Source organism: Rhizobium sp. 42MFCr.1 (assembly GCF_000377185.1).
Classification (GTDB): domain Bacteria; phylum Pseudomonadota; class Alphaproteobacteria; order Rhizobiales; family Rhizobiaceae; genus Rhizobium; species Rhizobium altiplani.
Map to the genome: position 1 here is coordinate 1 of NZ_KB897834.1, position 57,671 is coordinate 57,671.

The 57,671-nt window shown below is 57.1% G+C and carries 48 protein-coding genes and 1 pseudogene (1 of these 49 running past the window's edge); 22 read left to right on the forward strand and 27 right to left on the reverse strand.

Annotated features, from left to right (window positions below; genetic code table 11):
* Positions 1–431, reverse strand: a pseudogene (locus C934_RS32040) (phosphomannomutase); the annotation flags it as partial.
* A gap of 706 nt (positions 432–1,137) precedes the next feature.
* Here C934_RS32040 and C934_RS0117120 point away from each other — a divergent pair.
* The 4 genes from C934_RS0117120 (at position 1,138) to C934_RS0117135 (ending at position 6,451) form a co-directional block, all read left to right on the forward strand.
* Positions 1,138–2,256: an acyltransferase family protein gene (locus C934_RS0117120; RefSeq protein WP_018857877.1), complete on the forward strand. Its 1,119-nt coding sequence runs from the start codon at positions 1,138–1,140 to the stop codon at positions 2,254–2,256.
* A complete protein-coding gene (locus C934_RS0117125) occupies positions 2,246–3,673 on the forward strand; it encodes a hypothetical protein (RefSeq protein ID WP_018857878.1) in 1,428 nt (475 codons plus the stop codon). The genes C934_RS0117120 and C934_RS0117125 overlap by 11 nt, the downstream gene beginning before the upstream one ends.
* Positions 3,674–3,810: 137 nt before the next feature.
* Positions 3,811–5,445 (forward strand): GMC oxidoreductase, encoded by a 1,635-nt coding sequence (locus C934_RS0117130; RefSeq protein WP_018857879.1) that lies wholly within the window; start codon positions 3,811–3,813, stop codon positions 5,443–5,445.
* Positions 5,435–6,451 (forward strand): NAD-dependent epimerase/dehydratase family protein, encoded by a 1,017-nt coding sequence (locus C934_RS0117135; RefSeq protein WP_018857880.1) that lies wholly within the window; start codon positions 5,435–5,437, stop codon positions 6,449–6,451. Before C934_RS0117130 ends, C934_RS0117135 begins: the two co-directional genes overlap by 11 nt.
* A gap of 102 nt (positions 6,452–6,553) precedes the next feature.
* Here C934_RS0117135 and C934_RS0117140 read toward each other — a convergent pair whose 3' ends face one another.
* From C934_RS0117140 to C934_RS0117150, 3 genes are all read right to left on the reverse strand, one after another.
* On the reverse strand, positions 6,554–6,847 hold the full coding sequence (locus tag C934_RS0117140; protein WP_018857881.1) for a hypothetical protein: 294 nt from the start codon (positions 6,845–6,847) through the stop codon (positions 6,554–6,556).
* 110 nt (positions 6,848–6,957) lie between these two features.
* Positions 6,958–8,292 (reverse strand): polysaccharide biosynthesis/export family protein, encoded by a 1,335-nt coding sequence (locus tag C934_RS0117145; protein WP_026371859.1) that lies wholly within the window; start codon positions 8,290–8,292, stop codon positions 6,958–6,960.
* A gap of 44 nt (positions 8,293–8,336) precedes the next feature.
* Entirely contained in the window at positions 8,337–9,407 is a 1,071-nt protein-coding gene (locus C934_RS0117150) for a glycosyltransferase (protein WP_018857883.1), read from the reverse strand.
* A gap of 322 nt (positions 9,408–9,729) precedes the next feature.
* Between C934_RS0117150 and C934_RS0117155 the strand changes: the two genes are divergently transcribed.
* From C934_RS0117155 to C934_RS0117165, 3 genes are all read left to right on the forward strand, one after another.
* Positions 9,730–10,455, forward strand: coding sequence for a sugar transferase (locus C934_RS0117155; RefSeq protein WP_018857884.1), 726 nt, complete (start codon positions 9,730–9,732; stop codon positions 10,453–10,455).
* Positions 10,456–10,631: 176 nt separating this feature from the next.
* On the forward strand, positions 10,632–12,644 hold the full coding sequence (locus C934_RS0117160) for a glycosyltransferase (RefSeq protein WP_018857885.1): 2,013 nt from the start codon (positions 10,632–10,634) through the stop codon (positions 12,642–12,644).
* Between the two features lie 7 nt (positions 12,645–12,651).
* Positions 12,652–14,319, forward strand: a complete 1,668-nt coding sequence (locus tag C934_RS0117165) for a GNVR domain-containing protein (RefSeq protein ID WP_026371861.1) — start codon at positions 12,652–12,654, stop codon at positions 14,317–14,319.
* A gap of 327 nt (positions 14,320–14,646) precedes the next feature.
* On the opposite strand, the gene C934_RS0117175 is transcribed toward C934_RS0117165, so the two are convergent.
* Positions 14,647–16,083 carry an oligosaccharide flippase family protein gene (locus tag C934_RS0117175; RefSeq protein WP_018857888.1) on the reverse strand — a complete coding sequence of 479 codons (1,437 nt, stop codon included), beginning with the start codon at positions 16,081–16,083 and terminating at the stop codon, positions 14,647–14,649.
* A gap of 181 nt (positions 16,084–16,264) precedes the next feature.
* A complete protein-coding gene (locus tag C934_RS0117180; protein WP_018857889.1) occupies positions 16,265–18,232 on the reverse strand; it encodes a hydrolase in 1,968 nt (655 codons plus the stop codon).
* A gap of 284 nt (positions 18,233–18,516) precedes the next feature.
* Here C934_RS0117180 and C934_RS0117185 point away from each other — a divergent pair, with 284 nt between their 5' ends.
* Both C934_RS0117185 and C934_RS0117190 read left to right on the forward strand, forming a co-directional pair.
* The gene (locus C934_RS0117185; RefSeq protein WP_018857890.1) at positions 18,517–19,842 is read left to right on the forward strand and encodes an NAD(P)-binding protein; all 1,326 of its coding nucleotides are present in this window, start codon (positions 18,517–18,519) and stop codon (positions 19,840–19,842) included.
* Positions 19,843–19,906: 64 nt separating this feature from the next.
* Positions 19,907–20,986, forward strand: coding sequence for a glycosyltransferase family 4 protein (locus C934_RS0117190; RefSeq protein ID WP_026371862.1), 1,080 nt, complete (start codon positions 19,907–19,909; stop codon positions 20,984–20,986).
* Between the two features lie 15 nt (positions 20,987–21,001).
* On the opposite strand, the gene C934_RS0117195 is transcribed toward C934_RS0117190, so the two are convergent.
* Entirely contained in the window at positions 21,002–22,024 is a 1,023-nt protein-coding gene (locus tag C934_RS0117195) for a glycosyltransferase family 2 protein (RefSeq protein WP_018857892.1), read from the reverse strand.
* A gap of 347 nt (positions 22,025–22,371) precedes the next feature.
* Here C934_RS0117195 and C934_RS0117200 point away from each other — a divergent pair, with 347 nt between their 5' ends.
* From C934_RS0117200 to C934_RS0117210, 3 genes are all read left to right on the forward strand, one after another.
* On the forward strand, positions 22,372–23,520 hold the full coding sequence (locus tag C934_RS0117200; protein WP_018857893.1) for a glycosyltransferase: 1,149 nt from the start codon (positions 22,372–22,374) through the stop codon (positions 23,518–23,520).
* A gap of 27 nt (positions 23,521–23,547) precedes the next feature.
* The gene (locus C934_RS0117205) at positions 23,548–24,471 is read left to right on the forward strand and encodes a glycoside hydrolase family 16 protein (protein ID WP_026371863.1); all 924 of its coding nucleotides are present in this window, start codon (positions 23,548–23,550) and stop codon (positions 24,469–24,471) included.
* Between the two features lie 131 nt (positions 24,472–24,602).
* Positions 24,603–24,830, forward strand: coding sequence for a hypothetical protein (locus tag C934_RS0117210; RefSeq protein WP_018857895.1), 228 nt, complete (start codon positions 24,603–24,605; stop codon positions 24,828–24,830).
* Positions 24,831–25,434: 604 nt separating this feature from the next.
* On the opposite strand, the gene C934_RS0117215 is transcribed toward C934_RS0117210, so the two are convergent.
* Positions 25,435–26,166, reverse strand: a complete 732-nt coding sequence (locus tag C934_RS0117215; protein WP_018857896.1) for a hypothetical protein — start codon at positions 26,164–26,166, stop codon at positions 25,435–25,437.
* Positions 26,167–26,602: 436 nt separating this feature from the next.
* Between C934_RS0117215 and C934_RS0117220 the strand changes: the two genes are divergently transcribed.
* On the forward strand, positions 26,603–27,529 hold the full coding sequence (locus C934_RS0117220; RefSeq protein ID WP_018857897.1) for a cation diffusion facilitator family transporter: 927 nt from the start codon (positions 26,603–26,605) through the stop codon (positions 27,527–27,529).
* A 315-nt stretch (positions 27,530–27,844) separates the two neighbouring features.
* On the opposite strand, the gene C934_RS0117225 is transcribed toward C934_RS0117220, so the two are convergent.
* Together C934_RS0117225 and C934_RS33740 are read right to left on the reverse strand one after the other, a co-directional pair.
* Positions 27,845–28,801 carry an SDR family oxidoreductase gene (locus C934_RS0117225; RefSeq protein WP_018857898.1) on the reverse strand — a complete coding sequence of 319 codons (957 nt, stop codon included), beginning with the start codon at positions 28,799–28,801 and terminating at the stop codon, positions 27,845–27,847.
* Positions 28,802–29,139: 338 nt separating this feature from the next.
* Positions 29,140–29,775 carry a UdgX family uracil-DNA binding protein gene (locus tag C934_RS33740; protein WP_442965925.1) on the reverse strand — a complete coding sequence of 212 codons (636 nt, stop codon included), beginning with the start codon at positions 29,773–29,775 and terminating at the stop codon, positions 29,140–29,142.
* 333 nt (positions 29,776–30,108) lie between these two features.
* Between C934_RS33740 and C934_RS36460 the strand changes: the two genes are divergently transcribed.
* The 4 genes from C934_RS36460 (at position 30,109) to C934_RS0117255 (ending at position 34,170) form a co-directional block, all read left to right on the forward strand.
* Positions 30,109–30,369 carry a DUF982 domain-containing protein gene (locus C934_RS36460; RefSeq protein WP_083929866.1) on the forward strand — a complete coding sequence of 87 codons (261 nt, stop codon included), beginning with the start codon at positions 30,109–30,111 and terminating at the stop codon, positions 30,367–30,369.
* A 107-nt stretch (positions 30,370–30,476) separates the two neighbouring features.
* Positions 30,477–30,797 carry a hypothetical protein gene (locus tag C934_RS0117235; RefSeq protein ID WP_026371864.1) on the forward strand — a complete coding sequence of 107 codons (321 nt, stop codon included), beginning with the start codon at positions 30,477–30,479 and terminating at the stop codon, positions 30,795–30,797.
* Positions 30,798–32,542: 1,745 nt separating this feature from the next.
* Entirely contained in the window at positions 32,543–32,929 is a 387-nt protein-coding gene (locus C934_RS0117250; protein ID WP_018857903.1) for a hypothetical protein, read from the forward strand.
* Positions 32,930–33,744: 815 nt separating this feature from the next.
* Positions 33,745–34,170 carry a hypothetical protein gene (locus C934_RS0117255; protein WP_018857904.1) on the forward strand — a complete coding sequence of 142 codons (426 nt, stop codon included), beginning with the start codon at positions 33,745–33,747 and terminating at the stop codon, positions 34,168–34,170.
* Between the two features lie 974 nt (positions 34,171–35,144).
* Here C934_RS0117255 and C934_RS34700 read toward each other — a convergent pair.
* Positions 35,145–35,579: a hypothetical protein gene (locus C934_RS34700; RefSeq protein ID WP_156828760.1), complete on the reverse strand. Its 435-nt coding sequence runs from the start codon at positions 35,577–35,579 to the stop codon at positions 35,145–35,147.
* 310 nt (positions 35,580–35,889) lie between these two features.
* The gene (locus tag C934_RS0117270) at positions 35,890–36,771 is read right to left on the reverse strand and encodes a LysR family transcriptional regulator (protein ID WP_018857907.1); all 882 of its coding nucleotides are present in this window, start codon (positions 36,769–36,771) and stop codon (positions 35,890–35,892) included.
* Positions 36,772–36,868: 97 nt separating this feature from the next.
* Between C934_RS0117270 and C934_RS0117275 the strand changes: the two genes are divergently transcribed.
* The gene (locus C934_RS0117275; RefSeq protein ID WP_018857908.1) at positions 36,869–37,615 is read left to right on the forward strand and encodes a sulfite exporter TauE/SafE family protein; all 747 of its coding nucleotides are present in this window, start codon (positions 36,869–36,871) and stop codon (positions 37,613–37,615) included.
* Positions 37,616–37,804: 189 nt separating this feature from the next.
* Here C934_RS0117275 and C934_RS0117280 read toward each other — a convergent pair whose 3' ends face one another.
* The 10 genes from C934_RS0117280 to C934_RS32050 all read right to left on the reverse strand — a co-directional run bounded on the left by C934_RS0117280 (position 37,805) and on the right by C934_RS32050 (position 47,027).
* Positions 37,805–38,716, reverse strand: coding sequence for an ABC transporter permease (locus C934_RS0117280; protein ID WP_018857909.1), 912 nt, complete (start codon positions 38,714–38,716; stop codon positions 37,805–37,807).
* Positions 38,713–39,813: an ABC transporter permease gene (locus C934_RS0117285; protein ID WP_018857910.1), complete on the reverse strand. Its 1,101-nt coding sequence runs from the start codon at positions 39,811–39,813 to the stop codon at positions 38,713–38,715. Before C934_RS0117285 ends, C934_RS0117280 begins: the two co-directional genes overlap by 4 nt.
* Entirely contained in the window at positions 39,810–41,333 is a 1,524-nt protein-coding gene (locus tag C934_RS0117290) for an ABC transporter ATP-binding protein (protein ID WP_018857911.1), read from the reverse strand. Before C934_RS0117290 ends, C934_RS0117285 begins: the two co-directional genes overlap by 4 nt.
* 3 nt (positions 41,334–41,336) lie before the next feature.
* The gene (locus C934_RS0117295; RefSeq protein ID WP_026371865.1) at positions 41,337–42,434 is read right to left on the reverse strand and encodes a BMP family ABC transporter substrate-binding protein; all 1,098 of its coding nucleotides are present in this window, start codon (positions 42,432–42,434) and stop codon (positions 41,337–41,339) included.
* A gap of 22 nt (positions 42,435–42,456) precedes the next feature.
* Complete coding sequence (locus tag C934_RS0117300; protein WP_018857913.1) at positions 42,457–43,836, reverse strand: amidohydrolase; 1,380 nt, start codon at positions 43,834–43,836, stop codon at positions 42,457–42,459.
* A gap of 1 nt (position 43,837) precedes the next feature.
* On the reverse strand, positions 43,838–44,497 hold the full coding sequence (locus tag C934_RS0117305) for a glutathione S-transferase family protein (RefSeq protein ID WP_018857914.1): 660 nt from the start codon (positions 44,495–44,497) through the stop codon (positions 43,838–43,840).
* Entirely contained in the window at positions 44,494–45,339 is an 846-nt protein-coding gene (locus C934_RS0117310; RefSeq protein ID WP_018857915.1) for an aromatic ring-hydroxylating oxygenase subunit alpha, read from the reverse strand. The genes C934_RS0117305 and C934_RS0117310 overlap by 4 nt, the downstream gene beginning before the upstream one ends.
* Positions 45,332–45,988: a Rieske (2Fe-2S) protein gene (locus C934_RS32045; protein WP_026371866.1), complete on the reverse strand. Its 657-nt coding sequence runs from the start codon at positions 45,986–45,988 to the stop codon at positions 45,332–45,334. Before C934_RS32045 ends, C934_RS0117310 begins: the two co-directional genes overlap by 8 nt.
* A 158-nt stretch (positions 45,989–46,146) precedes the next feature.
* Positions 46,147–46,416, reverse strand: a complete 270-nt coding sequence (locus C934_RS0117320; RefSeq protein WP_018857917.1) for an acylphosphatase — start codon at positions 46,414–46,416, stop codon at positions 46,147–46,149.
* Between the two features lie 260 nt (positions 46,417–46,676).
* Positions 46,677–47,027 (reverse strand): low affinity iron permease family protein, encoded by a 351-nt coding sequence (locus C934_RS32050; RefSeq protein WP_245267962.1) that lies wholly within the window; start codon positions 47,025–47,027, stop codon positions 46,677–46,679.
* Between the two features lie 386 nt (positions 47,028–47,413).
* Here C934_RS32050 and C934_RS0117330 point away from each other — a divergent pair, with 386 nt between their 5' ends.
* Genes C934_RS0117330 through C934_RS0117340 form a run of 3 tightly spaced genes read left to right on the forward strand, consistent with a single transcriptional unit; the run spans position 47,414 to position 51,165 of the window.
* Positions 47,414–48,238, forward strand: coding sequence for an N-formylglutamate amidohydrolase (locus C934_RS0117330; RefSeq protein ID WP_026371867.1), 825 nt, complete (start codon positions 47,414–47,416; stop codon positions 48,236–48,238).
* Positions 48,235–50,121 (forward strand): flavohemoglobin expression-modulating QEGLA motif protein, encoded by a 1,887-nt coding sequence (locus C934_RS0117335; RefSeq protein ID WP_018857920.1) that lies wholly within the window; start codon positions 48,235–48,237, stop codon positions 50,119–50,121. The genes C934_RS0117330 and C934_RS0117335 overlap by 4 nt, the downstream gene beginning before the upstream one ends.
* Positions 50,122–51,165, forward strand: coding sequence for a glutathione synthetase (locus C934_RS0117340; protein WP_018857921.1), 1,044 nt, complete (start codon positions 50,122–50,124; stop codon positions 51,163–51,165).
* Between the two features lie 34 nt (positions 51,166–51,199).
* Here the strand turns inward: C934_RS0117340 and C934_RS0117345 are convergent, their stop codons facing one another.
* From C934_RS0117345 to C934_RS0117365, 5 genes are all read right to left on the reverse strand, one after another.
* Complete coding sequence (locus C934_RS0117345) at positions 51,200–52,600, reverse strand: CehA/McbA family metallohydrolase (RefSeq protein WP_018857922.1); 1,401 nt, start codon at positions 52,598–52,600, stop codon at positions 51,200–51,202.
* Positions 52,601–52,606: 6 nt separating this feature from the next.
* Positions 52,607–53,707: an ABC transporter ATP-binding protein gene (locus C934_RS0117350; RefSeq protein WP_018857923.1), complete on the reverse strand. Its 1,101-nt coding sequence runs from the start codon at positions 53,705–53,707 to the stop codon at positions 52,607–52,609.
* A 13-nt stretch (positions 53,708–53,720) separates the two neighbouring features.
* Positions 53,721–54,551: a carbohydrate ABC transporter permease gene (locus C934_RS0117355; RefSeq protein ID WP_018857924.1), complete on the reverse strand. Its 831-nt coding sequence runs from the start codon at positions 54,549–54,551 to the stop codon at positions 53,721–53,723.
* Positions 54,551–55,459, reverse strand: a complete 909-nt coding sequence (locus tag C934_RS0117360; RefSeq protein ID WP_018857925.1) for a carbohydrate ABC transporter permease — start codon at positions 55,457–55,459, stop codon at positions 54,551–54,553. Before C934_RS0117360 ends, C934_RS0117355 begins: the two co-directional genes overlap by 1 nt.
* Positions 55,460–55,536: 77 nt before the next feature.
* Complete coding sequence (locus C934_RS0117365; protein WP_018857926.1) at positions 55,537–56,901, reverse strand: extracellular solute-binding protein; 1,365 nt, start codon at positions 56,899–56,901, stop codon at positions 55,537–55,539.
* Between the two features lie 274 nt (positions 56,902–57,175).
* Here C934_RS0117365 and C934_RS0117370 point away from each other — a divergent pair, with 274 nt between their 5' ends.
* Positions 57,176–57,671, forward strand: partial view of a LacI family DNA-binding transcriptional regulator gene (locus C934_RS0117370; protein ID WP_018857927.1) — the beginning only. The gene runs 542 nt beyond the window's last position; 496 of the gene's 1,038 nt are visible here — the first part of the coding sequence; its start codon is at positions 57,176–57,178; its stop codon lies off the right edge, out of view.

Below are 57,671 nucleotides of genomic sequence, written 5' to 3' on the forward strand. Positions count from 1 at the left end.
GCACTGCGGGGGACAAACGTAAAGCCGGCACGGTCGAGTTCTGTCGCGACAGTCGTGATCGCAGCCTCGTCCGTCTTGTCGATTTCTCCGTCCGGCCGGTAGAACTTGATGCCATTGCGATCGGCTGGGATGTGCGAGCCTGTCACCATGAGACCCGCGGCTTTTTTCTGAAGTCCGTAAAGCGCCAGCGCCGGTGTTGGCACCGTGCCGCAGTCGCAGACCTTGAAGCCAAGGCGATCAAGTGCATCGGCACAGTTTGCAACGATCTCCGGGCTGGAATCCCTGAAGTCACGACCGATCAGGATAGTGTCACCGGGGCGGGTCATTCCACGGTCGAGCAGATAGCGGCCAAAGGCTGTGGCATAAAGCGCCGAAGCCCGGCCCTTAAGGTCGACAGACAAGCCGCGAAGCCCACTGGTTCCGAATTTTATCACACACCAATCCTTCAATGTGCGTGTCTTAAGGCCCGGCTTCTCCTCCTTCCGGAAACGACACAACAATCTTCGATGCACAACCGCTAGTTTGCGTTTCGCTGCGTCTTTTCCCGCCAAATAAGGAATAGAACGCCCCCTATGTAGCCAAACTGCATAAGAAATATGCAAATAACGCTATAGTATAGCGTCAATGTTACTGATTTATAATGCAGGTATGTTATCAGCGAGAACGCAAGTGTAGCGACCAGAATCCGTAAATAGATGCCGGGAGCGCGCATTAATTGGACGAAACGCGTCATGGTTATTTCCAGTAATTGCATCGAAGGTTTCACGGTTAGCAGAACTTTGCAACAGAAATGAATCGCTGTCATCACTAGAAAATCGACGGTTCCGACGCTTTATGTTGTCCGACCATGGCGCACTGCAGCATTTTTACCCTTTCGCCGCGGGCCGTCGAACTATACTCGACTGATGTGAAATTGATAGATAAATCAGTCATATAATTGATAGTCTGGCGCGATCTCGGGCCGGAGACAATAGGTAAATGTGTTGCAGTTTCGCCATCATTCAAAAGTTTAGTCGCTGTCGCCTATTTTTCTGTCGCAGTGCAATATGTGTCTTTGCAAATACTGGCTTCCGGACTATTGTGCGTCGCAGCGTAGTATTCGTTATTACTGCAAATGCCAGAGACAGGAGTAAGACCGTGTCGATCGAGGAGCGGTTTGCGAATGGATATACCTCAGGCTTCGACTACCTTAGGGTGGTGCTTGCGGTCGCGGTTTTATGCATTCACAGCTTTGCGGTCTCTTATGGCAAAGCCGGTGAGGTCTTCCTGTTTCAGCCACCGCTGCGCGGTCTGATAACATTCGTTCTGCCGGCATTCTTTGCCCTGAGCGGTTTCCTTGTCAGTGCCAGCCTCTTGCGAACGCGCAATGTTGCCCGTTTCCTCGGTCTGCGGGCACTTCGCCTCGTACCGGCACTTGCGGTGGAAGTGACCTTGTGCGCCCTTCTTCTGGGGCCGGCCTTTACGACCTTGCCGCTTGCCAGTTACGTTTCAGACCCGCAGTTTTCGACCTATTTCCTGAATATTGTTGGCCATATCCAGTATCTGCTGCCTGGTCTCTTTCGTGACAATCCTTACTATCAGGCGGTCAATGTATCGCTCTGGACCATTCCATACGAGCTGGAGTGCTACGTTGCGTTGACCGTGCTTGCGGTGATCGGCTTTGTTTTTCGACCGGCCCTGCTGATCGGCGTTGTTGTGATAGCCCAGCTTGCCGTTATTGGACGCGACCTCATGCGCGGAGCGACCGACCTGCCCATGGATGGGGCCCTACCTGGTCGCATTCTTCTCTTGAGCTTCCTGGCTGGTGTTGTTTTGTTTGTCTGCCGTCAGCACATCAAGGTGACGGCACCTCGTGCGATTGCCGCAGCAGTAGTGTCGTTCGTCATGCTGAACCTCCCTTACGCGCCGTACTTCGCCGCCTTTCCTATCGCATATGTTACGGTTGCAATCGGCCTCACGAGACCGCCAAAGCATCCGTTCATTGCCAGTGGTGATTACTCCTACGGTCTCTACCTCTACGCGTTTCCGGTACAGCAGACGGTGGCACATCTCTTTCCACAACACCGCGAATGGTATCTTAACATCGCGCTGTCTCTACCGGCTACGATATTACTTGCCGTTTTTTCGTGGCACGCCGTAGAGAAGCATGCTCTCAAACTCAAGGGCCTGATCGCAGGAAAGACCGGCATTGCGCGGCAAGCCAAGCCTGCCATGGTCGCCGGTGCGCGGGTGAGTGTGGCTGGCGATGGGCGTTGAACCGATCGGCATTTTCACGATTGCGCTCGGCCTCTACTGCCTGGCGCTCGGTCAGGATGCAACAATCAAAGCCTTCGTGGCATTGACTCTGCTTGGCGCAGCAGCAGCGTTTGTGCTTGGTTCCTCCAGCGTCCAGCCCGCTCATCTTTTCCTGCTGTTCGTTGCTCTTTCCGTGCTTCGCGGCAGACGGCAAACAGGGCCACTCTTTGATGGCCTGCACTTTGGTCGTCCCGGCTTCTGGTTGGCCTGTCTTGTCCTTTATGGCGGACTATCCGCCTACTTTCTGCCGCGCCTGTTTGCCGATGCAACGACAATCATCCCTCTCGGCATCGCCGAACAGCCGCTTACTAGCGGAGTGGTTTCGCTTGGACCCGTCTCGAGCAATCTAACGCAGACGGTCTATCTGGTGGCGGATCTTGTCTGCTTCCTGCTGGTCACGACTGTCGGCTCAACGGCCCAGGGTTTCCGGGCCATTGTCATCGGGCTTATAGTCTACGCCGCACTAAACGTGGTCTTTGCCCTCCTTGATGTCGTCACCGGTGCAATCGGCGCCCAGGACATGCTGCAGTTCATTCGCAACGCGCAGTACACCTTCCATGACAACGACACGGTCAACGGCATGAAACGCATTGTCGGTTCGTGGCCAGAGGCCTCTGCTTTTGCCGGTACGACACTTGGCGCGTTCGGATTTACCGCGACCCTTTGGCTTTGCCAGCGGCATTCAAGATGCACCGGCCCGCTTGCCGTCATCTCTCTGGCATTGATTGTCCTGTCGACCTCCTCTGCGGGGCTTGTTGCCGCGCCGGTCTGTTTGGTGATCTTCTATTTCACGGCAGTGCTGCGCAGCGGCGTTGGTTCAGGAACCGGCAACAGCGCCGCTGTGACCGTTCTTGCTCCCCTCGTTGTTCTGCTTGTCGGACTGATCGTCGTGTTGCAGCAGGATATTTTCGACACAGTCCATGATTACATAGACGTCCTCGTTCTTAGCAAATCGACCTCGAGCTCGGCCATTGACCGTGGTTCCTGGAACACCTTCGGACTGCAGAACTTTTTCGATACCTACGGCTTGGGCGTTGGTCTTGGAACGGCACGAACCTCGAGCTTCCCGGTGGCGGTGCTTTCAAACGTCGGCGTCCCCGGAGCTCTCTTCTTTCTCCTTTTTGCCATAACGGCCCTCGGCCCCGGTCGCGCGCCTGCCAGAAGCTTCGTCGGCGATGTCCAGCTTGCTGCACGCAATGGATGCCTGTGCTTGCTTGCCGGCGCGCTCGTCGTTGGTCCGACAGTCGACCTGGGGCTGCTGTTCTTCATCCTGGCGGGCCTAACCGCCAGTCGTCCGGATGCTATCGCCGAGGCTACCGCACCGTTTATCCCGCTACGCCACCAGAGCGATCTGCCTGCACTGAGAGGCTGGAGCTAGATGTCTGGCAAGGGCGAGGCGACTGAGATGATGGGGAAAGACCCGCGTAACCAGTCCCTGGCAACGGGTAGTCGATCGACCGAGAAAGCGGGCAATGCACCGCCATTTTAGAAACGACACGCAAGGGGTGATGGGCGATGCCAATTATTGATCTGCAGCCTGGCGATACGGTGGTCCCGCTGCTTCGTTGTGATGTCTGCATCGTAGGTTCAGGACCGGCCGGCGCGACGCTGGCGCGTGAACTGTCCCATTCTGGATTGAATGTCGTGCTTCTGGAAAGTGGTGGCGAGCGCCGTGATCCCGATAATGACACGTTGAACGATATTGAGAATATCGGGCGCCCGCGGGTTAGGGACCAATGGTCCGTGCGCAACCGCATCCTTGGCGGCAGTTCGCATACCTGGGGCGGTCGGTGCGGCCCTTTCGACGCCATCGACTTCGAACAACGCGACTGGGTTGAACATTCCGGATGGCCAATCGCCATGCGCGATCTCGACCCATACATGGATCGAAGCGCCAATCATCTCGGACTTGCACTTGGTAACGGCTACAGCGACCAGCGCTTCTGGTCGATTGCAGGACGCAATGCGCCGAAGAAAGAGGTTTCCGCCAAACTGCTACTGCCCTTCTTCTGGCAGTTCAGCAGGGATGACGCGGAGTCTTACCCATTCGAGTATATGCGGTTTGGGCGGCACATAGCCAAGCACCTCGGTCCCAATGTCACACTGGTAACAGGAGCGACTGCGCTGCGGGTGCTGGCAAACGAGGCGCGCACCAAAACGCGTGGCCTTGAGTTTGCCACAGGCGACGGACGAAAGCATAGCCTTGTCGCAAGCTCTGTAGCGCTCTGCGCTGGAGGCATTGAGAATGCTCGCATTCTTCTCAATTCCCACGACCAGGATCGCAAAGCGCTCGGCAATGATCGTGACCGGGTCGGCCGCTACCTGATGGACCACTTACGTGGTCCAACTGCGTTTTTCTCGTTAAGCGGTTCGAAAGCGTTGCGTCGCAGATTTGGTCGCTACAACGTTCGCGGTCGCTTTTTCCGTGCTGGGCTCAGACTGAGCCCGGCAGTTCAGCGAGACGAGCATTTGCTCAATTGTGCAGGCTGGCTGGGAGAAGTGCTTGCGCCTGATGATCCCTGGGACGCATTGCGGCGCCTGGCGGCACGAAAGCCGAGGCTGCCCGAGGACGTTGTCAGCGTGGCGCGCAATGTCCCTTTGATGGTTCAAGGAGCTGTCGATTATTTCGGAGCGCGGAATGGCCTGCCGCGCAAGCTGCAGGAGCTTACGCTCGATTGCATGTGCGAGCAGATGCCCGATGAAGACAGCCGCATGAGCCTGTCGGATCGTCGTGATCGCTTCGGGATGCGCTTGCCCAAGGTCGATTGGCGCAGCCATCCGGTCGAGGCGCGCACCATGCATCGCATGGCGGAACTGGTCGCAGCCGAATTCTCCAGAATAGGGTTTCCAGACCCTGTTCTGGCCGACTGGGTGCGCGACAAGGCGCCCATCCCTGCAAGCTTCGTCGATGTTGCTCATCCGACCGGCACAACGCGCATGTCAAGCGATCCCGCCAAGGGGGTTGTCAACGTCGATTGCCAGGTTCACGGCGTCGAAGGCCTCTATGTATCCGGAAGCTCGGTATTTCCGACCGCCGGACACTGCAATCCGACTCAGATGATCGTTGCCATGGCAATTCGTCTCGCCGACCATTTGAAGGACAGGTTGGCGCGTCCAATCCTTGCGGAGGTGACCGCGCATGCCGGGTGAAACCATTCTCGTAACCGGCGCGACGGGCCGGATTGGTCGCTTCGTTGTCGCCGACCTGCTTGAACGCGGCTATCGCGTGAGAGCGACCACGTCGCGAGAGCCGCCCCGCGACGACCAGGGGCTTGAATGGCGTCAGGTTGACCTTGCAAGCGATGAGGATCTCAACACTCTCGTCGAAGGCTGTGCCGGGGTGATCCATTTGGCCGCCGAAATCGGCAAGAAGGATCGCATGAGACCGCTGAATGAAAGAGCGACCGAGCGGCTGGCGCGAGCTGCCGAGAATGCGGGCGCAAAGGCCTTCTCTTACACGAGTTCGATCGCCGTCTACGGAAGCGGTCGCGCCGTTGAGATTTCGGAGAGCTCACCGGTTCTATCGGTTGATCGCGATATCGCCTCGGAATACTGGGCGCTGGATTACGTGCGCGAATATGGCCGCACCAAGCTTGCCGGCGAGATGGCGCTCATGCGGGTCGCCAGCCGCATGCGATGTACAATTTTCAGACCAGCCGTCGTTGTCGACGTCGGCCAGATCATCGGCGTTCGCGACTGGAGCCTGTTCAAGCGCATGCTCGCATCGCACCGTCACGCTCATCACATTTATGTCGGCGATGTTTCCGACGCTCTCATCTGGGCGATCGAGGAGGGGCTGGCGGGCAAGGGCGAGGCTGGGCGGGTCGAGATATACAATATCGCGGAAGACGATCGCGATTTGCCGAGGCATATTGATTTCATGCGCAAGGCTTTCGCGGCAAGCGGTGACCGCCGCTACCATGTCGTTAGTGCTCCATGGATCATCGACTGGCTCCATGACTTCTTACGCTTCCACACCCTGCCGATCAGAAACCCGCTATGGCGAATGCGCTTTTCCGGCGACCGCCTCAAGCAGGCCGGATACAGGCTGAAATTCGGGATGGCAAAGGCTGAACAGCTCGCGCTCGCCAGATTGGCGAAAGAGGCCAAGACAGGGGCGCAATCCGACTTTGCCCGACGACGCAGCCCAGTTTGAGGATTTGCCACCAGCGGTGCGAGATCAATGTCCAGTGCAAAGTTCAAGCAATCGCACGACTTGGCCACGATGTTTTTCGGAGCCCGCTATCAAATCTGCCGGTCAGTCGGCATGATATTTTGATTGTGCCTGTTGGGGAGCCCGCTTTTCGGCGTCGCTTTCCCGTCGCGTATAGAATGAATGCAGGAGCACGTGGGTGAAGACATAGCCTGCTTCCAGCACGACGGCGAACACAAAGCCCCAGGCGATCGCATGCATGAGAGGGCTGCCATTGGTATAGCTGACGCCAGCATAGGCGATCATCACGACCAGAACGATCAGCGCGAATATGAGGACAGGCACCCGCAATGCGCAGATTGCGCCGATCAGAAACGAGACTAGTAGCGCCCAGCCCATCGGTTGCTCCGACCTCCCAATCGAATTCCCCCCTAACCGGATATAATCGTGTATCTCCTATGCTGAGGCAAGCTCAAATTGCGTTGTTATGCGATACAACAACCAAAATCTCAGTTGCTGCTGACGTCCGTCGAGACAGCCATTGGCTCTTCCCGCTGCTCGACCCTAATCATGTCACCCGGCATCACCGGATCATTTTCGCTGACGACAAGTGTCTGCATGCTGCCATCGACTACCCGGTTAACCGTCATCAGGAAGCTGTAGGGATTCTTTTCCTCAGCGAGGGAAGCCATTGCAGACGGGGCGCGGACCTCGAGGTTCTTCAGCTGGTCGCGTGCCGTCTTGGTTTTTTCAGTGTTTGACGCAAATCTGTCGCGCAGTTCGGCCGCTTCCGTCAGCGCGCTGACACGATAGCGATTGTGCACGTCGGCAATATCCTGATCCACCTTGGCAAGATCCTGCTCGGTCTTGAGCGTCGCCAACGAAACGTCCAGATTGCGACTTTCGAGTTCAGCGACATTCTGGTTGGCCCCGAGCTGACGAGCCGAAACCGTCAACCCTTGTGAGACAAGCTTGTTGACCGAGTTTAGATCCTTGCTCGCCAGATCGATCTGCTTTGCAAGTGAGACAGCTTTCTCATTCAACGCGTTGATCTGGTTGTTGGCGAGCACCTTGGCGCGGTTCAGCGCATCGATCTCTGTCGTCATCGAATGCTGGCGGGTCTCAAAGAGTGACTGTTCTTCGTCCATCATCTTCGAGAAACGCGGCTCCTTGGCCCTCGACATGAGCTCTTGAGGAAAGACCACCGACGAGCCCCCGTTTAAAACGGCCTCAACGCGAGCCTGTCGGGCAATAAGACCAAGTCTTTCGGCTTCCAGCTCGCGCACCTGGCCCCGGCTCGACAGAGCGTCGCGTTGCAAACTGATCATGCTGGCATCGGTCGAACCGATCCCGCCCGCCATACTGAGCGCCTGTATGACGGTAAGACCAGGGCTGTAGTTATATTTGCCCGGATGAGCGACCAGCCCGGTCACGAAAAGCGGGCGATATGACGAGATTTCGACCGAGGCGCTTGGCCGCTTCTGCAAACCGACCTCATTTTGAAGGCGCAGTCCGATCGTTTCCGATATCTGCTCGAGTGTCTTGCCTGCAACCGGAACGTTACCAATGATTGGCAGCGACAGGTTGCCGGCTGAAGAGACGACGAAATCCCCTGTCAAAGGGGCCCACTCGAATGCCGTTCCCGTGCTTGGGCGCCATTCGTAGACACGTACCTTCAAAGTGTCCTGAGGCCCTGGGACATATTCGTCGCCGGCTTGGGCGCCAGCTGCCACGGCAAACGCCAGAAATGCAGCCGAGGCGGCCACCTTGCGGTTTCGCCTGTCTTTCCCGCTCGCCGAAAGACTTCGTCCTTGGACCCGTTCGCGTAAGGAGAAAAGCCGCATCCTGTTACTCCGGTTGAAATTGTCTTTGCATTTCGTCTCTTGCGTCAGGCCGATACAGCCAATGTGGCGCCAGTCGCTCGGGCGACGTAGCTCCGGAAGCGATCCACGAAGACGTCCCGTCGAAAATCAGCCGCGCGAGACAGGGCGTCTGCAGGGTTGAAGTCCAGACGCTCCATACGTTCGACTGCATCAATCAGCGCCTCGACTGTCTGCGTCTGAAAGAAAACCCCTGTCTTGTTGTTGACGACAGTTTCAGTCGCGCCACCGCGCCCAAAGGCGACGACGGGTCGCCCGCTTGCCATAGCCTCGACAGGCACGATCCCAAAGTCTTCTTCGCCGGGGAATATCAGGCCCTTGCATCGGGCGTAATGATGGCGAAGCGCATCAAACGGCTGTGCGCCAAGGATGGTGACAGTCGGACCCGCAATTTTCTTGAGATGGTCGAGCATTTCGCCGCCACCAATGACCACCAGCTTGGCTTTCATCCGGTTGAAGGCTTCGACCGCCAGATCGGGCCGCTTGTAGCTGACGAGTTCTCCGACCATCAGATAATAGTCCTCGACATCGGCGGCCGCCACTGGTCGGAATGCCGTAGTGTCTACCGGAGGATTGATGACGGTCGCCTCGCGGCGGTAATAGCTCTTGATCCGTTGGGCAACAGTTGTCGAATTGGCGACAAAATCATCAACGCGATTGGCCGTCGCGACGTCCCATGTCCTTAGATAATGCGCCATCGGGGGCATCATCATGCGCGTCATCAGACCGGAACTGTCGTAATATCTGTTGTACATGTTCCAGATGTAGCGCATCGGCGAGTGGCAATAACAAAGATGCAATGCCGGTGACGTCGGTATGATGCCTTTGGCTGGGCCGGATTCGCTGCTGATGACGAGGTCGTAGGCACCGAGATCGATTTGCTCCAGCGCCATGGGCATCAACGGCAGGTAGCGTTTGTACATCCGTTTGGCATAGGGCAGACCGCCAATAAAGGTTGTCTGTATCTTGTGCCGTTTGATCTTGTCAGAAATGGCCGCAAGATCACAAACGTGTGTATAGATATCGGCGGTCGGGAATATATCGCATAGTGCTTCGAGAACTTTCTCGCCACCGCGCATCCCAACGAGCCAGTAATGAATAATTGCTACTCGCACGCCAAATCCCTCGAGATATAACAATCGAAATTATCGCGGCGTGCATTGCGGGTGTAGTTCTTGCCATTGTCTTGATTAAAAACCAGACTATTGGCAATTATATTAGGCAGTTAAGACAGAAATATGATCAACAAGTGACATCTATATCCCGCGCTGCACAGTTATATAGTGCAGCGCAATAAAATTATTGTCAAATCGTTTAATACTTGTTAGCTTTCCAGTGCATGCCATGATGGCATTGTCTGCAACTGCCCGAGGTCTTTATGTTTACGAGGGGAATACGCAGATGAGGGAAATTGATCTCGGTCGAAATTTCGACAGGTTCAACAATGCGCCGCTGCACTCTCGCAGAGCGATCTCCCGAAAATCCGATTTGTTCGGACATAATAACAGATCCGCCATCCTGGACGGCGTCAAATACGCGATTGATGCAACAATTGCGAGCATAGGGCTTTTCGTCCTTGCGCCAATGATCCTGATGCTTGTTGCGGTCCTTCTGATCGTACAAGGGCGACCAATATTCATAGCCCATCGTCGGATCGGAAGGTACGGTGTGATGTTCCCGTGCCTGAAGTTCAGAACGATGGTCAAGAATGCCGACGAGGTTTTAAAGCGGCATCTGGCGGCCAACCCTTCGCTAAGGGCGGAATGGAACGCAACCCGCAAACTTAGGGATGATCCGCGCGTAACACCGCTCGGCGCGCTCTTGCGCAAAAGCAGTGTCGATGAAATTCCCCAGCTCTTCAATGTCATCCGCGGCCAGATGAGCCTCGTCGGACCGCGGCCGATCGTTGCAAGCGAGGCGGAACTTTATGGTTTGTACTATGCCGATTACATGAGGGTTCGTCCCGGTGTTACCGGCTTGTGGCAGGTCAGTGGCCGGAGCGACACGAGCTATAACGAACGCGTCCAACTCGACGTTCGCTATGTCGAAGAACAAAGTGTTCTTGGCGACATGTCGATCATGCTGAAAACGATCCCAGCGGTGCTACGCTCGCGCGGCAGCTACTAAAATCCTAGCGGCGCGTTATCGCGCCCTCCATTCAATTCCTGTGTAGAGGTGCGTGCTGAAACGCAGGTGCGGTTAATTGCGCGCGGATGTCACGTGATACAAGGTAGAGAGCGAATTGATTTGATGCACTTCAATCGGCCCGCGACACGATTTGGCGGTGGCCAGGGGAACTTTGGATGAGCGCGAGGGAATTCGCAATCAATGGCCGCTTTCTCACGCAGGACGTAACCGGTGTCCAGCGCTACGCGCGCAATGTCCTCGGCGCGATGGACAAATTCACGGCGGCGGACGGGGCAACCCTTATCGTGCCGACGAAGACGGCAGAGCCGTCGCTACAGCGAATGAAGCTTGAAAAAGGCGGTCAATTGAGCGGTCACGCGTGGGAGCAAATCGAGCTGCCGTGGCTGAGTAACAATCGCCGGCTTCTCAATCTGTGCAACACGGCCCCGGCGGTAAAGGCCGACCAGATCGTTTGCATTCATGACGCGAATATCTTTGCTGCGCCCCAAAGCTACAGCCGATCGTTTCGCGCACTTTACCACAATCTCCAGCCATTGCTTGTTCGGCGATCTCTACGGATCGCCTCGGTCTCCCATGCGGCTGCGCGACAGATAGCGCGACATCTGCCAATTCGTCTGTCTGATATCGCGGTACTTCCAAACGGGCATGAACACGCATTGAGCTGGAACCCGGACCTGGCCGACCTCGCGCCGAAAATGCTTTCTTCGACCGGTGCGGTTCGGCCGTTTGTCCTGGCTCTCGGGTCGCGTGCGCACCACAAAAACCTGTCACTTTTGATCGATATCGCGCCCGAACTTGACGATATGAACCTCGATGTCGTCATTGCTGGCGGGGGAGACGGCGTATTTACCGAGTTAGCGCTCCAGAGCCGACCCAATGTTCATTTTCTCGGGCGCGTATCCGATCACGACCTCGCCTATCTGTTCGATCGGGCGCTTTGTCTTGCGTTTCCTTCGCTTACGGAAGGTTTCGGATTGCCGATCGTCGAGGCAATGGCGAGATCCTGTCCCGTCATTTCATCGCACTGCGCCAGCATGCCGGAGGTTTGCGGCGAAGCTGCGCTGACAGCTTCCCCATTTGAACCGCGCGAGTGGATCAAGGCGATCCGCACCCTCGTTGCGTCGGTGCATCTGCGTAGCGACCTGGTCGGTCGGGGACACGAACAGGTTCAACAATTCTCATGGGAAAAGGCGGCAAGCGGCTATATCGAGCTTCTCGACAATCCAAAGACCGAGCTGAGAAGTCACAAATCTGTCGATCCGAGCGGGCCGCATGCCAGCGTGGTCTTCGCGACCCGAGGCCGCCCGGAGATCGTGGCGGCCAGCGTGCGCCATTTTCTTTCGACCCAGACACTGAGGCCCGACGCAGTGATCGTCTCCTGTGTCGATGCATCAGATGCTGGGGACCTCGCGGATCACCCCGGAGTCACAATCGTCACCGGTCCGCCTGGGCTTGCCGCACAGCGCAACACCGCGCTGAAGCATGTGGCATCCAGGACCGAGATTGTCGCTTTTTTCGACGATGATTTCATTGCCGACAAAAATTGGCTGGCGACCGCAATCCAAACCTTCCGCGATGAAAGTCAGATCGTCGGTTTTACCGGGCACGTCCTTGCGGACGGCATCAAGGGGCCCGGCATTTCCTTTCAAGATGCCGTTGATCTGGTCGAGGTCGGCCACGCGGACGCCAAATGGTCGGAACCGTTCAGTCCCTATGGCTGCAACATGGCCTTCCGTTTCTCGGCAATTGGCAACGTCAGCTTCGATGAGCGTCTCGTTCTCTACGGATGGCTGGAAGACCGTGACTTTGCAGCAGCACTTGCAAAGCACGGAGGCCGGCTCGTCAAATCGGCTCTCGCTTTTGGCGTCCATATGGGTGTCAAGAGCGGCAGGGTCAGTGGGGAACGGCTGGGATATTCGCAGGTTATCAACCCGCTCTACATGATGACCAAGGGCACGATGAGCCTTCCTAACGTCGTTGATCACATCTTCCGCAACACAGCCAGCAACTTCAGTCGTGCCGTCTGGCCCGAACCCTTTATCGACCGGCGCGGTCGCGCCCGCGGCAACCTGATGGCCGCCTTCGACGCCCTGCGTGGCAAGCTCGAACCGGAACGCGCCGCTGCGATAGCAATGCCAAGTCTGCCAGCAGAACCTCTTGAACGCTAGGAGCACGATGATGTTCAACAGACCCCGCCCTATTGATGTAACCTCGAGGCTTTGGCGGGTAAACGAGACGCAATCCGATGTGACTGGCGACGGGCCAATTGCTCTACTGCGCGCGTTGATCGATCTCGGCGCACGCCACAAGGTCCCGCTTTTGGCCTGCAGCGCAGCTGGTCTCCTGGCTGCTGCGCTCTATGCCCATTCCTTGCCTCCAACCTATCAGGCTACGGCAACGCTTCTGCTCGAACCGCGCCAGTCGGCAGCCTCTGGTGGCGAGTTCGGGGCGCAGCAGACGCTGGATCTCAATCGTGCCGACAGCGAACTCCAGACCATTAGGTCGGAGCGGCTGTTGTCAGCCGTGTTTGAAAGCTTGAACCTCAAGGATGACCCCGAACTTGGTCGCCGACAGCCGGGCCTGCTGACCAGGTTACTAAGTGGTCTGCCGTTGCTCGCAGGACAACGCGGTAGCCAGAGCGCAACGGTCAGTCGCGTAGAGCCAGGCGCGGCCAATACTACGATCGAGCTTGCAGATGAAGCGGACCGCGCAGCTTTTTTGAGTTTCATGTCTCGTCTTAACGCGCGTCGCGTTGGTCAATCCTTCGTTATTGAAATCGAATATTCGTCTTCGGATCCGAAGCTGCCGGCTCGCGTCGCCAACGCAGCTGTTTCGGGCTATATCTATCAAACTGTGGCCTTCAAGGAACAGATTGCGCGCGCAGGCACGGAAGCCTTGCAGGGCCGCCTCGATTCGCTTGCAAGGCAGGTCGATGCCGCGCGCGAAGCAATGCACGAGGGCGCGCTGCCGGCAATTGCAACGCCTGATGCCGATGCTCGCATCATCGGCGCAGCCTTGCCACCGCTTGGACCTTCGGCTCCGCGAAAATCCCTTATTGTAGCTCTTGGCGGCGTTCTTGGATTGCTGATCGGTTTCGGTGTCGTCTTCGTGAGAATGGCGCTCGATCGTCGCGTTCGCAGCGCCAAGGAACTGGCGCGCGAGATTGAGGTCCGCTGCCTCGGTTCGATCCCGGACGTTCCAGGCGCAGAAGGTGTTCCTTGGCATATTACGAGCCCGCAGCAGCAAAAGTTCGTTGCCGCCATTCGCGATCTGCGCACCTCGGTCGAAATTGCCTGCACAAGCCTGCGCAATGAAAAGAGCATCGTGATTGCCATTGTTGGCTGGACGCCAGGTGCCGGTGTGTCGACGTTATGCGCCAGTCTGGCGCAACTCATCAGTCGCGGCGGTCGGCACGTGACATTATTCAAGGCTGCTGACGGCGAAGACGCACGGGCAAGTGGAGACAATCTCCCGGCTGTTTCACTGGCCGGCGCCGCATTTGCGGGCCTGATGCCAGAGCAACTGTCGTTCGAGGACGTCGGTGGGGTTGCCGTCCTGCCGATCCATTCGAGAGACGCGAACGCCAATCTGTTTACAGACTTCCGCAATCCGCGTGTGCGCCGCATCTTCGAAGCGGCACGATCACGAGGCGACGTCCTTCTTGATCTTCCGGCACTTCGCCATTCCATGGATGCGCTTGCACTTGCAAGCTACGCGGACGTCGTCCTCGTTGTCGCGCGCGCTGGCAAAACAACGATCGAAGAGGCATCGGAGGCTGTTCAGCTGTTGCGACGCGCTGGCGCCAATGTAGTCGGAACCGTCATAAATCGCACGCGAGGTTGATTGGCTCTTGGCTCTCCTGGATGACATGCAGCTCAGGATCGCGAGATAGCGTCTTTGGCTAAAAAGGCGCCCGCGCTTTCGTCCGGTCACCTCCCTTGAGATGTCGAAACAGTCAAGCATGGTGATCCGGTCTAATCGTCAGAGGAACAGCCCGGTCCTCCGATCGTATTCAACCGGCTTCGGCATCGCGATTAATGGAAGAACATCATCGCGATCGACTGGTCACACCAATCTAAGTGGGTTTCCTTAGCTACCTCCTGTTTTAAGTCAAACCGCGCCAGGCGGCTTACGCAAAACATAAGAACATGCCGACCGCCGACCGCACTCTCATCGATCAATGAGCTCTAGCCGGCCGCCCCAGGCAATAAGCCTCACACCAAGCAATAGCAACGCGGCGGCATAAGTTGCTGTCCCGGCGGCAACGACAAGGGCAAGCTCGACCACGTGCGGATAGTTTCGTCCCGACAGTTCATCCCGCAGAATCCAGACGACCGCGGCCATGGCGACGGCGGCAGCGGCCACCTTCCAGAGGTTTTTCAGCTGGGCAAGAATTGCAACGTCAAGAAGGCGACGGGCTTCGTTGAGGTAGAAGCAAAACATCAGCGCCGACAGGGCAATTCTTGCGATGCTCACACCCGTAACCGTACCCAAGTAAAACCCGATCGAAATCAGAAGCACGCGAAAGCAAAGATCGACGGCGTTCAATCGGAAGATCACATGCGGCTGGTCGAGCGCAACGCTGACCGATGAAAGCGTCTGGAAGTAGGGGATCGGCGCAACAGAAAGCGCAAGCAGGCTAAGCAGCGGGGCCGCATGCTCCCACTTCGCACCAAGCAGAAGGTCGGTGGCAAGGTCTGCCGTCAGGGATATGCCCACACAGGCGGGTGCGGAGATCAGCATTGCAAATCGTGTCGCCTTCAGGAAGGCATGGCAAACGCGCGCGCGATCTGCATTAATTTGCGAAAACGCTGCCATGACGGGCTGTAAGGCCGGACCAATCAGGCTTTGTGTGGGTATGACGGCGACGTCACTCGCCACGGCATAGCGTCCAAGTGTTGGACGATCAGCAAGCGCGCCGATCAAGAACCGATCGAATTGCCAGTTGAGCGCCGATACCAGTTGGGCTGACGAAAACCAGCCGATGAAGCCGGCAAAGTCAGGCAGTCGCGCAAGGGAAAAGGCGGGACGATAAGGGGCAAGAATGTAGGATACGACTGTGGATGCAAACGAAGCGATGACGAAGTTGGCAACAATCGCCCAGTAGGCTCCGCCGCTCAAAACGACGAGCATCGCGATGATGGCCGCCACCAGCTTGCCTGACGATTCCAGAATAAACGTCTGGCGAAATCCCAGCTGACGCGCGAAATTGACCATCGCGGGACTGGTCAGCCCCCTGGAAATAGGTCCAAGCGAAAGGACGGCAACAAGGACGACCAAGTGGCTGTCGTGATTGATCCACGAATAGGGCCAGGCGGCTGCCAGAAGGATGGTCCCCATAACTGCGCCTCGCATGAGACCAACCGTAAAGCCAGTGTCCAGATGGCTCTTGTCGATGGTCGGAAGCCGCACAAGGGCCTGTGTCACGGGAACCTCGAGCATGGTGTCGACAACCACCACCAGCGATGTTGCGAGCGCGGCAAGCCCGAAATCGGCAGGCGTCAGAATGCGGGCGAGAACAAGAAGGGTGAAGAAGTCGATTATTCGCCCCACAAAGCGCGAGAAGACGAGCCAACCCGCTCCCTTGATTGTCTTTACCGCAAGCATGTCTTACTCCGAAATCCCTGAGCTCCGGCCAGATCGCGACCTTGTGCCACAACATATTCTTGTGAAAGGCCGCCGAAGGTTTTCGCGCCCTGCACTGGGGTCATCCTCCCGCGTGATGTCTGCGTGGAGCCGGATCGATCCGGCAGCTGATCCCACAACGCTCCTCCGCGTCGTCGTTCCGCTATTTGAGGCGTGCCGACACTCCCCTGACAATGTGCACCATCTCCAGGGCGGTTAAGAGTGCGCCCTTCAGGAGCGGAAAATCGCGGGCAATGGCGCCTTCGCGCCAAAGCTGCGATTTGACCGCAGTCAACCGTTTCGCAAGATCAGGAGCCGTCGATTGCTTCAGGACATAGACGCTCTCTGGGCGGCCAAAATCGACCGAACGGGCCCCGACTCCCAATGCCATCATATCGAATGCTCGGGGATTGGTAATGGCCCGTTTGAGGCGCAGCCAAGCGAGGTCGGCATCTGACATGATCTCGGCGCCACTTCCGATCCGATCAATGTATTCGAGGACGCCCGCAAGCAGCAGATTTCCGTCAGCCGGATCAAGCTCGCCGTAGGCGAACTTGCCGGCATTGCTGTAAACTCTCCCATCGCCCGTTTCACTCAAATGCCGAACGGAGGGAATTGCAGGTTCAAACAGGCTCTCGATAATCTGCCAGTAGCGCAGGATGACCGTCTCGACCCTCAGCGGGTTATAAAGATCCTCCTCGACAACCAATCCCGTGACCTGCGGGAAGTGATCCTCGCTAAGGCCCTTGTAATTGCACCTTGCAAACTGGATCGTTTCGAATGTCCGCTCGGGCATCCCGGCAGCGACAAGACGCTGCGTGCTCCCGTAAAGACCAGTGTCACAGAGAATGATACGCGACGCATCACCGGCAATCTGGTCCAGGTGGCGCTCAAACAGCTCGTTCTGTCTCGCAATGTCGTCAAGTACCCCACAGCCTTCAGGGGTGTCGATCATCGCAAAAAAGTGGCCAGGGTCGAAGGGAAGTTGCCAAGGTCCGGCGAGGTCATACGTACGGCCGCCGAGTGCATTGGCAACATCGGCAAAGGTGTTTTTCTCAAACTCCCGACCGAGTTCGTCCAGGACAGCGGGGCTTTGCTTCATGAATGCTGCACGTGCCGCCACCAGGCGCGAGATAAGGATGTTTTCGCGGCGGATTTCAAGCGGCAAGTCAAGCTTGGCAACCAGCTTTTCGAACGCTTCCCTGATGCCGATACCGCCGCGTGCGCAAAACAGCAAAGCGGCATCGCCCCGCGTTTCTGCTTCTCTGGCATAGAGCCATATGTAAAGGCAAAATTGCGCAACAATCGGCCCGAACACTTCTCGCCCGAAGGCTGCACGATCGTCCATGTCAGGCATACGCCCCGATGTGCGCATGATCCCTTTTCGAACGCCGCGCATGGCCTCTGCACGGGCGCCATCGGCCCGCGCGGCGAGGCGTTTCAGGCGTCCCTTGGGAAGGTGCAGCGCATTGATGCCCATGGTTCTCGGCACAGCGCAATCAGCAAGATAATCATCACCGAGATGCAGCAAGCGCGACGGTGTAACGCCTTCCTTGTCGAGAACCCGTGAAAACAGTCCGCCAAATCGCTTGCTTTCTCCAACATCGGCGCTGGAATAGACGTTGTCGATCAAACCTGGACCGTGAAAGTAGTTGATCAATTCGGTTAGTTGAGGTGTCGGCAGTGCCGTATCGGAAACGGCGACGACGCGAATGCCGGACTGGCGATGCAAGCGCAAGACTCTGGCGAGCTTTTCGTTTGCCGACAGCGAAACCTTTTCAATGGCCACCTCCAGCGCGATGCGCTGCTCGAGCAGTCGTTCGGGCAGGCCAAGCATGCCAAGTTGGCGCTGGATGATGTCAACAAGCCGGACTTCGCCAGCACCACCGCCAACGTTGAGCGCACGATAGGCGAACCGCTCAGCCAATTGCCGGGTTCGAAACAGATGTTCCGAACTGATCAAGATTCCCTCATCCCGCAACAAACGCGCAAAGCGCTGCTCGGCCTGCATCAGGCGCGATCTTTGCGATCGCGACCGACGCAGCAGCAAAGTGTCGAACACGTCTGTCGAGATGAGATCTATGCCGTCCAATGGACCATGAAGGAGATGGGCGAGGCTTTGCCGCAGCACTGGATAACCCTTTGCCGTCGATCAGCCCTGCCTGCCCTTGGACAGTTTTCTTGCAGTGGATGCACTGCAGCAAGGCTGTTTCTTTGAATTCGCAACCGCAAAAAGTCTGCCGCATTATTTGATGTACATCAAGTGAAAAGTTATATTTTATTTTGCAGTGCAAAAGCGTTGCCAAAACTACTCAGGTGCTTATTGTTTTTGAGACGTTGTGCTTGAGATATCGACTCTTTTTCAATTGCACTATACTGTACCGTTCTACTGGCAAGACAGTTCGGGGGCGCTTAATGGATGACGTAAGCCATCATTCCTCACTCATGCCCGCAGTGCAGCAATTTGATGTCATCGTGCTCGGCGCCGGCATTTCCGGCCTCGTTGCAGCATCAATCTTGTCGGCTCAAGGGAACCGTGTCGTCGTCGTCGACGAGTATGACCACGTCGGCGGAAACCACATGGACTGGTCTTCGAACGAAGGCTACACATTCGACGTCGGAAGCCTGATTTTCCAGGACGATTCCCCTCTGCTGCGGCACTTCCCGGAGCTTCTTGAGCATTATGTCCCGATCAGTCCGACCTGGGGAAGGCTAAACCCGCAGGGAAAGATCACCGTCTACCCGATTTCCATACGCGACGACATTTTTGGCGCGGGTCCAATCGGCCTGATGCGGATTTTCGCCTCGGTCCTCTATGCGCGCATATTCTGTCGCCGGATGGTGAATGCGAGAGACTTTGCGCGTTATTGGATCGGCGGCTATCTCCTGCACTGGTCCGGGCTTGAAAGCTACATGCGGCGCTTCTACGGCCTCAAACCAGAGGAGATCGATCTCGATCTGGCCCGTAAGCGCATGCTTTGGATCGCCGAATATGCCTCGCTCACCAATCTTTCGCGCCGTTTGTTGACGCGCAAGCGAGCGAGCGGGCCGACGAACCGCCAGATGGCACGTCCCAGGGAAGGTTTTGCTGCGCTCTATGGTGCAGCTGTGTCCAGGCTAGAAACCTGTGGCGTTGTCTTTAAGCTGTCGGCCGAAATGCGGCAGCTCCACAAGAGCGATTGCGGCTATGAGCTGCTGCTTGACGACAGCTGCTTGGGCGGGACCAGGGTTGTTTCCACGGTGCCGATCAATGTCGCCGAACGGATATGCGGCAATGGACAAACGTCCGCACTGAAAACCATTACCCTCATAACGCTGTACTTTAGCTTTGCTGGTGAGCGAGGCTTTCCGCAAGCGATCATTTATAACTTCTCGCACGAAGGGTCGTGGAAGCGTTTGACCGTATATTCGGACTTCTACGGGCGCGTTGGCGAACGTGAGTATTTTGCAGTGGAGGTCATTGCCGGCACTGTCACGTCGGCCGAACACGCAGAAGCTGACTTTCGCCATCACGCCTGTGCAAATGGGTTGTTTCGAGGTGACCTAAAACTCGAGGGTAGCCACGTCCTGACGAACGCTTATCCGATCTACAGCAAAGGTGCTGCCCAGACCGCGGCCCAGGCGATCAAGCGATTGAAAGGCTTCGGCATCGAATCAATCGGGCGCCAGGGCGGATTCAACTACCAGCCGACCGCCCGGGTCTCCGCCATAGATGCCGAGGCTGCGATCACCAATCCTTGAGACCGGAAGGTGCTTAGTCGACTACCGAATGGACGGTGAAACATCAGATGACGAGAGGTCCTCGATGCGCATTCTACATATCCTCAATCACACTCGACGCTTAAACGGGCATGTCCATGCGGCGGTTGATCTTGCCTGCGCACAAGTTCATCTCGGCCATCAGGTCTATATGGCAAGCGAAGGAGGAGACTTCGACGCGCTACTGAAGGCAAACGGCATACAAACCCTTGCTGTCGGTCACCAGAGAAAAATACCAAGCTTGTTGAGGGCGCTTTCTCGTCTGAATGGCTACATCAGACAATACGACATCGACGTCGTTCACGCGCATATGATGACCAGCGCGGTTATCGCCTTCGCGATCTGCAGATTGCGGCGCATTCCCCTTATTACGACAGTTCATAACGAATTCGAAAAAAGCGCAACGCTGATGGGCTTGGGAACACGCGTGATCGCCGTTAGCGATGTAGTTGGCGCATCCATGCGACGCCGTGGCGTCCCGGAGTCCAAATTGAAAGTGGTTTTGAATGGCACGATCGGATCAAGTCGATCCGAAGGACGCAGCGAACAGCCAAAGACGCTTTGCTCCCCAAGTATCCTGTTTGTTGGTGGGCTTCATCCGCGCAAGGGCCTCACCGATCTTTTTGATGCCTTTGAAATTGTTCATACGTCCTTCCCGACCGCACACCTCTATATTGTTGGGGACGGCCCGCTTCGCGAGGAATACAAGGCGAGTGTAGCCGCGCTCCGGAGTGCATCGGCAATCACCTTTGTCGGCCCAATCACCGACCCGTATCCATATATGTTGGGTGCAGACATTTTCGTCCTACCCTCGCATGCCGACCCAGCGCCACTCGTGCTGTCGGAGGCGCGCGAGGCGGGCTGCGCAGTCATTGGCTCTTCTGTCGATGGAATACCCCAACTTCTTGAGAACGGTGAGGCCGGGCTCTTAGTCCCACCCCGCGACCCAGCCGCCCTCGCCAAGATGCTTGGCCACCTTTTGGAAGCGCCGGAGCGGATTGCCGACTGGCGACGTAAAAGCCAGCTTCGGATTGAACACCTGACGATAGAGCGTGTCGCCAGGGAAACCCTAGAGGTCTATTCATCGGCGATGCCACGCGACAAGGTAACTGCCTTGGCCACATGATGCTCGGTTTTATCGTTAGCTTGAATAGGCTCGTTTCAAGCGGGACCGCATCTGGCGGGACCGTGACGGATCAATCCGGATGGCGGCCAATTGCCGTGCCGTGGCATTCGGAAGTAGGAAAAGAGCAAGGCCAAACAGACAAAGAGCAACTCGCTTCGTGCCCATGTTCTCGCGCATCACCGCGCCGATGTAAGCCGAAACCTGGCCGATGCTCGGCCTCTTGCCGTCAGCGACGATGCTCATCGTATTGAGCTCCATCACGTATGCGTAGTCAGTGCGAACCTCGACCCTGTCGGCTCCGGCACATCGGGACTGTACAAGTTCGGCAAGATGATGGAGGCGGCCCATGAACCGGTCCACATGAGTCTTCATTCGTGTTGAACTCATGTCAGAGAAAGCTGACAGGTTGGCGTTGTGAATCCTATATTTGCCGAGTGCCTTGTCGATCGAAACGACCCTTCCGACGAAGGGGGCGAGCAGGTAAGAGACGCCGTCGATAGCACCCTCATAGGTCATGTCCCCCAGACCGTCATAGACATCCCTCCGATAGATGTTTCCAGACGTCGGTGGTGTGTCGTAGTAGCCTTTTTTTCGAATGGATTGGATAAGAGGTTCAGAATCGGCGGTAGGCTGAAGCGAAGGAAACGCATTGCCGATTGGCCTGCCCTCCTTGTCGATTGGCAAGAGCATAAACTGGATCTTGGAAACGTCTGGCCGCAGATAGGAAGCTATCTCGGCGAGCGCGCCGTCACCAAGTACATCGTCAGCATCAAGGAAGTAGATGAAGTCGCCTCGCGACAACGACAGGCCGTTTAAGCATGTTTTCAGGGATCCGCGATTAGCTGTGCGCACCGCAATAATCTTATCGCCGAATTCCTGGATTTTTTCCCAGGAGTGGTCGGTCGATCCATCGTCGATCACTATAATTTCGAGATTGTCAAAGTCTTGCGCAAGAACGCTCTGGATGCATTCAGAAATGTACATTTCGTAGTTGTAACAAGTGATTATGATGCTGAGAAGCGGATGGACTTTTATCATCTTGCAAACCTTCTCTACTCAGCTTATGTTGCAAAGCAGCATACCAAGTGCAGTGCAAGACGTCCATAGAAATAACCTTGGGCGATGCAATATAGATGGCCAAAACGGCTGTGTTTTAAGGCGTCCCGAAGTATGTCGGAGCGAAGTAAGTATTATTGCCATCGGCATTTACCGTGGCATTCTAGACGTTGCCTGTGGTGATGTTGTCAGGCGCTACCAGGGCTTCGCTCGCCGCAGCATGATCGCAGTCGATGCGATCTGCAGTTGATGAAATGCTTGCCTTTTTAGGTGTCTGGTGCGCGTGTGCCGGCACATTAAGCTCTCTTGCCTTTTGGTCCGGAGGACAAATGGAAATGCAAGTCGGCCTGCCAGTTCGCGATCAATTCCGGCGTCGCCTGAAGGTCCTCTATATCCAGCCGGGAACAAGTTCATTTGCCGGAATAGAGCGGGTCGTCGATGCTGTCTGCACGATGCTCGCTGACCGTTTTTCCGACGATTTCGAGGTTGACGTGCTTTACACCTCGGTTCACAAGAACCGGCCAACGGAGGCTCGTGGTTACAACGTCATCGACCGCGTCGCGCATGGGCGCATGGACTTGATGCGTATTTTCCGAAACGTCATCAAGTCAAAGGATTACAGTCTGGTCGTCGTCCCTCAAATCGAGCCGACAGTCATCTGCATGGCGGCATGTATTGGCTTGAACCGCCGATTTGCCGTCCATTTGCATGGAAATCCGAAGCGCGAGGCCGACCATCTCAAAGCGAAGATTCTCTTCCTCCTGATGCGCTACTATTTCCTGTCAAGAGTGTCTCACGTTTTCGGCACCTCGCCCAGGCAGCTGGAATCCTTCAAGGAGATGTTCAACAGCAAAATCCCACAGGTGTGGGTGCCCAACCCCGTGCGCGCCTTTGATCTTTCTGAAACGACTTCTTCTGCAGAAGTCACGGGTGTCGTCACATTCGTCAATGTCGGTCGGTTTGCCTTCCAAAAAGGTCAGGACATTCTGCTTCAGGCATTCTCCCAACTCGTCAAGATCCGACCGAACGTTAGACTGAGGATTGTCGGATACGGTGCTGGCGAGTCGAACCTGCGCTCCGAGATCTCAAGGCTCGGGCTAGACGGATCCGTCAGTATCGAGCACCATCCCACCAGCCCCCAGCCGGCGCTTGCCACGAGCGATGTGTATGTCTCGACTTCGCGATGGGAAGGGTGGTCTCTTGCGATCTGTGAAGCGTTGAGGTTCGGTTTGCCGGTTATCTCGACGGACTGCGAATTCGGACCAAGTGATATCCTGGTAGACCCCCGCCTCGGTCGCCTCGTACCTGCAAGCGGCAACGCGGCCCTCGTCGAGACGATGGCATATTACTGCGACAACCTTTCAACCGAAAAATCGCACTCCGACTTTCGAAAGACTTTTATCGACAGGTACAGTCCCGAACGCGTCGTGGAAATTCACGCGCAGGCCCTTCGGTCCGCCGCCAGGGCGTTTGCTTAACGTCAAACGTCGATACGGAGAATTTGCATGGAGTCTTCTCTCTCACGACGCGGATTTCTACAGGCCTCTTGTGCATGGCTTGCATTCCAATGCGATGATGGCACTGCCGCAACCGCTTCTGGCGATGATCCGACAATGGGCAGGGAGATCGTCTTCGAGGATAGATTCAATTCAATCGACTGGTCTGTCTGGGACGCCGGTCCGAAGGCGACGACAGCTGCAAACGGGTTCTATGGTCGATCAGCATTTGCCACCAAAGATGGCGCGGAGGGCTTCAATCCTTATGCCATCGTCGACGACGCGGCGGCAGAAGACGGCAGGGCTCTGCAGATATCCGCACGATATATCGGACGGCCAATGAACGTGCCAAACTACTACGGCAACAGCTTGCCCGAATTCCAGTGGATTTCCGGGAACCTGCAAACCGCGAGAAAGGACGGGGTCGTCCTCAAGGGATGGCGCAAGGGATATTTCGAGACGCGCATGCTCTTTCCGCGCCATCCGTTGAGCTGGCCGGCATTCTGGATGTTGAACGGCCGCAGCATCCTGGAACCAAAGACAAGCATCGAGCTTGATATAGTGGAGCATAAGGGTTGGGAGCCCACCGTGTACGGGACGTACCTTCATGAATGGGGCGGGCCGGATGAGGGCGGGCAAAGCACCGGCGTTGAGACGCCTGTCGATATGACGGCGGGTTATTGTCGCTACGGCATGCTCGTCGATGACACGCGATGCGTCCCGTACTTCAATCGAAAGCCCGTCACCGACACGAAGACGGGAAAGCCAGCTGATTGGCCAATCACGCGTGCCGCACGACTGGACGAGGAATTCGATGTGTTCTGGCCACTCTTGACGCTTGCATTGAGGTCCGACGTCCGGTTTCCGCAGCCTTTGCAGGAGGCCGACGAGATCACCTCCATGCGCGTCGATTATTTCAGGGTCTACGCGTAAGGCGGCCTTGAACGTTCGCCGAAGGCGCAGGGCCGGTCATTGTCATTTGCAGGCTGGTGGACCAGAGAGCCGCCACATGGGGAGACCGAAGGCCTCCAAATTCAATCCCTACGGTCATGAAGGAGAACATTATGGATAGCAGTGACCCGGAAACCAACAAAAGCGTTGATGAAATGGCGCACTTTGCTGCCTCAGTACTGAGCTCGGCCACGTCCTCCTCCGTTGAAATCTCAAGTGCGAGAAGTGTTCTGGTCGAAGTCAAGCGCGTCTCATATCGTCTTGCCACCGATGAGGATGTCAAAGCACAGTATCAGCGACTCGCGCAGGCATGTGCCTCCCGCAAGATGGCCGTCGGCTGAAGGAGGTGAGGGCTGATCGTCGGTTAAACAAATCAAGCCCATAAAAACCCTAATGCTGCTTTAAGGTATCAACTGGAAAAGTTGGGCGCGATTACGCTCCTCATCGTGGAGACGAGCTATCGGTGCGAATCGCGCTGCGTGCCGAGCTTGGGGATGCGGCGATGGCTGTAATCGAAGCGCGAAACGCCTCAGAGGCGTTGTGGAACTCCATCGAGGCTGTGTTGAGCCATATCCGCAACCATTCGCTGGATGGTACGAGGTTACGCCCGAGCATAATTTGATGTCGTCGTATCGGCACTGGCAATCTCGATCGGGTTTTGATCGGAGCCCTGTCTGCAAACGAGCCATACGAACGATCGCCGACTGAGCCTGGAATGGTCTGTTCGGAGTTTTCGAACGAAGCTTTGTGCAGGAGCGCCGTCAGCAACCTCTTCCCTTTCGAGCTGGCGTTTCAATCGTGGTGGGGTCCCTAGGCTCCTCAGCCGCGGTTGATTTGCGGCCGGAAAAAACCAAATCGTTCGTCGTCTTGAGATCCAGTCACGAGGCAGCGGAAACGCCGGCCTTAACGCATGGTGGCAAGCCACGACCTCGTTGCCGTATTACGTCAATGCCTGAGCTGCGCCTTCAACCTGCTATGGGCGTGGGGGTCGAAATAGTGGTAGAGAGCCGTCGCGCGCACGGTGCCGGGATCGCATGGTTCGTTTGCGTGGATGCTTCGGTAGCCCCAAAACAGGTAGAGATTTCCGGGAACCATTTTGATCCTCGTGAATGACGATGGATCCTTCGCAGCTCGGGTTCTCAGTGACCGTTGCCGGATCTTATCGACCATTATTTTATCGACGAGATTTCCTGCATAGGTTTCCCGGACGGGTCTGGTATTCGGGAGAAGGAGGAGATCGCCGGCCAGGCCGACGGTGGGTATGACAATGGGAAGCAACGCAGTGACGAGGTAGGAGTCGTAGTGGAAGTTGAGAGAATGTTGCATCATTCCATTGCCGGTCAGGCATCTAAGCAATTGATAGAATTCGACAGCAGGAGCCGGTTTGTTGCGGCTCGCCACATAAAGCCTCGAAAAGATCGACTGGAAGCGCGTGGATTTGGCCAGTTGATCAAGTCCGGAACCCTTGACGGCTTCGCTGCCTTTGAAAGCCACATATTCGTTCCGGGAGTCGCGCACGGATGATGCAACGAACTGCTGCATCGTCATCAAACTCGAGGGCGCCAGGAAATCCGGTATGCAGCAATACCCGTCGCGCTCCATTGCGGAGAAAAGTAATTGCAGGTAGGCATCGGAGATTTCGGGAGTGGTTTCATCAAGCGCACTTGTAGCATCCATGACGGACCTCGACAGCGTTTGACCTCCCGCTATATTAATAGATGCTATATCTAGGGTTGTCTAGCCGTTGGATCAAAGAATTGAGGCTAACACCGGCATCGTTTGCATGGATGCAGCTCTCTGCTGTCGCGTCTCAACAGCCTGTCATAAATGGATAAGCTGTGGTTGCATCATGGCAACCACAGTTGCGTCGAGCACACATGGAGAGGCGGCAGTGATCGCGGGAGCAGAACGCCGGCAACTTTGACGAGTGCGGTGGAAATTGCGCGAAATAGCCTGGAGACATTCATAGTGACCGCCGTCGTCGTGGCAAGGCTCATGGGCGCCGCGCAGACTGGCGTGCCCCTGCCCATATAATCGTCCAACTTAATTTGTGAGACTTTCGTCCCAGCGATGCCAAAACGATATGTTGGATCGGTTCTGCGGAGATATGTGAATGTTGAACGAGCAGCAGTTTCTACGCATTTCTATCGTGGCAACGGTGATTGTCGCCGCTCTCGGAGTGGCCTTTGGCATACTGTCGGGCTCGTTCTCCATCGCCTTTGACGGCGTCTATTCTCTGGGCGACGCCGCGATGACTGGCCTTGCGCTTTGGGTGTCGAGCCTGATCGTGAAGTCAGCGCAAACCGACGCGTTGTCTGGAAGAGTTCGTAACCGCTTTACAATGGGCTTCTGGCATCTGGAGCCAATCGTCTTGATGCTTAATGGCAGCCTGCTGATGACTGTTGCTGTATACGCGCTGATTAACGCGATCATCAGCATCCTCAATGGCGGGCACGAACTGCTTTACGGCGTGGCAATCACCTACACGGCGGCGACCGTGCTCGTCTGCGCTGTCATGGCTGTTATTGGTGCCAGGTTGAACCGCCGCTTGAAGTCGGACTTCATTTCCCTCGACGTCAAGGCCTGGATCATGTCGGGAGGAATTGCCCTTGCCCTGCTGATCGCGTTTTTCATCGGTCTCGCTGTTCAGCCGACTCCTGTCGCGTGGATCGCCAGCTACGTTGACCCAGTCGTCCTCGCATTGGTTTGCCTGGTGATGATTCCGCTTCCAATCGGTACAATCTGGAAGGCCCTGACCGAGATCCTTCTCATCGCGCCGGTCGAACTTAAGAACCACGTGGACAACGTCGCTTCCGAGACCGTGCGTCGCCTCCACTTCCTTTCATATCGCGCCTACGTTGCTCGTGTCGGTCGGGCGACACAGATCGAACTCTACTTCATCGTTCCCAAGGGCCTTCCGCCGAAAACGGTGGAGGATTGGGATGCGCTGCGCGACGAAATAGGGAATGCGATCGGCGATGAAAGCACCAACCGCTGGCTCACCATCGCGTTCACGGCCGATGAGGAATGGGCGGAATAGACCCTTGAGCGTCGCGCTTTTCGACTCAGCTTTCGCGCGTTGAATGATGACTGCCGTTTGACTGATTTGAAGCCCGCTTCGTCACAACTGGCCCTCTCGCTCGATCGCGCGACGCTTCAAATGCCAGACCTCCATTTCCTCGGATCCGAGAGCAGCAAATCACGCTGATCGCGGCCGTTGAAGTCGACACAAACGCCTACTCATAACCGCCGCGCCCGGCCATGCTCATGGGGCGGCCAGCAGCCATGCCAATGCACAAAGGAGCCATCGTCGAAGGCCTGTCGGGTGGGTGCAAACCCGCCCGACCGCACCGTTTCAATATCCGCCAACGATTGGCAGAATTTCACCGGTGATGTAGCTCGACATCTGCGAAGATGCGAGGAAGACGTATGCTGGAGCGATTTCTTCCGGCTGTGCGGCCCGCTTCATCGGCGTCTGCGACCCAAATGTTTCCACATCCTTCGCCTCCTTGTCCGAAGGGTTGAGCGGCGTCCAGACTGGCCCGGGTGCGACCGCGTTCACGCGGATGCCCTTGGGAACAAGCTGGCCCGCGAGTGCTCGGGTGAAGGCATGTATGCCGCCTTTTGTCATTGAGTAGTCGAGCAACTCCTTCGATCCTTCGAGCCCCGTCACCGACCCTGTATTGATGATCGCCGAACCATTCACGAGATGAGGGACGGCCGCTTTCGCCATGAAGAAATAGCCGTAAAGGTTCGTCTTCATCGTCTCGTCGAAATGTTCATCGCTTAGGTCTTCGATATTTTGTGAATGCACCTGGAACGCAGCGTTGTTGACGAGGATATCGAGATGTCCGAACCGCGTGACAGTCTTCTCGACCGCCATCTGGCAGAAGCTAGCATTTTTGACATCACCATGGATGACGAGGCATGTCCGGTCTTCCCTCTCTACGGCTTCCTTGGTTTCTTCGGCATCTTTGGGTTCATCGAGGTGGATGATAGCGATGTCTGCACCCTCGCGAGCAAACAAAACCGCAACCGATCGTCCGATACCGGAATCGCCGCCGGTAATCAGCGCGACTTTGCCCTTCAGCTTCTCCGATCCTTTGTAGAAGGGCGCATCGTACATCGGCGCCGATGGAAGATCGGCTTCCGAGCCTGGCTTGTCTTGATGAACTTGTGGAAATGGCGGCTCCGGATAGCGGCGGGCTCCTGCTTGCATAGCGCCAGACGGCTTTGATTTTCCCTTCTTGTCGGCCTGTTCGACTTCCTTCTGGATCTTCCGCTGTTGCTGGACAGTATGGTCGGGTGACATGTGATCCTCCTTGGTTCAGAAGGTAGAACTCTAATCGACGCGAAAAGTTTGGAGCCGGCAAAGGCTCAACAACGGCCCCCGCAAAAGTCGGGCATACTAGAACCAGCGAGAGCGGCGTTTTGGTATCATCAACGACGTCAAAACTGCATGCTCCGTATCGGTCCCAAGAAGAGTCGTGTCGCTCTATACTACCTTACCCCTGGGCCCGACGCCGTGACGTCGGACGTCGCCGAGAAATCGATGGCTTGGTCAAAACTCGAGCTTCCAACATGGTGACGGCTTTGATCTCCATCGAAAGCCAACGGTTTTGACTTTGGACTTTGTAGTTCGGCCACCTGCTAACGCTCGAGAAATGCGCGAACACGTCGCATTTCATCTACAAATCGTGCTACGGCTCGCCCGCCCGTCGGTTGATCGAATATTCGCAAGAGCGAGGACGGGTGTATGGTGATGAAAACCGGTGGGCCGATGGGGGGGCGCAAGACAGAACCTCGATCCCGGGTGACTTTGACGTGCGACCCGAGGAGCGAATAGGCCGCCGTGGCACCCAAAGCCACGACCAATTTTGGCCGTACCAGGCGTAGCTCCGCCGCAAGCCACCATGCACACACCTTGATCTCGCCCTTGTTGGGCTTTGCATGAATACGACGTTTGCCGCGAGGTTCAAACTTGAAGTGCTTGACCGCGTTGGTGAGATAACAGTGATTGCGTTCGATGCCGGCCTCCTCGAGGCAGCGATCAAGCAGCTTTCCCGCCGGGCCGACGAACGGCCGGCCGGCCAAATCCTCTTTGTCGCCGGGCTGCTCTCCTACGAATACGACTTCCGCGGTTTTCGGACCCTCCCCGAAGACGATCTGAGTGGCGCCGCTGTAGAGATCACATCTTCTACAGCTTGCGGCGTCCGCGTGGAGCTCTTCCAAACTGGAATCATCCACTTCTCGCTGCACCAACGCCGGACCAAGCAGTTCTGACACGGCTGACTTCTCCTCAAGGAACATGCTGCGCTAGCCGCGGGCTCTGGACACTGCATTAGCGCGAGTCCGGGCTTCGGCTTTTTGGAGAAAGAAACAATAAACGCAGAGGGTTGGTTCCAGAATTTGTGCATCTGGGATTGGCGCCGGTGTCTGATCGGTTTCAGAATCATGAAGGACCTTCCTCACATCCTCCACGGCCATGTGCGCCTCAAATTTGCCTGCAACAGCTATGGTTCTATTTGTGCCGTTCATAGCATTGGCATGCGCCATTTTGTGATGGAACGTTTCTCATCTTCTCGCGCTTAGGCAACAGGTTCCAGGAGGACCATTGTCATGAAAAATGAAGCGAGAAGGCACTCCATCATATACTGGAGGGCGCCTATACATGTGCGAATTGGAAATGGTTGGAACGAAACAATATTTGGGCCGGCGGATGCAGTTGAGTATCTCAAATATCGATGGCCTGCTGACCGCGGCCCGCACTACCTGGCCGCAATGCGCGCCTGTAGCGGGGCGCTATGTCGAAGAGAGTCGCCCGATTTTGCCCGGGACCTATTTGTCGCCGCAGCGATCGAAGGAGACATGTTGGCCTAACAACACGCGATCGTCCCGTTTCCCGACGAGAGCCAACGGAGGCCCGCATTGCCGCAGGGTTGGTCACTAAGTTACTTGATAACGTTCGACCCCTCGCTGGGTAGCAGATGTGGAAAGTGAACGCCTTTCGCAACCGCCGTGCCTGCACGATCCGGCACCGTAGATGGCAGACCCTTGCAGGTGGTGCCACTCATCCACCGATCAATGCTCAGCGGGCCTTCAAGGCGATGACAGAAATAACAGTCTCGCATGGCTTCGGCCGCCCGTTCATGACACGGCGTCTTATTACCAAGCATGCTGGCCGGCTGGTCGACATGCGTTTAGCCGTAGCGACGGTCCGGGGGCTGACGGATGATCTGCTCGGTAATATTGGGCGCGATCGCGGGGTCCGCGCGACGCCGACTATTAACGACGTTGAAGAATCGTGACTCGACGCGTCCGTCACCCCGTAGTTCAATTCGCAAACGGGGATTGGAAGGTAGGTCAATGAGATACGAACGGCACGATGCTCGGGCTTATGCAATCAAGATAGTCTCGATACTGCTGGCATCAGCCGTAACGGCCGGGGTTCCCACCTGGATTGTGGCCAGAGCCATGGGTTTTTGACAAAGATCAATGCCGCGCCGCAAGTCTTGCCTACAACGCAAAACAGGCACAGCCAATCGCCACTTCCTGGCTGCCTGTCCTTGCCAACGATCGAACGGTTTCGACGATGTCGTCGCGCGCAGCGGTCTTCATTTGCTCCATCACCCTCCTCCAAGCGGCAATGTGCACGTGTGACGCCAGCACCTAGGACTTTGGACGGACGTGCTCGGACTTTGGTCCAACTAGCGTGCATCGCCCACGGCGGATATCTCTAGGTTGTCCTGATCGCTGAGCGGCTGGGAAGCACAAGAAGGGAAGCCCCCGCCCCAAACGGCTTCCCTTCGCCCGCTTCAGACCGGCACTATCTTTGGGCCCCCAGACCTTCTTAAAACTGAACTGGTCAAACAGCCTGCACGGTCTTTTCTGAAACCCACGCTCTTTCCGATCGCGCGGCCAGTCCGCCGCAAGACGGCCACCCGTCGGCGACATCGCTGCTGACTGCGTTATCGACCCGTACTATCCTGCAAAAGGATGGGGCAGGTTTAACATGACCCCACTTGCATGCGGTCGGGGGAGGGGGCTCAAGCTGACTTTAATAGGGGTATGGAGCCTGTAAGAATCCGTGCCTCACCGATGGAGACGCCATACGATGCCATCAGCAACAAACTCAATGTGACGGCGCGCGGAACGGGTAGGTCGCCGGTGGCCCATCGGCGGCTTGTAAGTTCATCTATATCGAAAAGCTCTTGTACGACGCTTGCCGTCAATCCGATGACAGCCAGCGTCGCCCGGTACTCGGACGGTGTCATTTGATTCGTTCCCGGCGCGATTTTTTTGCGCTTTATTTCGTTATAACTACATTACCTTTCATTTGATTGCTTGATGTCCAAATAGCGACATTCATCAATCCAATAGCGCCACATCACCAATAGTTGTCCAACATAGCGAACTTCCTATCCTCATCAACCAGGCGGTGAATGGAGTGAAGCATGAAGGCGATGCGATATCTTCGCAAATATCGAGGAGGATTCAGAACTGCATGAACACGCCGCCGGTGTCGCAATCCTGTTGGCCGGGGAGGACGCACGGCGATTGGAAGAGAATCTAGAAAACCAGGTAGTCGTATGTGTCTTCTCCCAGTTTCTTGCGGGTCTGATTGCATTCGGCGATGAGGCCAACTTGTCTAGCCCGCCTCATCTTTTGACGAAAGGCAATGGCCTCGCTATGCGCTTCAGATAGGTCTCGAAGCTTGTGTTGCTTTCCCTAAAACGAGCGAAGTCGATGACACCCCATTTCCGGGAGGCCCAGCCGTGTCGTGGCCGAATTTTCGAGCTGCATCGTCGCTGGTTTCCCTGCTTGAATGACCAAGACTAACGTTGAAGCGCTGAATCTTTACCTTGAGCGCTGGGCGAGAGAGGCGTCGCGGGAAAGTCCAGACTACGACCCCGTAGTAGCGGCTAGCTCGCTAGAGTGCCTTTACAATATATCGCCAATCCGCAATCTTTGAGCCGGGATGACCAAAAACGCAATCAACGCGGAAGAAAACTCGCACATCAACGCTAAGTCACAGCCAATAGGAGGTCGAACCATGAGACAGAAGAACGTTCGGATCTATCGAAATCCAGAGCGCGGCGAGTCCGTCAAGGTCACTTGGGGCGAGGGCGGGGAGAACGACTATTCTGACGTCAACGCGGCCGCGACCGCGCTTGGCTGTTCGGCAGAGTGGCTGGAGCAAAACCTGAAGACCAGCTTTCTCACGAGCGTTGGCATATCGGAACTCGATCTATATTGGGACGACTCGATGTGGCGTTCCGACACATCTAGCAGGAGCTTCACCATAAATGACCGTGTCAGTCTGTTTGGTGAGATTACTGCCGTGGACGACGAAAAGGGAGAGGTTACCATTCGAATCAATGGCGCTCCTGTGACTGTAACCTTGTCGAACGAAAACGTTGTTCTTCTCGCAAGGAACTAGGTCGAAGAGAGTTTATGCTCGAAGCGCTGGTGGGGCATTGCAGGATCCCGCCAGCGATATTCAGCCCTCACGACGGATCGAGCGGCCATTCGTCGCCCCGAAGCGAAAAGGGACGCCTGAGATGTGTTCGCCGATGTTGGCCCAGGGCGCCGCGCGGCCGGTACGATGGCGTTTTGTCCGGCATGACATGGAGTTGGATCGCAAAGCTCGGTCAGTTTCATTTTTATCGCCTTGGCCAACAGTGTCAGCTTGCGCCACTTGCTATACACTGTCTGACTTCCGATCTCGGCATTGCTTGTTCCTAGATCAGAGTAACATTCCAGGTGTAAGTCCTATTTTAGCGGCAGAGACCGCTTGAGAGATTATAGGTGCTCTTGGCTAACTGGAGAGCACGGGCAGCCTCCCCGTCTCAACTTGATGCCCTTGGATGACGACGAGTGAGCGATGCTGTCCGCCAATGGTGTAACGATCATGGTGTAGCGTTAGATTCCGAATGCGCTCGGGCAGTGATGTGCATCGCAGTTGACCGGCATTGGCAGGAGAGAAGCCGCCCGTTGCCCTCTTAGTAGCCATCAGCGCAGCCAACATTTAGTTTCTCGTGCATCGCGGTCTATGGCCGACAGGTTGGCTCCCATTTCCCTTTGCGCCTGACTTCGCTTACCGCTCATGACTTGAGCAAGCCACCAGAACAGGGGTGCCGTGCAACGAACTGAATTGAAGGAAGCGCGTAAAAATCACAATCCCGCGGATCGGCCTTATGTTGACTCTGTCCCCCGCGCAGTTGAAAAGAATCCTGGCTAGTGAGGGAGAAAACCATGGCTGACGAAAATAATACCGCGTCGATAACCGAAGGCGCAGCAGCGACTACTTCGGCGGAGGCGCCGGCGCCGAAGAAAACACGGGGACCACGACGTCAGAAGGCCGCTGCCGACGTAGCGCCAGCGCCGGTCGTAAAAACGCCGCGAGGTCGCCGCAAGAAGGTGGAAGAGCCAGCGAGCGAGCAAAAGCCAGCGGCTTCGACAACGACCGCCACGGCGAAAGCGAAGGGCGCGGTCAAGCAAGGCCGGAGACTTGGAGCGCAAAAACAAGTGACCAAGACTGCTCCCGCTTCTGTCTCGGCGCTGGACGATATAGCAGACCTGATCCAACTCGAGGAAGAGAACAGCCGGTTGCGCAAGACACTTGCTGAAAAGCTACGCGCAGAAAATGCTGACCTTCGCAAGCGGCTTGGTCTTAACTGAGAGTTCAAGAAACTCGATCAGTTGCGGTAACCCACCGTGACATGATGTGGCGACGGACGTTGTCAAGACTGATTTGGTCGGGCCCAGTTCCGGGCCTGACCAATAAGCTACTGCAACCTCGCGGTGCAGCTTGTTCAAGATTGAAGCACGATGAAATCTCCTTGGAAATTCCTGTCAAACCTGACGTTGCGCCAACGGCGAACGGAAGGCGTATCTTCACCCGCTGACGAGGCCGACGCAAAGGCGGTTGAAGTCGAGGAAGAGCATTTTCCCGCATCGCCAAAGGTACCGGATGCGCAGGATCTGGCGCCAGGAAGCGATGACGCGCTCGTGGGCCTGGACGCGGCCAGAAGCGACATTGATCCTCCATCATCGGGGCTGCCAGTCGAATTTGTCAGGGATGAAGAACGGGGCAATGCTCAGGTCCATCCGCTGGGGGCGAGGGCTCAGGAAGCTTTTGAGGAAGGCGGCTCCGGTGGGCAACACGCACGCAAAAGCAACGCGCGACGCATGCGCCATGTCAAAGAAAACCGCCCGGATGGAGTTGTCGGAAAGACCGTGGTATCAGGGGAGCGTCAAAGAGCGAGATCAAGTTCGCCGCCCCGTGAAACGCCCATTGACCCGTTGAGGGAACTCGATGACGAAATAGGGCAGTTGAGGACGCGACTGGCTGAAAAGTTGCGCCAACAGAATGCTCAGCTTAGAGAGATGCTCAAGAGATTCGACGCAAGCTGAATTGCGTCGCTCGCACAGTTTAGGACACCATGAAAACACAGCAACGGAAATTTGTCGTCGAGTTCAAGTCAGCGCGGCGTCGATCGAAAACACAGGCGGCTTCCATTTGGGCCGGCACGGATCTTGAGGCCGCCGTCCGTGAAACGGCTTCGCAGACACCGAACCTTTTCGGGCCGAGCGCTGTTTCGATACCTGCCGTCCAAGAAATCCAAATCGAGTCGGTTCCGGTTCCAGTGCGATCAATTCATGTGCCGAGCGAAAGTCGCACCGACCAAACGATCCAGGTTCCAGTCGCCGCTTTTGAGGCTCCAACGGTTCAGCAAAAGGACGGCGTAACAGTCAGCTCGGATTCCAAGGCAGAGACAATGGAACCTGAGGTCACTTTGCCAAATCAAAGTGCGCCTCCTCCCAAACAACGCGCCGCCCGCCAGAAAAATCGCGTCCCACAGGCGAGCAATCGGGCCACGCGCCTTGCGAAGATCGACACGCAATTCGACGATCTCGCTGGCCTGGAGGAGGAAAACAGGCGGCTGAAACGACTTTTGGCAATACGCCTTCGCCAGGAAAATCTGCAGCTCCAGACGATGCTTCGGCGCTTCGGCGATTATTGAATAACGGACCAGGGTCGGTGCGGCTCGTCCCGGCAACACCGAGCCTGGTGAAGAATACCACATGCCGTCCGCTCGCTGAGTGGTGACACGGTAGGTGTGTGATGTTGCTTAATCCTTACTTCTTTTCCGGGATAGCAGAGCGAACCGTGGAATCCTTACCCTGCAAATGCACGGCCCCCTGCGTCGAAGGCGAAAAAGAAACCCCGCGAAGTGGCGGGGCCATTTAGGTGGAATTAAGAGGACGCACCAAAACAGGTGCAAGAGATAAACTAGCGCAGAAGTCGTATAGGTCAACAAAAAGCCCCGCCTCAAAGGCGTTCCCCGAGATGCTGGAGGTTCGCGCGCCGTTGCCTCGGCAAATGCTGGCATCAGGTCACGCATTTGCCAAGTGGTCGAACAGCTCTCGAGCAATTGGAGTGGGATCGAATCCAGAGGCCACGCAAACGGAAAGATTCCGCCGCGCCCATGCGTCGGTTAGAGGCGTTATCCCGCAGTTGTGGGCCCGCTTGCACTGCCGCGCCACCGTGTCCGGCACGATAGCGACCCCAACGCCGTTACTTGCTGCTGCGCATATGGATTCAAACGTGCGGAGGCGGATCCGGTATCGGAGCATTACGCCCAGCCTCTCGGCTTGAGCGTCGAGATGATCCTGTAATGCGCCGCCTTCCAGGCCTATAAAGTATTGCTCGGCGAGCCGCGCGAACGGGATTTCCTTTTCAGTCGCGAGCCAATGTGTCTTTGCTGAGACCACGACCAGTTTGCTCACCGAGAAAGGTTTAAGGATTAAACCTTGGTGGGCAGCTGCATCCGACAATACGCCGATATCGGCGAAACCTGCAGAGACGCTTCGGGCGATTTCATGGCTTTGGCGCTCCCGCAGATCAATATCGACTTGCGGATGCGAAGCAAGCCACGACGATAGACGGATTGGAAGAGCCTCGACGATGGCCGCAGTATTTGCGATTACACGAATAGTCGCGCGTATGCCTTGTGCGAAGCGTCCCATTTCCCCACGCATTAGCGTCACTTGATTTAGAATCTCACGCGCGTGGTGCGAAAGCGCCTCACCCGCTTCTGTCAATGTCACGCCCCGACGACCTCGTTCGAGCAGGCGTACGCCTCCGGTTGTCTCCATTTCCCGCAGGCGCTCACTGGCCGCCGCAAGCGAAAGGTTCACCTCCGCCGCTCCGTGGGTGATGCTGCCAGCGTCAGCCACGGCAAGAAAGAGGCGAAGATCGGTAAAGTCGAAGCGCATCCTCGAAGATTACACTCCACTTTGCCTTCGGTCCAGGCGAAGGCTGGAAACGGAACTGCCGCATTGTGGACGATGTCAGAAGTCGTAATGAGAAGATATGAATGATGTCTCGATCTCATTGCTGCTCGCTGTCGCAGCTACATTTTTTGTCGCCGGTATCGTAAAGGGTATCACAGGGATGGGCCTTCCAACGGTCGCCATGGGTATTCTGGGCGGATTGTTGTCGCCCGTTACAGCGGCATCGCTGCTCATCATCCCCTCGTTCACAACGAATGTCTGGCAACTCGTCGCAGGCCCGAGCTTTGTCGCAGTTGTTTGTCGGCTTTGGCCGATGCTGGCCGGAGTTTTTGTCGGCACACTCGCCAGTACGTCTGTGCTGACAGGTGGCGAAACCCGCCTGAGCACCGTCTTCCTCGGCCTCGCGCTTACGGCATATGCGATCTACACGCTGTCAGCCAAACCTTACCATATTAGCCAAACACACGAGTGTTGGCTCTCGCCGATGATTGGGTTGGCGACAGGCCTTATCGCTGGCGCAACCGGCGTGTTGGTCATTCCGGCCGTACCGTATGTCCAGGCACTTGGCTTTGAACGGGATGATCTCGTTCAGGCGCTCGGACTATCCTTCACGATTTCCACCATCGCGCTCGCCGCTGGGCTTGCTCTGCAAGATGCATTTCAGCTCGATGGAGTAGCGCTGTCGAGCTTCGCTGTTCTTCCAGCTCTGATCGGTATGTGGGCCGGCCAGCACATGAGGAAGGCGGTTAGTCCGGCGATGTTCAAGCGCTGCTTTTTGATCGCCCTTGCGCTTCTCGGAATAGAGATGTTGCTGCGAGGCGTTTAGTCAGCCTCTCCTGGCATGACCGCTGGCCAGATCGAGACTGCGCACAGAGGGATCTCGCTTTAATGCTTATGGCCCTCAGACCATAGACGCTCTTGGCAGGTGCGATTGGGTTAGCCGGCGGCGAAAGCCATCATAATCTCGCGTCCCCCTACCAGCTTCGATCGTGCTCGATGCAGCTATTTGCCACGGTCAGCGTTCGAAGGGCTCGCCGAGCGAGGCGACCCCATTCAGCTTCAACAGGCGACGATCTGCCGAAATGATGCCGAGCACGATGATGGTAACGAGGTAGGGCAGGCTCGCAAGAAGTTGCGAGGGCACGTTCAACCCTGTCGCCTGTGCGGCAAGGCCCATTAGGGAAACGGCGCCAAACAGGCACGCTCCGAGAAAGATGCGGCCAGTCAGCCATGTGCCGAAGACAACGAGGGCTATGGCAATCCAACCTCGTCCAGCGATCATCCCGTCTGCCCAAAGCGGCGTGTAGACCACCGAAGCATAGGCGCCCGCAAAGCCTGCCATCGCGCCGCCGAAGGCTACAGCAATCACGCGAACAGCAATCACGTGATAGCCTATGGCGTGAGCAGCCTTTGGGTTTTCACCCACTGCCCGCACGACGAGCCCACCCTTCGAAAAGGCAAAAAAGGCCCAGATGCCGATCGTTGCGGCGAGCGACAGCCAGACGACAACGTCTTGAACAAAGATCCCACCGATAACCGGGATGTCGGACAGAAACGGAAGGGAAAGTTTGGGCAGGCCCTTGACCGTGAGGCTCTCGTAGGACTTGCCAAACAGTGCAGACAGACCCTGGCCAAGGATGCCGATCGCAAGGCCCGTTGCCACCTGGTTGGCCCTGAAGCCAAGGGCAATCAGCGCAAAGACCAGGGAAAGGGCGGCGCTGCCAAGCCCCGCGACGACAAACCCGGCAAAGTGCCCGCCGCCGTGATAGACGATGATGAAGGCCAAGGCTGCGCCAAAGGCCATCAGACCCTCTACGCCAAGGTTCAAAACCCCTGCGCGCTCAACGACCAGCTCGCCAAGCGCCGCAAGAAGAAAAGGGGTTGCGGCTGCGAGCATGCCCGCAAGAATGAACTCGATGGCATTCATGATTGGCTCCGGTGGACGATCCGACGCCACTCAAGACGGTACCGGACGAAGGCGATTGCAACCAGGTAAGCGAGAAGGAGACTTCCCTGGAAAACCCGGACCGCAGCGATGGGCAGGTTTGCTGATACCATGGCATTGTCGCCGCCAATGTAGAGAGCCGCCATGAACAATGATGAGGCGATGATGCCGATTGGATGCAGACCGCCCAGATAGGCGACGATGATGGCCGCGTAGCCGTAGCCGGTGGAGATTGACCGCTGCAACTGTCCCAGGGGCCCTGCGACCTCAGCGGCTCCGGCAAGACCTGCGGCACATCCACCGATCAGGAGCGAGAGCCAGATTGCCCAGCCTTCCTTGAAGCCGGCATAGGCTGCAGCACGCGGCGCCAGGCCTCCAACCTGTAGCTTGTAGCCGGCAAAGCTCCGCTGCATGAATATCCAGGCAGCCAAGGACAGGACGATTGTAATGATCAACGAGACGTTGACGCGCGTACCCGAAATCAAGAGCGGCACCATCGCGTCGTACTGGAACATGACCGATTGCGGGAAGTTGAAACCGTTGGGATCCTTCCAGGGGCCGAGCAGCAGGTAATTCAAAAGCTGCGATGCAACCAGGCTCAGCATCAGTGAAACAAGGATTTCGTTTGCATTCAGCCTGACACGCCAGAACGCTGTGAGTGACGCCCAAAGGGCGCCACCGACTGTCCCAAGGACAAGCATCAGGGGCCAAATCCACTGACCGGTTGCCTGAGGAAACCACACGGGAATTGCAGAGGCAAAAATGGCGCCGAGAATGAACTGGCCTTCGGCACCGATGTTGAACACCTTGGCTCGGAAGCCGATCGCGAGACCCTGCGCAATGAGCAATAGCGGCCCTGCTTTCAAAAGCACTTCCGAAAACGATGCCCACGACAGAAAGGGCTCAAGCAGCATTGCATAGACGACGGCGACCGGGTTGCGGCCCATCGCCACGTAGAGTGCGACATTCAGGATGGTTGCTACCACCAGCGCCAGGAATGGCGCAGCCAGCGTCGCAGAAAACGAAGCGCGTTCCCGGCGGATAAGCGTAGGCAGAAAGGCGGCAGACACGGCATTCATGCGATGACTTTCTTTGAAGCGTCTTGCGCGCCAATCATGTAGCGGCCGATTTCCTCGGGTTGCGTTTCCTTGGTGACAAGCGGCGGGCTCAATGTGCCGTGGTGCAATACCTGGATGAAATCGCAGAGCTCGAAAAGTTCCTCGAGTTCTTCTGAAATGACGAGAATGGCCATGCCTTCGTTGCGTAACGCGACAAGACGGGCGCGTATAGCGGACGCCGCGCCAACATCCACACCCCATGTGGGCTGCGCGACAAAGAGCAGCTTCGGCGCCAACATGATCTCACGGCCAACGATGAACTTCTGAAGATTGCCGCCCGAAAGTGCGCCGGCTTCGGCGTCGGGGCCAGGCGTGCGCACATCATACTGGCGGATGCAATCCTCGGCAAAGGCAGACGCCCTTGTCCTGTCTATCAGGCCGTGACGAAGAAGGTTCAAAGGGTGGGCGGTCAACAGCCCGTTGAGTACGAGTGACATTTCAGGAACTGCTCCCCGTCCCAGCCGGTCCTCCGGAACGAATGCAAATCCAAGCTGGCGTCGGTGAGCTGCGTCGAGCCTTCCCACGTCACGTCCCATCATGTAGATCCGGTCGCGCTGGTCTCTCGGGAGGGTGATCTCGCCTGAGATCAGCGAGGCAAGCTCGCTCTGCCCGTTTCCGGAAATGCCCGCTATCCCGAGGATCTCGCCAGAACGCACCGTCAGCGCAATATCAGAAAGCGGCACAGCAAAGGGATCTTCCGGCCGATGATTAAGGCCGATGATCTCAAGGCGTTTCTCGCCGCCTGAGAGCGGCACGGCGGCCATGGGTTCGGGCATGTCGCGGCCGATCATCATGCGGGCGAGGTCATGGGCATCGTGTTCTCGCGGGTCGATATGTCCCGTGACGCGGCCGCCGCGCAAAATGGTTGCCCTGTCACAGATAGCCCGGATTTCCTCCAGCTTATGCGAGATAAAGAGGATCGATACACCGCCGTCCCGCAGCCGGCGCAACGTCTCGAACAGCTTTTCAACCAGCTGTGGCGGCAAAACAGATGTCGGTTCGTCGAGGATCAGCAACCTCGGATTGGTCATCAGGCAGCGGATGATCTCTACTCGCTGACGTTCACCGACCGAAAGCGCATGCACGTGGGCGAGCGGATCGACTTCAAGGCCGAATTCATGCCCAAGCGCACGGACACGTTTAACGAGATCGGCTTTTTTGCCAGGGACAACGAGCTGAATATTTTCAACGACAGTCAGGGTCTCAAACAACGAAAAATGCTGGAATACCATGCCGATACCCTTGGCCCTTGCCTCCGCCGGGGAGGCAAGGGCCAAGGGTTCGCCTTCCCAGGCGACCGACCCGCTGTCTGGTTGCTCTACGCCGTAGATCATTTTCATCAGCGTCGATTTGCCAGCCCCGTTTTCGCCGAGAATTGCATGGATCGACTGCGGGGCTACGTCCAGATCAACGGCCTGGTTGGCATGGACCTGGCCGTAGGTCTTCGAGATGCCGCGAAGCGACAGAAGCGGGGCGGTCATGGCTTACTTTGGCAGCGGCGTGGTCACGCCCTTGACGTGCCAGTCCATGGCCACGATTTCCCCATCGGCCAGGGTCTTTCCAGCGGCCGCGCCCTCGCTGCCGTCCGCCTTGCTGATCGGGCCGGTAAACGGTGAGAGACTTCCGTCGGCAATCTTTGCCTCTGCAGCCTTGATCTTCGTCATCGTTTCTGCGGGGATCGAAGGGTGCCAGTCAACAACCTCGACGACCTTGTCTGCAACACCCAGGAAGGTGTTTGCACCCTTGAAGGTGCCGGCGAGATGAGCGTCGACGGAGGCCTTGAAGAACGGGGACCAATCGGTGGACACACAACCAAGATATGTCTTCGGCGCGTATTTCTTCATCGACGAATTGAGGTTGAATGCGTAGACGCCAGCCTCCTCGCAGGCGGAGATGACGGAGGGCGTATCCTGCGCGTTGGAGAAGATCACGTCGCATTTTTGCGCAATCAGCGCCTTGGCCGCTTCCTGTTCCTTGGCCGGGTCAAACCATGAGTTTACCCAGACGACCGAAACTTCGATGTTGGGGTTCACGGCCTGAGCACCGAGCGTGAACGCGTTGATCGAGGTAATCAGTTCCGGAATGGCGAAGGCGGATACGGAACCGAGCTTTCCGGTCTTTGACAGCGCAGCCGCCGCCATGCCAAGCAGATACGTCCCCTGGAAGTACTTGGCAGCAAACGGTGAGAAGTTCGGGGCCACCTGGAAACCCGATGCATGCAACACGGTGACATCAGGGTTGCGGCGAGCAATCTGCAGGGCACCGTTTTGATAGCCAAAGGAGCCTGCGATCAGGAACTTGTTTCCGTCGGCGACTGTCTTGTTCATGATGCGGTCAGCATCCGGACCCTCCGCAATGTTTTCGACGACCGTCACCTTCACCTTGTCGCCATACGCTGCCTTGATCGGCTCCAGACCGGCAGCCAGCGCGTGACCCCAGCCAACGTCACCAATGGGCGAGGGAACGACGAGCGTGATCCCGAGCGGGCCGTCGGCCGCAAATGCGGCGCGGCCACCAAATGCGCCGGCCAGGCCGGCAGCTGCAACGCCCTGCATCAGGGTTCTTCGAGAAATGTTTGTCATGCTGGTTCCCCTTCTTTGTGATTTAGAGTTCGACAGTCGCAAGTGCAGCTTCAGCCTCAGCGAACATCCGGCTTTCATCGAGGCCGATGAACTCGCCCTTCTGCCATACAATGCGGCCATTGATCATTGTCAGGTCCGTCGGCATGCCGATACCGACCTTGGCCATCAGGCTCAGCGGATCATGGCGTGTGCCGACATAGTCCATCCGCCGCGTGTCGATAGCAAACAGGTCGGCGGCCATGCCGGGCGCCAGCCTGCCTATGTCCTTTCGACCAAGCAGAGCCGCACCTCCCGCCGTCGCATAGCCCAGAAAATCAACCGGAGGCGGGACAGGGTGGTTGCGCGTCGATGCGGTCAGGCACTGCAGCATGTAGGCGGAGTGGATGCAATGCATCAGGTTCGAGTTGTCATTCGAGGCAGCGCCGTCGCAGCCCAGTCCGACGCGAAGGCCAAAGGCTGCCATGGCGGGAATATCGGTTACTTCGGCGCCAACCAGATAGACTGGCTCCGGGCAATGGGAAACGCCGGTCCCGTCCGCAGCCATCTTGCGCAGTTCGTCGTGGGTCAGTTCCCAGCAATGGGCGTAAAAGGCATCAGGCCCCGCAAAACCCAGCTCTGCACAGTAATCTACGGTGCGCATGCCATGTCGGGCCTCGACCACGCGGCTTTCACCCTCCCCAACATGGGTGTGCATCTGAACACCACGATCACGTGCCAGGGCTACCGATTCCACGAAGGTTTCACGGTAGCAGTTTACCGGCTGGCATGGGGCGACCACCACCTGGCGCATGCTGAAAGGTCGGGCATCGTGATAGGTGTCGATCAGCCGCTCGCAATCACCAATGAACTCGTCCGTCGTTTCGAGCATCGCGTCGGGAATGGTCGAGCCTTCGGATTTCGGAAGTGTGTTGCCACCGCGGCCGGCATGAAAGCGCATGCCCAGAAGATCGGCGGCCTCGAACTGGCGGTCGATCAGTCTTTTGCCTGCATGCCTCGGAAAGCAGTACTGGTGATCGAACGCAGTCGTGCACCCGTGCTTGATCATCTCGGCCATGGCGGTGACCGAGGAGTGATAAAAGCAATCCTCGTTCAATCGCGAAAAGATCGGATAAATGCGATCAAGCCACTCGATGACCGACAGCTTCGTCCAGTCGAGATCCGCACGGTTGCGCACAAAGCATTGAAAGAAGTGGTGGTGTGTATTGACGAGCCCGGGATAGACGAACCAGCCGCTCGCATCTTGAACGATCGTACCGGCCGGAAGTTCGTCCTGTCCAAGATTGTCGCCTATTGCCTGGATCGCGGAACCGTTTGTCAGGACGTCAACGTTGCGACGGGTCGTCTGGCCCTTGCCCTCATCGACGATAACCGCTGCGCAGTTCTTCAGAAGATAGCCGGTCATGTTACTCCTCGCCCGTTCCAATCTGGGGCTCGGACTTCAACTCATGCAGTCGGTGTATGCCTGGCATCTCAATGAAGTTTTCAAGCGCGCGAATGGCGCGCGACCAGCGCCGGATCACAGGGTAGGGGTCAAGCGAGACACCGCCATCTGGCGCGAGCGCCACGTAGGGAAAGCACGCGATGTCTGCGACCGTCGGGCGATCGGAAGCAAGGAACGGCCTGCCCCGAAGATCTTGCTCGACCAGCCCGGCTTCAAGTTCGCGCAGCGCAGCAACGCCCTGCGCTTGCAACAGGGCGATATCGCCCGGGCGAAGCAACATCTCGTGGAGGCGCGCGCCACCAAGATTTGCGGTCAGCCGGTGAGAAAAGGAAAGCCACTGTTGCAGCCTGGCCGATTGCTCGGCCGTTCCGTCCCCAAGCCACTCCGGAGCCGCCTTTCTTGCGAGGTAGACGAGCATTGCTGACGATTCCGTCAGGAGCAGATCCCCGTCCTTCAGGATAGGGATGGAGCCAGCCGGGTTGAGTGCCAGAAGTTCCGCTTTGCGGTGCTCGCCGCCAGGATGAAAGTCGACCGGCCGGATATCGAGTGACAGCCCGGTCAAAGCCGCCATCAGGCGCACTTTGTAGCAACTGGGAGAGAGGATGTAATCGTAAAGCTTCATTGCGCCACCAACTGTGCGCCATAGGTGTAATTGTGGCGCTTTAGCCAACGTCGGTAGGCTACCGATGTCAGATCGGCGCGCGTCGGGATCTCCATGCCGGGGTCGAGCGGCAAAAGACGCGGGATCTGATTTTCAAGGATCGAGCGGTCCTGCAGAAAGATCGTCTGCTGGAAATGGATGAGGTCGGTCATCGATGTTTCATCGTCAAACAGCGCCATCCACGGCCAGACATCGCAAAGATCCTCGGCAAGCGGCTGGACGAAAAGAGTAATGACGTCCCATTCACTGGGGCGCGGTGGGCAGGTCTTATAAAGCACCGAACAGGTCGGGGCCGGCACGCGATACATGTACTCTGTCGTAATCCCGCCGCTTGCCGACTTTGCTGCTTGCGGCTGGTAGAATTTCACCTGCGTTGCCCAGACTTCATCCTCGACGTCGCGAATTTCAACCTTGTAGTTCTGCACTTCCGTGTGCGGCTCTGCTCCGAGGATGTCAGTATGGACGAAAGGAAAATGAGCGATGTCGAGAAAGTTCTCGACCGCGCGAAGCGGCGAACAGCGAACGCGAACCACACCAACATCGACAAACCGGCGACCCGGTTGGTCAGCCTCGGGAATGGAAAAGATCTCCTTTTGAGGATCTCCGACGGACGACCACACGTGGCCATAGCGAACACGTGACGACAAAACACGTCCGCCCGACGTCGTCACGATCGCATTGCCGTCAGCCCCGACAGAAACCTCGATCGGTTCGCCCATCAGGGCCGTCTTGTATGCGGTCGTTTTGACCTGGCTGAAGAGGCCGACTGGATACCACTCGTCGAGCATAGCTTCCTTAGCCATCACGAGATCTCCTTGCCTGAAGGTCTTCGGCACATCTGCGCAGGCTTTCGACGGCCCGCGACGCTGAGATGCGGTCACCGAGCGTGTTCTCGCCGTCAAGGAGTACATGGACGAGGGTGTGGCCCTGTTCCTGTTCGGAAAGCAGCAACCACATCTTTTCGGATTGCTGCGTTGCTTTTAGAAGCCCGGTCTCGTCTGATTTCGCGCCGGAAGCCGCCTCAATGGTGGCAACGTCGGCATGCATCGTTAGCGAGCGCAACGCAACGAGGCCCTGCAATTTCGGGGGCGAACGCACGGGTTCCCCGACGGCTACCCAGATCACGCCATCGGCTTCCTCGACCAGATGCGTCGCAACGCGGATCGTGTCGGGCGGGGTAAGACCAGGGTGAGCGGGGATGCGCAGGCAGTTTCCCGTCTGCGTGTAACTCCAGCCGTGATAGATGCAAGACAGCGCCTCACCGCGTACAAAGCCATAAGACAGGCGCATGCCACGATGGGGACAGCGGTCTGCCGATGCCGCGACCCGTCCTGAATCACTTCTCCAGAGGGCAATTGAGCCGGCTCTTGTGCGTGCGGGGATTACCGTCCCTGACGGCAAATCCGCAGAAAGCGCGACTGGCGTCCAAAAGCCCGTCGTATCGGCTGACATGGTAGAACTTTCTCAGCATTATCAACGTTTTGTCTGCTTCAAGGCCACCGCTTGGATAGGGCGGTTCGTAGCGGACGGGAGCACGTTTGCATAATTTTTTCGCATTGGCAACGCTGATCAAATAACGTGCAGTGGAAAATTGAAGGGCGTTGCAAGGCCTACTCTGCGTCGCTCTCAATCGGCGTGCGGAAGATGGTTTCCACCCATACATCAATAGGCCCGAGCGAGCATCCTACCTCCATCATGTCGATCAATTCTATCGGCCCGGCAACTTCGAGTTCGATCCGGTCGACACTTTGATGAGATATGGCCTGGGACAGACCGAGCTTTGCTGCGTGACGACGGATCCACGGAATAAACGAGGCGGCTTGGAGGTCGCCAAGGATCGTCATTCGTTCGTGTAGGTGTCCGTGATGTTGAACTGTCATGAAAGTCTCGTGCTGACGCCTCCTTGACAAGATAGCGCCTAAATGGACTTTCGAAACCCCTTCTTTTTCCAGTTCACAGAATCCGGTTCAACATAAGAGGGCTTTCGGAAACCTCGCGCTTCGTCCTGATGGTATCGAAGGGCTCGTGCGGTTGAGGGTGCCGTTCCATTGCTGGATTTGCAGGCGGGGCCGGGACGGCACGGCCGCCTATGCCGAAACAAGCAGCATCACCAGCGCAAATCTAAAGGTCGCGCCGAAGTTTAAATTTTCAGCCACCACCGATCTGAACATCCACTATCGATGAAGCTGATCGGCAACGTTGCGAGATCTTCTGTCTCCAGTCGCTCGATACCAATCATGTGGTTCCTGGCATTGCTCGACCAGATGAGTTCATCGACCTTCACCTGCAGCGTGCGCATGTCGCGGTTTTGTGAATGCTGGATCACCAGCAGGATGAATAGCGAGACAAGCGTGCCGGCGCCGTTGGAGAGCAGGAACCATTGGTTGGGCATCCCGGTCGCCAAGCCAACGAGGCACCAGATCAGCACGACGAGGATTGCCGCCGCGAGAACGAGCCCGTGGCCAGCCAGCCATACGACGGATTCTGACATGGCAAGACATACCGCATCAATCTCCATCATCCGGAAATTCGCAGTCGGCCCCAGGGTTCCAAGCGGTTCCAAGCAAACACAGAGGCATTCCCCGGCTTCCAGTCGCGTTGCGACCGCCGTCCACTCCGATCGACCACTATTTTTCTCGCCAGCGGAACCGGCTCCGCGGCAACTGCGTTCTTCGAGCAGGCATTTGAAACTAAATGGCCATTGCGTTTCAACGGGAAGGCGATCCCACACGGAGCAGCGACCGGTTCTCGTTTCACGGGCCACGCCAATCGGCGCTTTGGCAGACGATGATCAACTCTGGCCCGTACAGGTGCATTTTGTTCTGCGCGGCGAAGAGGTTCCCGTAACTTGAGGCGGAGTCAATGCAGAGAGGCTCTATGGCGATAGAGAACGTCGAGGAGGTTCCAAAGGGGGAGAATTCCGAGCCTCTGTGGAGTGTCACGAGAAGTCAGTCGCCCATTATTGGAACGGCGATCCATGACGGTAGCCATGTTCGGAGAAGTCTGCGTTCTCGATACGCCTTGAACGAGGTCGGGCGTCTTCGCGAAGAAGACCCGTTCACGGCGAGCTTGATCAGTGGCTTGCCAAACCAGATTGTATTTCACCGTTCCCGATTTGAAATCGATCTCAACCGAAGCCGTGACCAGGCTGTTTATCTTCGCCCCGAGCAGGCATGGGGGCTGACAGTTTGGAAAGAGAGCCTTCCGCAATCGGAACATCGCAGGTCATTGCTTATCCATGACGACTACTATGAGATGCTCCGCTTCTTTCTCGATGGCATCGTGCGATACCATAAGCACTTCGTTCTCCTGGATGTGCATAGTTATAACTATCGTCGAGCTGATCCGGACACGCCAACGCCCCAGGATCAGGCGCCCGACGTCAATATCGGTACGTTCTCCATGGATCGAGAACGATGGGTCCATGTAGTCGAGCCATTGATGGATCACCTCCGATCCTTCGGCGTTGGCGGCAGGCGGCTTGACGTGCGGGAGAACGTTGCCTTTCACGGAAAGGGAGAACAGACGCGGTTCGTCCATGAACAATATCCGGGAATCGGTTGCGCGATCGCCATCGAGTTCAAGAAGATTTTCATGGACGAGTGGACGGGAAAGCCAGACAACTCGACACTTCGTGAATTGCGGGAGGCGCTTACCTCGGCCGTTCCGCTTCTCGAGCGCGTTTTGAGGTCAATGTCATGACGAGACACGCGTCAGCTACCCAGGACGATTGGCTATGTGATATCAAGCAGTCGCTTCGCGACGACAAACCGATCCGAAGGGAATTCCCCGAAGGTGGTCGCTTGCATATCGATCGACGACTCCCCTTTCTGTTCGTCCATATCAACACAGGAAAGACGGAGGACGTGGCGCAAGCCGTAGTCCAGGCCAATGCTTCCTATCTCCTTGCATCGGACCCTCAGGAGGTCGTGTCGATTGTCGAGGCGATCGCCGCGGTCGCGGTCGAGCAGTTCGGGACCCTCCTTGTCGTTCGAAGTAGTGAGCTTGAGCGTGACCGGTTTCTTACCGATGACGCTCCCTATCTCCCGCCGTTTGAGGTTTCCGTCTGGTCATCCGAGAATGCCGCCCTTGCAAAGACGACTTTCTCGAAGACCATTATGGCGAGCGAGGCCAGGTTCCGCACGCCGAGAGTCCTCGAGCGGAATATCCCCACGTCGACCATTGACGCACAGATTGCGGCGATGCCCGGCTGCGCCGTACTTGGTGTTGAGTTCGCGCCGATCTACCGGACGCCAGAGTCCGGGGAGATTTACCCTGAAGTTCGCGACCAATTGGTCTCGGCACTGTTCGACGCTGGGCTCCGCGCGTGTGGCGCCTTTCTGGAAACCAAGAAAATTGTCAAGCTTGCGTCGTATCGGTCCCTTGGCAGACGTGCCTTCGTCGACGCTGTCAGCCGCGTCGACAGAAGCATCGACGAGATTGCATCGCTCTTCGACGTTCTCCTTGCCGTCACCCCCATCAACGCAAGGCAAGCATTTGACGAATTCAGATTGGCTGGGTTTGAAAGCGAGCCGGTCTTTCTATACCGCCCGCTGACGACCCAGGTGGAAAATGCGAAGCATCGGCTCTTTGCTATCTCCTTTGACCAAATGGAAGATCCGGTCCTATACGACCTCTGCCGGGAAAAACAGCGTGAAGTCGACTTGCAACTTTCGCTGATTGCTGCGCGCCAGACCAAGAGCTTCGTAGAGTTTGGCAGGGCGCTTTATGGTCCGGTCGAGCATTCTCTTTTGCTCGAAGCCGAGGATATTCTTGGAATTCTCGCGGACGAGTATCCTGTGGATCATCTTAAGTCGCGTTCCAATATTCCCACCGCCGATGCCGACTACGTGGAACGACGTGCGCAAGCCATGATTAATCGTTACCGAACGGTCTGGCCGGACTTCAAGGCAAGCATTGTGCTTCGCGATGACCTTCCTTCTGGCCTGATGGTGACCAATCATCGTCTCCTCATTTCGAGGTCGACAATCATGGACCGACGACGTGTCGAGCCGCTTCTTGCGCATGAAATCGGCGTTCATCTCCTCACCTACTTTAATGGTTCCGCTCAAGGGCTGCGACTCTTTCGCTCTGGGCTGTCCGGATACGAAGGCATGCAGGAGGGGCTCGCGGTTTTCGCTGAATACCTCTCGGGTGGCCTGACTGCAGAGCGGCTGAAGCTGATAGCTGCGAGGGTCGTCGCATGCGCTTACATGCTCTCGGGGCTAAGCTTCGCCGAAACTTTCCGTCAGCTCGTTTCCAGCTACAAATTCTCCGATCACGGGGCATTCAACCTTGCACTGCGTGTTTACCGCGGCGGCGGATTGGCCAAGGATGCGATCTACTTGAGGGGCCTTCTTCAACTGCTGGACCATCTGAAACGCGGTGGCGCGCTCGAGCCGTTCTGGATGGGCAAAATCGCTTCCTCCCATTTCGCCGTTATGGAAGAACTTGCATTACGCGGACTGCTCAAGCCGCCATGCGTCCATCCGCTGTTTCTGGAGACTACTGAAGGCCGCGAACGACTTGACAGCGCAAGACAGGGATTGCGCCCCATCGACCTGGTTCAACCAAAGGAAGCCTAAATGCGAATAGCATTCTTCGTGAACGCGATCGAAAGCGAGGCGCCTTATTATACGACGACATCCCTCGCAATGGTCGCATGCGCCCGTGGCCATGATGTTTGTTATGTCACGCCTGGGGATTTTGTGCTGCGATCCGACGATAGCTTGGCAGTGCGCGTACGAGCTCCGAGTGTGGGCAAACCGAAGAATGAAGACGCGTTCATTGCCGATCTCAACGAGAAGGCGCGCGTCGAAACGATTGACGTGAAAGATGTGGACGTGCTGTTTTTGCGCAACGACCCTTCCCTTGATGCCGAAGAGCGACCCTGGGCCGCTCATGTCGGCGCGATGTTCGGGCGACTTGCTGTCGAGCGGGGCGTGCTGACGGTGAATGACCCCGACACCTTGATGAAGGCTCAGAACAAGCTCTATTTCCAAGACTTCCCCGAGGCTATTCGTCCCACGACACTGATTTCGAAAAGCCTGGACGAAATTAGAGCCTTCATCGACAGCCAGAAACGCGGTGTGATCCTGAAACCACTACAGGGATCGGGAGGCCGGCATGTATTCAGAATTAAATCGAGCAAGGAATCCAATCTCAACCAGATTTTTGAAGCAGTCAGTGGCGAAGGGTATCTGATCGCTCAAGGTTACCTCCCGGATGCGGTTGATGGTGACATCCGGTTGTTCCTGATGAACGGTCAACCCCTTGAAAAGGACGGTGCCTATGCGGCATTTCGCAGAGTTCCTGCGAAAGGAGAGATCCGCTCCAATATCAGTGCCGCCGGAACAGCTGCAGCAGTAAAGATTACCCCCGAGATTCTTGAGGTTGCCGAGACTGTCAGGCCCAAGCTTGTCGCCGACGGAATGTTTCTCGTGGGCTTGGATATCATCGGTGACAAGATCCTCGAGATCAACGTCTTTACGCCGGGCGGGTTGCGAAATCTCGAACAGCTCTATTCCGTGGACTTCTCCGCAACGGTCATCGAGGCTCTCGAAAGGAAAGTCAGCATTCGCCGGAACTATGGTTCCCAACTGTCGAACGCAGTGCTGGCGACACTTTGAGAAGGCGTCGCAATAGGATCTTTCGGCGCACCTGTCACCATTCCACATAGACCGGGTTGCTGATCGCCCGGCGGATCGGCTGGCTTGCCATCTCGACGCTCTGGAGTTGCCAAGGGAGCGAACGTCCTTCGAGTGCCGCGGAGAATTCGGAAATCAAGCCTTCGCGGCTTGCAGCAGCGATGATTTCAGTGCGCAGAAAAGCCTTCGGCCTGCCGGTGAAGCCACCGGTCCAATCATCGGAACCTATCGTCTCGGTCGAAAGTATGCCGGTCGCGTCGATCCATACGAGCGTATCGCCTTCCGCGCGTTTCGTTTCCGCCGTTGCGGTAACTTCGGCCTGTGTCGTCGATCCCATCGGCTGGCCATTGACGGTCAGAGCAAGGTGCGGACCGGTTGGGCTTTCTGTTACATAACCGCGCCCGGCCTTCATGGCGGCAAGGATCGCGCCTTCTGAAAGTTCATCGAGCCATAGCACCGTCGTCGGTCGGGCCAGAGCCAGCGGTCCTTCCGGCATCAGCCGTGCAGGCTGATGAAAGTCGCTGCCGCCAATCGCTGAAATCTTGAGGCCAGAGGCGAGCCGGTCCTGATAACGGCCGAGTGATACCCAGTTCCAGGCCATCCAATGAGATTGCCAGACTTCCATACAGTCGATCCTGGGCAGGTCATAGTCCCACTGGATCGTCGGTTTGTCGTGGTTGATCGAAAGAAGGCCACCATGGTCATGAACAAGACGCGACAGCGTATGGGCATGCTCAGGCTTCGTCATGCGGAAATCTATCCAATCATCGACGCCATAGACATTGGCATGTCCGACGGCGGTGGTGATTTCCATCGCTCGCACAAATATCAGTTCCGGCGAGGAATGCGGATGGAAGTAACGTCGCTGGGTGATCGTGTTGTGGTCGGCGATCGCAAGGAAATCGAGGCCTGCCTGCTTGGCTGCGGCGTGCAGGAGTTCGGGCGAGCCGGCCGCGTCTGAATGAAAGGTGTGGCAATGCAGGTCGCCGCGATACCAGCCCGCGCCCTGACGCACCGGGAAAGTTCGCGCTGGCGGTGGCAAGAGTTCGCGCGATGCACTGTCGAAGACGACTGTCAGCCGCACCTCGGCACCGTCGGGCGGTACCTTGTAGAGGCCGAGCATCACCTTCCACACGCCGGCAGGGATTTCACCATGAATGTAGCCCGGCGTCGCATCATCGGTCGCAACGAAGAAACGATCCCGCGCGCCGCCGCTCCAGCCGCGAAAACCCGCCATGGTCGGATAGCCGCTGGCATGGGGATCGAGCATTCCGAGATCGATGATGCAATTGTCGGCCTTCGGGTAACTCATTGTCACGTCGATGCGTGTCGTGTCGGCGGGAATATCGACGGGCACGTAGAAATATGGATCGGCGGCCTGATCAGCAGGGGTCACGTGAACGGTGATTTCGACCATGACGGCTTACTCGCCTGTTGCCGGAATACGGGCGCCGGTCTCGTCGAACAGCGTCACGTGGCGGGTATCGAAGGAGAGTGTGACCTGATCGCCGGTGCGTATTTCGTCGTCGGTGAAGATGCGCGCGGTCACCCGGCCGGAATCTGCACGTTCCATCGTAACCAGACTTTCCGGTCCCATGTTCTCGTTGGCAAACAGCTTTCCGGCAATCGTATTGGCGTCGCCCGCTTCCGCCATTCGTAGGTGTTCCGGGCGAATTCCGAGCGTCATCTTGCCTTTCGCCGCAGCCTTGGCGATGGCATCAGACACAGGCAGGCTGGGCAGGGTCAGGCCATCTGCGCGCAACCGCAGTTGCCCGCCATCGACCATTGCCGCCACCGGCACGAGGTTCATCGGTGGATTGCCGACAAAATTTGCCACGAATGTCGTAGCCGGCCGGCGATAAATCTCGATTGGCGGCGCGAACTGCACGATCCGGCCTTTGTCCATGACGGCGATGCGGGTCGCAAGCGCCATGGCCTCGGCCTGATCGTGGGTCACGTAGACGGCGGTCATGCCCATGTCGCGCTGCAGGTGGTTGAGGAAACCGCGGGCCTCGAGGCGGAGCTTGGCATCGAGGTTTGAAAGCGGCTCGTCGAAGAGATAGACCTGACTCGGATAGACGAGCGCACGAGCAAGCGAGGTGCGCTGCTGTTGACCGCCGGAAATCTGACTCGGCAGTCGCTTCATGAGGTCACCGATCTTCAGGACGTCGGCCACTTCTCTGGCGCGTGCATGTCTCTTGTCCTCGGTCTCGCCGCGCACCTTCAGCGGATAGGCGATATTGTCGGCAAGATTCATATGCGGATAAAGCGCATAGTCCTGAAAGACCATCGAGATCTGCCGATCCTTGGGATGCAGATAGGTGACGTCCTTGCCGCCGATCAGGACCTTGCCGGCGGAGGGAGTTTCAAGGCCGGCAATCATTCGCAGGCTGGTCGTCTTGCCGCAGCCGGAAGGGCCGAGCAGGCAGACGAATTCGCCATCGGCGATCGAGAAGCTGATGTCCGGTACCGCGGTAAACGAACCGAATGTTTTGGAGACGTTCTGGAATTCGACTGAAGCCATGAGAAAGGTCCAATTACGACTTGATGCCGCCGAAGAACCGGAAGCCGAACTTCCAGTTGACGAACAGGTAAAGCACAATGACGGGCAGCGAGTAGATGAGCGAATAGGCGGCGAGCAACGTGACGATCGGCGTACCGGCCTCCGAATAGAAGGAATAGATGGCGACCGAAGCCGGCATCAGCGTATCCTTGCGCAGCAGGATGAACGGGATGAGGAAACTTCCCCAGATGTTCACGAAGGCCCAGACGACGACCACGACGATCCCGGGCCGGATGACCGGTAGCGCCACATCGAAAAAGGCCTGGATCGGTGAGGCGCCGGCCACCATGGCGCTTTCCTCATAGGATCGCGGAATGGCGTCGATGAAGTCACGCAGGATGAACATGGCGGTCGGCAACAGCCCGCCAGCGAACACCAGGATGACGGCGAGATGCGTGTCAATCAGTCCGATTGCCGAGATGATCAGGAAGATCGGCACCATGGCTGCCGAGCCGGACACGACCGAGGAGAAAAGCAGGAGGATATAGGTGACCGCGCCCTTGCCGGGAATGGACGATCGCGACAGCGCGTAGGCCGCAAGTGTGGCCGCGCCGCCGACCAGAATGACACCCCCAAAGGCCTGGATCAGGCTGTTCAAGAGCGCGTGCATCGCGAAGCTGTTCTGGAACACGGTCACGAAATTGGACAGCGTGAACGGCGACGGAATGGCAAGGCCGAGTTCGGCACGCGCATTGAACGGCGCGAAGATGAACCACACAAGCGGCAGGGCGAAGACCACGCCGATCAGCGAGGCGACGACCGAAAAGACCGCGCGGCGCATATAGATGCTGCGGGAAATCTGCATCACTCGGCCTCCGCCTTCTTCTTCTTGGCGATTTGCAGGTAGACAAGCGCGAAGGCGAGGTTGATCAGCATGATGATGACACCGACTGCCGCGCCGCGACCGAATTCGAAGTCCTTGAAGGCAACCCGGTAGGTGTAGATCGACAGCAGCTCGGTCCGGTATGAGGGGCCGCCGCTGGTCAGCAGGAAGGGCGTGAAGACGTTGAATGTCCACATGGTGATAAGGATGAGATCCGTCACCACATGGCCGCGTATCAGTGGCAGGGCGATATCGCGCAGTTTCTGCCACGAACTCGCACCGGCAACATCGGCCGCCTGAAAATAGCTCGGCGGTATCGACTGGAAGGCGGAGTTGAACAACATCATGGAGAAGGCCGCGCCCCGCCAGGTGTTGAAAACCACGATGACCCAGAAAGGCTGTTGCAGCAGCAAGTCGGCCGGCGGCAGACCGAGGCCGCGCATGATCATGTTCAGTGTACCATTGTCGTAATCGAGAAAGGCGAACCAGGCGAAGCCGATCACCACTTCCGGCAGGATCCAGGCAGCAATCACAGCCGTCTGCAGGAAATTCTTGAGCGTCGGCGAGACGGACTGGCTGAGCCAGGCAAGGATGAGGCCGAGCAAGGCCTGGCCGATCAGTGCCGAAAATAATACGAACTGGACCGTCAGGATCAGCGAAAAACCGAACTGGCCGCGTGTAAAGAACGTTGTTGGGTTGAACAGCGTAAAATAGTTCTGCAGCCCGACAAAATCGGGATCGACGGCCGTGCGGCCGAGCAGCGTTTTGTTTGTGAAGGAAACGACGATCACCCAGAAGAACGGGATGATGACGAAAACGCCGACCAGCGCGGCGGCGGGGGCGAGAAACACCGCGCCCGCGCGCGTGGAAAGGAGGGAGAATTTTTTCATGCGCGATTACCCCGTGGCAGCGCCTGCCGCAACGCGGAGGCCGGACCTGCCGCCCGGCCTCCGTTTGATTTTGGCGATCAGAGACGGCTGATCGTGTTCTCTTCGCCAACGATGGCGGTGACTGCTTCCTTGTACTGCTTCATCGCGGCTTCCGGTGTCAGTTCGCCTGAAACGACGGCCTCGGTCATGCGCTGGATTTCGGCGGAGACCTTGTTGTAGTTGGCGTCGTTCGGTCGGGCTGTCGTGAACGGCAGCAGCGTCTTGGCGGTTTCCATCAGGAACGGCGAATTCGGGATCGCGACATCGTCGCGAATGCGGATGGCCGGCTGGATATCCTGAAAGGCGGTGAGCTGTTCCTGGCTGTTCATGAAGGAGAGCAGCGCCCAGGACTCTTGCGGCGCGTCCGTATGCGGATTAATGACGAACCCGGTACCGCCGGAAATGGTGACGAAATCCTGGCCGCGCAGGCCACGGCCCGGCTGTTCGGACGGCATCTTCTTCCAAGTCATCACATTGTCGCGGTCCGCGACTCCAAATTCCGCGCCCGGCTTGGTAACGGAACGATAGAACCAGTCGCTTTCGATCAACATCGCCGTCTTGCCATCGCGGAAGTTCGCGAAGGTGCGGTTGCGGCCATCGCCAAGCATCTGGGCGCGTTGATCGCCAAGCTTGTCGTCTACATAGACGGTCTTGTAGAGATTAAGCGTGTCCAGAATGCCCTGGCTCGAAACGATATATTTGCCGCTCTCGTCAGTCACCTGCTCGCCAGTGCCGAGCAAAGCCATCCAGTAACCCTGCATCGTGGTGGCTTCGCCCATCGAGACGCCGGCATTGATCTGTAGTGGGAAACTCGCCGGATCAGCCGCCTTCAGCTTTCGGGCGGCGTCGAGCAGTTCGGCCCAGGACTTTGGCTGCCAGCCGTCGGCGTCAATACCTGCCTTCTTGAACAGGTCCTTGCGTACGAAGATCATACGGGCATCGGTGCCGAGCGCGATGCCATAGGGCTTGCCCTGATAGCTCATCAGCGCCTTGGTGCCGTCGGAAATATGGCCCCAGCCATCCCATTTTTCGACATCGGCGCCGCCGATCTCATCGAGCGGCTTCAGGAGGCCGCCCTGAACGAAGCTCGGAATGAGGAAGCCGTCGAAGCCGGAAACATCAGCGCCAGCGCCGCTGGAAAAGTCCAGCGCGAGCTGCTGGGTCAGCTGCTCGTCAGCTCCGCCGAATTGAGTGAGCTTGACGGTGACATCCTTGCCGTCTGCCTTCATCTTGGCGGTAAAGGCGGGAATGACCTTCTTCTCGATCCATTCCGCCATGCCGCTATTGACGCCGCCGATGACGCAGCGGCAGGTGATGTTGAGTTCCGTCGCCGCCATGGCCTGGCTTGACAGCGCAATCGCCGCCGAAGCGCCCAACAACAGAAAACGTATGCTCTTGCGCATGTGAATTCCTCCCGAATTGGTCCGTTGCCGGACAAGTTGGTTCGGTGCATTCGGACCGCCGGAACCCTCCTCCCGGCGTGCCTCGCCTCACCCGGGCCTTAGAGTGAACACGTTTTCACTTTTGTCAACAGTGCCTTCGAGACGAGAAATCAATTTTGGCCGCACAAGTTCGCAAGTTGCGCGGTTGTCAGCAGGAATCGCATCGCCGGCACTTGACGCGACTATTGATTATGTTCCAAGGTAGTGAACACGTTTTCATTTTGTTGATGCATTGATGACCGCACGAAATGACAGAAAGAGCGCCCGTGCGACGGCGGATCTCGTGGCCCGAGAAGCGAATGTCTCGCGCGTCGCCGTGTCCCGCGCTTTCAATCCGAATGCATCGTTGAAGCCGGAAAAGCGCGACCGAATCCTGCAGATTGCCCGCGAACTGAATTACACGCCGGACATGGCGGCCCGATCGCTTGTTACGCGCCGCTCGCATCTGGTTGGCATGATCGTGCCTGATGTCTGTTCACCCTGGGAAAGCCAGGAGATCGACGCGCTGACGACGGCGCTGCAGGCCGAAGGCTTCGCCACCTTGCTGTTCAAGGCCAAGGCCGATTTCAGCATGGACCAGACACTGCTTACCTACATGCGCGGCTTCAACCCCGATTCTGTGATCGCCTTCACGGAAAATGTCGATGCCGACGTTTTGAGCGGCTTTCTCGACCGCGCCGTGCCGATCTACGTGATCTACGACGACGGTGCGCAATTTGCGGACACATCCT

Bases quoted from the DNA above. Each gene is read 5' to 3' on its own strand.
- C934_RS0117340 (WP_018857921.1), top strand. From the start codon at position 50,122: ATGCGAATAGCATTCTTCGTGAACGCGATCGAAAGCGAGGCGCCTTAT.
- C934_RS0117345 (WP_018857922.1), bottom strand. From the start codon at position 52,600: ATGGTCGAAATCACCGTTCACGTGACCCCTGCTGATCAGGCCGCCGAT.
- C934_RS0117360 (WP_018857925.1), bottom strand. From the start codon at position 55,459: ATGAAAAAATTCTCCCTCCTTTCCACGCGCGCGGGCGCGGTGTTTCTC.
- C934_RS0117200 (WP_018857893.1), top strand. From the start codon at position 22,372: ATGGAAATGCAAGTCGGCCTGCCAGTTCGCGATCAATTCCGGCGTCGC.
- C934_RS0117210 (WP_018857895.1), top strand. From the start codon at position 24,603: ATGGATAGCAGTGACCCGGAAACCAACAAAAGCGTTGATGAAATGGCG.
- C934_RS0117235 (WP_026371864.1), top strand. From the start codon at position 30,477: ATGTGGAAAGTGAACGCCTTTCGCAACCGCCGTGCCTGCACGATCCGG.
- C934_RS0117205 (WP_026371863.1), top strand. From the start codon at position 23,548: ATGGAGTCTTCTCTCTCACGACGCGGATTTCTACAGGCCTCTTGTGCA.
- C934_RS0117145 (WP_026371859.1), bottom strand. From the start codon at position 8,292: ATGCGGCTTTTCTCCTTACGCGAACGGGTCCAAGGACGAAGTCTTTCG.
- C934_RS0117160 (WP_018857885.1), top strand. From the start codon at position 10,632: ATGAGCGCGAGGGAATTCGCAATCAATGGCCGCTTTCTCACGCAGGAC.
- C934_RS0117255 (WP_018857904.1), top strand. From the start codon at position 33,745: ATGGCTGACGAAAATAATACCGCGTCGATAACCGAAGGCGCAGCAGCG.
- C934_RS0117280 (WP_018857909.1), bottom strand. From the start codon at position 38,716: ATGAATGCCATCGAGTTCATTCTTGCGGGCATGCTCGCAGCCGCAACC.
- C934_RS0117165 (WP_026371861.1), top strand. From the start codon at position 12,652: ATGATGTTCAACAGACCCCGCCCTATTGATGTAACCTCGAGGCTTTGG.
- C934_RS0117290 (WP_018857911.1), bottom strand. From the start codon at position 41,333: ATGACCGCCCCGCTTCTGTCGCTTCGCGGCATCTCGAAGACCTACGGC.
- C934_RS0117320 (WP_018857917.1), bottom strand. From the start codon at position 46,416: ATGACAGTTCAACATCACGGACACCTACACGAACGAATGACGATCCTT.
- C934_RS0117135 (WP_018857880.1), top strand. From the start codon at position 5,435: ATGCCGGGTGAAACCATTCTCGTAACCGGCGCGACGGGCCGGATTGGT.
- C934_RS0117155 (WP_018857884.1), top strand. From the start codon at position 9,730: ATGAGGGAAATTGATCTCGGTCGAAATTTCGACAGGTTCAACAATGCG.
- C934_RS32045 (WP_026371866.1), bottom strand. From the start codon at position 45,988: ATGTCAGCCGATACGACGGGCTTTTGGACGCCAGTCGCGCTTTCTGCG.
- C934_RS0117300 (WP_018857913.1), bottom strand. From the start codon at position 43,836: ATGACCGGCTATCTTCTGAAGAACTGCGCAGCGGTTATCGTCGATGAG.
- C934_RS0117220 (WP_018857897.1), top strand. From the start codon at position 26,603: ATGTTGAACGAGCAGCAGTTTCTACGCATTTCTATCGTGGCAACGGTG.
- C934_RS0117285 (WP_018857910.1), bottom strand. From the start codon at position 39,813: ATGAATGCCGTGTCTGCCGCCTTTCTGCCTACGCTTATCCGCCGGGAA.
- C934_RS0117305 (WP_018857914.1), bottom strand. From the start codon at position 44,497: ATGAAGCTTTACGATTACATCCTCTCTCCCAGTTGCTACAAAGTGCGC.
- C934_RS0117140 (WP_018857881.1), bottom strand. From the start codon at position 6,847: ATGGGCTGGGCGCTACTAGTCTCGTTTCTGATCGGCGCAATCTGCGCA.
- C934_RS32050 (WP_245267962.1), bottom strand. From the start codon at position 47,027: ATGTCAGAATCCGTCGTATGGCTGGCTGGCCACGGGCTCGTTCTCGCG.
- C934_RS0117275 (WP_018857908.1), top strand. From the start codon at position 36,869: ATGAATGATGTCTCGATCTCATTGCTGCTCGCTGTCGCAGCTACATTT.
- C934_RS0117365 (WP_018857926.1), bottom strand. From the start codon at position 56,901: ATGCGCAAGAGCATACGTTTTCTGTTGTTGGGCGCTTCGGCGGCGATT.
- C934_RS0117130 (WP_018857879.1), top strand. From the start codon at position 3,811: ATGCCAATTATTGATCTGCAGCCTGGCGATACGGTGGTCCCGCTGCTT.
- C934_RS0117190 (WP_026371862.1), top strand. From the start codon at position 19,907: ATGCGCATTCTACATATCCTCAATCACACTCGACGCTTAAACGGGCAT.
- C934_RS0117350 (WP_018857923.1), bottom strand. From the start codon at position 53,707: ATGGCTTCAGTCGAATTCCAGAACGTCTCCAAAACATTCGGTTCGTTT.
- C934_RS0117295 (WP_026371865.1), bottom strand. From the start codon at position 42,434: ATGACAAACATTTCTCGAAGAACCCTGATGCAGGGCGTTGCAGCTGCC.
- C934_RS36460 (WP_083929866.1), top strand. From the start codon at position 30,109: ATGAAAAATGAAGCGAGAAGGCACTCCATCATATACTGGAGGGCGCCT.
- C934_RS0117185 (WP_018857890.1), top strand. From the start codon at position 18,517: ATGGATGACGTAAGCCATCATTCCTCACTCATGCCCGCAGTGCAGCAA.
- C934_RS0117225 (WP_018857898.1), bottom strand. From the start codon at position 28,801: ATGTCACCCGACCATACTGTCCAGCAACAGCGGAAGATCCAGAAGGAA.
- C934_RS0117335 (WP_018857920.1), top strand. From the start codon at position 48,235: ATGACGAGACACGCGTCAGCTACCCAGGACGATTGGCTATGTGATATC.
- C934_RS0117195 (WP_018857892.1), bottom strand. From the start codon at position 22,024: ATGATAAAAGTCCATCCGCTTCTCAGCATCATAATCACTTGTTACAAC.
- C934_RS0117330 (WP_026371867.1), top strand. From the start codon at position 47,414: ATGGCGATAGAGAACGTCGAGGAGGTTCCAAAGGGGGAGAATTCCGAG.
- C934_RS0117270 (WP_018857907.1), bottom strand. From the start codon at position 36,771: ATGCGCTTCGACTTTACCGATCTTCGCCTCTTTCTTGCCGTGGCTGAC.
- C934_RS34700 (WP_156828760.1), bottom strand. From the start codon at position 35,579: ATGTGGTATTCTTCACCAGGCTCGGTGTTGCCGGGACGAGCCGCACCG.
- C934_RS0117355 (WP_018857924.1), bottom strand. From the start codon at position 54,551: ATGCAGATTTCCCGCAGCATCTATATGCGCCGCGCGGTCTTTTCGGTC.
- C934_RS0117125 (WP_018857878.1), top strand. From the start codon at position 2,246: ATGGGCGTTGAACCGATCGGCATTTTCACGATTGCGCTCGGCCTCTAC.
- C934_RS0117215 (WP_018857896.1), bottom strand. From the start codon at position 26,166: ATGGATGCTACAAGTGCGCTTGATGAAACCACTCCCGAAATCTCCGAT.
- C934_RS0117310 (WP_018857915.1), bottom strand. From the start codon at position 45,339: ATGGCTAAGGAAGCTATGCTCGACGAGTGGTATCCAGTCGGCCTCTTC.
- C934_RS0117250 (WP_018857903.1), top strand. From the start codon at position 32,543: ATGAGACAGAAGAACGTTCGGATCTATCGAAATCCAGAGCGCGGCGAG.
- C934_RS0117175 (WP_018857888.1), bottom strand. From the start codon at position 16,083: ATGCTTGCGGTAAAGACAATCAAGGGAGCGGGTTGGCTCGTCTTCTCG.
- C934_RS0117150 (WP_018857883.1), bottom strand. From the start codon at position 9,407: ATGCGCGGTGGCGAGAAAGTTCTCGAAGCACTATGCGATATATTCCCG.